Below are 57671 nucleotides of genomic sequence, written 5' to 3' on the forward strand. Positions count from 1 at the left end.
TGCTATTGCCAATATTTTGGTAGCGATTTCCTCGATAGAAAATCGGGTTGAATTAAGATAAGGAATCGTTTCGCGTTTATACATGGCTTCCACTTCGGCCACTTCACGACGGCATTGTTCCATGGAGGAATAAGTGCTATTGGGTCGTCGCTCTGTGCGAATCTGCCGTAATCGCTCTGGGTCGATGGTTAAACCAAATAATTTATGCCTGTAAGGTTTAAGTATTTCTGGCAGTTGGAAATTGGTCAGGTCTTCTTCCGTGAAGGGATAGTTTGCGGCAAGGACACCAAAATGCAGCGCCATGTATAAGCAGCTTGGGGTTTTTCCACACCTTGAGACGCCGATTAAAATGATGTCTGCTTTTTCATAACCCCGCACTTTTATGCCGTCATCATGAGACATGGCGTAATCGACCGCTTCAATGCGATGGGTGTATATTTTTTGATTTACCACACCATGGGTTTTCCCCACAGTGTACGATGATTTTGCATTAAGCTCAGTTTCAAGGGGACCTAAAAACGTGTTAAAAAGATCAAAAACATGGGCTTTTGCTTTGCCAATGGTATGAGCGATTTCGGGATTAATCAAAGTCATAAAGACAATGGGTCTTACTCCAGTTTCATCCCAGCAAGCATTAATGCGTTCGACGGTTGCCTGAGCTTTCTCCACCGTGTCAATATACGGAATGGTAAGTTTATCAAATTGAATGCTTTCAAATTGAGTAATTAAACTATTACCAAGCGTTTCAGCAGTAATACCCGTACCATCTGAAATCATGAAAACATTTCGCTTCATTCATGTGCCTCGTTCGTTAAGCAAAAATACACTCCTAGAGGAATTCTAAAGGATTAATTCTTAGGCTGCTAGGCGACCTTAATAAATTAGCCTGCCCTAATTTTATTAAACCTTGGCAAGTCCCTAAGCTTCTGCTATGGTGAGTATATAATAAAATATGAATTAGTATCTGTAATCAATAAGATAAATGCGCATCAAGCGCTTTTTTGCTGTGTTTAATTCCAGGATAAATGAGTATGGAACGAGATCGGTTTCAACATCATGGCATGCTCTTTGTTGTAGGTCTTGTCTGCATGCTAGCGAGTTTAAGTCTATTTGCATTTGGCTTTTATGTTCTGCCATACCTTTTATGGAACTGGAGTTATGGGGTACCCGAATTCGTTCTTAACTTGCGAGAGTGGTATAAAGAATCGTATGAATTTACCGAGTCTGGTTCTGCATGGATGGTTTTTTTCACGTTTATTATTCCAGCTATCATTACTGGACTCATCTCTCAATTCTCATCAAACTATATCGACAATGAAATTTACCATTTGAATGAAGAGAAATTAGAAAAGCGTTCAGAAATTAAAAGGGATATGCAAGAAACACTGAGTTTTGGATTGAAAGTGTTTCTTCTTATCATTCTGGTCTTAGTGGCTGTTACTCTGGTTGAATGGTTGGTTGCACCTCCAACTGTCTAAAGGAGCGTATATGTTTCTTAAACGTTTTAAAATTAGAAAAATGACTAAAAAAATAAAGTCAATGCAGCAGCACCGTGTCCATAATCAGCCCAAAGATGAAGTGTTAGCAAAAGAAATGGCTATTTATCATGAGCTGGCTGGCCTTTACCAGTCTTTAATCGGGCATAAATCTTATCCTTATGCAGCAGAAATGGTTAGAGCTTGTCTTCGTACTGCTTCAACCTTAGATGATTCCAAAGCGCAATATGAGGTGGGCAAAAAATTACTGGATGAAGCAAAATTTCGTACCGAATTACAAAAAGAAGGGATTTTCGCAAGCCCAAGTAATGAGCACCAAGCAAAACTGCTCTTTGAAGAGGCGTTAGCCTATTTGCAATCGGCTGAAAAACTGGGGCATGCTGAAGCGAGACGTCTACACGGTCTTTGTTATATTAATGGATGGGGAGTAATCCCTGACAAAGACAAAGGTTTTGAATTAGTGGTCCAAAGCATAGAGCAAGAAAACAGTTGGGATAAGGTACCGCAAATTTTTGCCTCCATTGGATTGAATAAGCCTGAGTTCTTTTCAGCTTTAATGAAGCATAGAAAATAAAGTATGTCATCTTGAATGTAGTGAGAGATCCCCTTGGTGGGGTTACTGCCAAGAGTCGGAAGGTCCCTCGCTTTGCTCGGGATGACGGCGAGATTGTCGTCCTGAGCGAAGCGAAAGATCTCCTAGATGGAGTTACTGCCAAGAGTCGGGAGGTCCCTCGCTTTGCTCGGGATGACGGCGAGATTGTCGTCCTGAGCGAAGCGAAGGATCTCCTAGATGGAGTTACTGCCAAGAGTCGGGAGGTCCTTCGCTTTTGCTCAGTACGACAGTTTGTTGTCGCCTCAATTAGTTATCTTCGTGACAAAATGCTCCGGAACAATTTTTTGCAATTGTTCATTGATACTTTTAACTCTCGACTCCAGCTCTTCAATTTGATTAGCACTTGCTGAGGCCCCCTTTTCACCCACAAAGAAAAAATGATTACCATGAACGCTCAGTTTTAAATAATCAGGTGTCTCATCAATCAGATGTGCTAATTTTGACCATTGTTCGGCTGTGAGTTTGTTTAAATCATTTCCCTTAAGATAACGGTTGTAAATCATTTCACTTCTTAAAAAGTCCCAAGCAGAGGGGTCAATCAGGGAGATCTTAGCTGTTGCTGGGGCATCATCTTCTATTAGGCCAATCCAGGGGGTGGTAGCGAAATTAAATACCCCGCCATCGTTTAAGGTTTGCTGAACATTTTTTATCAATTGCCCATTTTGATGAATATAACCTTCAGCAGCAATTGCAACAGGTATATGGCCCACAAATTGAGATAAATAAACGGACTGTGGGATAATGACATGATTATTATAGCGGTTTTGTTCATCAAGCATCTGAGTAAACATAGGATAGAGGACAGTACGATCAACTAAATGGTTAGATCGCATGGTCTTAGTCTCATAGGGGCCTGATTGCATGACATAAGGGAGTGGAGGTACAGCTGCTAAGCCAATAAATAATTCCACATTAAGTCCCTGTTTTTTTGCTGCTGCACTTACAGTTTGTTCAGTTGAGCCGCCCATGCTCCATCCTAAAAGGATAATTTTATTGCTCAATTTGTTTTCATCAATTATTTTTCTAGCGATCTCGGCAATTTGTTCACCCCAATCAGTTATGGAAAAATGAGGATAAACTTTGGAGTAAACAGGATTTTCTAGGGGATAAGAAATTCCTAAAAAAGAATAGCCTTTTTTATTTAACCAGTAGCTTAAAAAATCTTGTTTTTTGCCACCTGGATAGCCGTACGCAATTCTTGCTAAGTGAGAATCTCCAGGAACAAAAATAACTAAGGGTTTAGATGGGGCGCCTTTTGAAAAGTAAACTAACGTTTCCGCTCCCGCAGCCTCCATAAGTATTTCTCCGGGGTAGAGGGCAGCATTGGCAACCGAAATTGAAGCAGAAAAGAAAATTAACAGGAAAATGCGTGCTATACCATTCATTTCATTAGCTGCTCTTGGATAATCTTCTTGTTAGGAGTTTAGCAGAGATTAAAACCAGGTAGACAAATACCAATGCATAATTGCCTTACCCAAAAAAAGAGAAAACATTCCCGCCAAGCAAAGGAAAGGTCCAAAAGGAATAGGAGTATCTTTGGTTTTACCTCGGTATTTTAGATAAGCGAAGCCTACTATTGCTCCTGTGAGCGATGCAAATAATAGAATTAATGGCAGTTGAACCCAACCAAACCAGGCTCCAAAGGCAGCAAATAACTTAAAATCGCCATTACCCATACCTATTTTATGCGTGAATAAATAAAATAGTTGTATAAAAAGCCATAAGGCAAGATAGGCCAATGCAGCACTAAGCACAGCATCAGGCAGCGTGGTGAATAAAGATTGCGTATTTGCAATAAGACCAAGCCAAAGTAAGCTTAAGGTAAGGCTATCAGGAAGTAATTGATGTTCCAAATCGATAAAGAAAAGGACAATGAGAATCCAAATAAAAAGCAAGACAAATAGCAATGTAATGCCAAAACCAAAATACCAAGCGGCTAATAGCGAAAATAAGCAACTTAATAGCTCAACCATCGGGTAGCGGAGGGGAATAGGTTGTTTGCATGTTCGACACCGACCACGGAGTAAACAATAGCTGAGCAGAGGAACATTAAATCGAGCGGGGATAGGCGTTTTGCAAGCAGGACAAAAAGAGCGTGGAAGAAATAGATTGAGTTTACTTTGGGGTTTAAATGGTGTTCCTTGGCGGCACTCATTTTCCCGCTCGGCTTGTAACATCAATGGCAAACGATAAATAATAACATTCAAAAGGCTACCAATAGCAAGAGCTAAAATTGCCAATAAGGTAAACGCTGCAGGTAAATGAGTTATTTCAAATGGGCTGAACATACGCTACATCACCGAACCGAGTTTAAAAATAGGGAGATACATGGCAATTACCAGTGTGCCGACAATTAATCCTAGTATTGCCATAATTGTCGGCTCTAGCAAGGTATTTAAGAGATCGACTGCGTTGTTGATCTCCTCTTCATAATAATGAGCTACTTTGCTGAGCATCGATTCCAATGAGCCGGATTCCTCACCAATGGCAATCATTTGTACGACTAAATGAGGAAAGAGGAATGTGTTTTTCATGGCAAGATGCAGAGATTGCCCTGAATAAACCTCGTTTTTAATCTGGTGAATCGCATTAACATAGACCCCATTCGCTGTTACTCCTTCAGCAGCATTTAATGCATTAAAAAGAGGAAGTCCAGCCGCAAAACTGATCGCTAGGGTTTGACATAATCGTGCAATGATTGCTTTGGTAATAAGGGCGCCGAAAATAGGAAATTTTAAGAGCAGTTGATCCAAAAATTGGTTGAAAGAGGGCTGGTGTTTTTTAAATTTAAAAAGGCCATAGCTTAGTGTTAGAGCAACAAAAAAAAGCGGTAATCCATAAGTTCTATTCCAAGTCGAGCATTGGATGACCACCTGAGTAAGTAAAGGAAGGGTAGCACCAAAGTTTTTAAATAACGATTCGAATTGAGGGACAACAAAGTTTAAAAGTACAAAACTGACTGAGCAAGCCACGAATAAAACGCTCGTAGGATAGATTAAGGCTTTTTTTAGTTTTCGTTTGATGACCTCTAATTTTTCCTTGTAATTCGCAAGGCTTTCAAGCATGACATCGAGATTACCTGTTTTTTCACCCACAGAAATTAAATGACGGGACAATTCATTAAATAGAGTAGGGTAGTGATGTAAAGCTTCAGACAATGAAAACCCATTCATAACGTGCTTTTTTATGTCTTCAACTAACCATTTCGAGCTTAAGCGATTTTGGCTTTTTGCAACGATGTCAAAAGCCTGAAGCAAAGAAATTCCGGCTTTAAGTAAGGTTGCAGTTTGGCGGCAAAAAACAGCGATTTCAGTTTGGGTAATTTTTTTTCTATTAAAGAGGAGCATGTATTTTGGGGTTATTTTTTGACTACGGATACCCTGTTTATGAAGCTCAACTTTAACGAAAGCAACACTACTTGCCTCTATGACGCCTTGCACTTTCTCACCCAATGTATTGAGGCCTTTCCAGTAATAACGATATTTGGTTTTACTCATTCGCATTAGTCTCCAATAACACGATTTATTTCTTCAATCGTGGTTAATCCCTGTTTTACTTTTTCAAGACCTGATTGGTAAATAGAAAGCATGCCTTCGATCTGAGCCTGCTTCTGAATTTCAAAGGAGTTTGCGCCAGCTGCAATCTGCTGCCTGAGTTTTGGGGATATTGGCATCACTTCAAATAAACCCAATCGACCCCAATAGCCATTCATACAATACTCACATCCGTTGGCTTGATATAGATTCACAATCTCCTCTGAGTGTAAACTAAGCTGTGATAAATCCTGTTGGGTTGGGTTAGTCGGTCTTGTTTTGCATCGATTGCACAAGCGTCTGACGAGTCGCTGCGCAATGAATAAGAGAGCTGAGTGGGCGATATTAAACGCGGGAACACCAAGATTAATGAGACGAGTCAATATTTCCGCGGCATTATTCGCATGCAGAGTGGACAGGACAAGATGACCCGTTTGGGCTGCTTTGGTTGCAATTTCAGCCGTTTCTACATCACGAATCTCACCCACCATGATGATGTCAGGATCTTGCCTTAGAAAAGCACGTAAAATTGTGGAGAAAGTTAAGCCTGATTTCGGATTGATATTGACTTGATTGATGCCTGGTATTTTAATTTCAACTGGATCTTCAATGGTAGAGATATTTTTTTCTTTAGAATTTAAGAAGTGAAGTGCAGTATAGAGAGATAGGGTTTTACCACTTCCCGTTGGACCAGTTACTAAAATTAACCCTTGTGGTTTTCTTAACGCACTCAAGAAACATTCCTTTTGTAAAGGATTTAATCCGAGTGAATCAATCTTAAGACGTGTTAAATCAGTGTTGAGAATACGCACAACAAGTTTCTCGCCATAGAGAGTAGGGCAAGTACTTACCCGGCAATCAACCGGATCATGGGGAGTGAAGTTTATTTGAAATTGACCATCTTGAGGCATGCGACGCTCTGAAATATCAAGATTTGCCAGCGCTTTAATGCGAGTACTGATTTGATTCGCTAAATGAATCGGTGGGGCAGTGACTTCAATTAATAACCCATCTTGACGGTAACGAATGCGATAAGTTTGTTCGTAAGGTTCAAAATGAATGTCCGATGCTCCTTTTTTAATCGCTGCCAGAAAAATCTGATTGATGAATTTGACAACTGGCGCCTCGCAATCATGGGTTGAGAAATCCAAATTGCTGTTTGCTGGGAGAGAGTTTTCCAGTTCAATGGAATGACCTAAATAATCCAATAAATACTGATTCTCTTTTTTATTGAGCACTCTATCAATGAGCTTATGCAGTTTATTTGTTTCAACGACGACGACCTTAGTGGGTAAGCCCGTTTGAAATTGAATCTCTTTAAACACAGACTGCTTACTGGGATCGTCAGTCGCTAAAAATAAGTACTCAGTGCGAATGAAAATTGGCAGTACTGCATGAGAGCGAATTAATGGTTCATTAATCAGGTGTAGGGGAATAGCGTTAAAATCAATGCAATCAAGATCCATAAAAGGCAAATCAAAATACTCAGCCACGATTTGCGCAAATGCAGAAATTTCAATTACATCATGCGTGGTTAAGTACTCAAGAAGAGTTTGTTGATTAGTTAAAGCAAGATGTTGATACTCGAGAATTTTACTCTTAGAAATAAGCCTTTTATCAGCAATTAACTGAGCAATTCCGTGTAAGCGCTGGTCTGCTATTGTTGCCATATCCATAGTTGTCCGATATTCCTGTGCTAACTATAAATAAAAAAAGTATGGAGTGCACGTTAAATTTATCGGTTTCATAATTCGTGGCGCCAATTGTCAACAGCCCCTACTCTATGGTACAAAAAAGATTAATTTAAATACGGGACGTGTACTTTGTCTTTTGATGCCCAAAAAACTCGATTTCGCGCCCTTGAGCAATGGTTTTGTTCGCCTCAGGGACTCGATATAGGTGATTTTTTTGTATCCGAATTGACGCATCTGGACGAAATACTTCACGGTGAAACCTTACTCCAGCTTGGCAATTATGGTAAAAATCCTTGGCTACAGAAATTGCATTATTGCCATAAGTGGTGCGCATCGCCATTTATGGAACCTTCAAGCACCATTATTACTTCCTATACTCAGTTACCCCTCGATAGAAATAGCATTGACTGTGTGATTGTCCCTTTCGCTATGGAGGCTTTCAGTCATCAGAAAAATCCCATTGATGAAATTGATCGGGTCTTAAAGCCAATGGGGTATGCCATTTTTTTTGGTATAAACCCCTTCAGTTTGTGGGGACTGTATATAAGATTAAAACGATTTTCTATCTTTGGTCCGTTAGCGGGAAAGCCTGTATCTGTGCTGTCAGTGAAACGAGCAATGCTTCATCGAGGGTATATCTTGTGTAATATTTCTTCTTTTTATTATATACCTCCGGTTTCTACCCAAAAGTGGTTACATAAGTTAGAAATTTTTAATGAATTGGGGAAAATGATTTCACCTTGTCCTGCTGGATTTTATTGTCTTGTGGTACAAAAACATGAAACAGCTCATACTGACTTGCTTCATGCTCCGATTGAGAAAGAGTTATGGGAGAGAAAAAGAGATTTGTTGCCAGTCTGCCAATTTGAACATGACCTAACCCAAAATAGGCATGATCGCTGATTAATTTTGAGTCAAACTCAAATTAATCAGTGTCGGGCGAAGGCCCACCTACTTCGTTTCAATGCTAAAAATAGCATTTTAAAGTATCTTGGGTATAATACCCGTTGATTTATTTTTGGATTATATGGTTATGGCAAAAGAGTCACTATATCGCATCACCTTCGCAAATCAAGAAGCAGTTTATGAAATTTATGCTCGCAAGGTTTGTGAAAGTGAAATTTTTGGTTTTCTTGAGGTCGAGGACTTTGTTTTTGGTGAAAATACTTCATTGGTGGTTGACCCTTCAGAAGAGCGTCTAAAAGTAGAATTTAATAGTATCAAACGCACTTATATTCCTATGCATTCGGTTTTTCGTATCGATGAGGTTGATAAGCAAGGCGTAGCTAAGGTTCGAGATCGAGCAACAGAAGAGGGTAAAATAACGGTGTTTCCCGTTCCCAATAAACGTAAAGATTGATTTATAAACAATTTAGGATGTCTGATGTCTATTCCTGCTAAGATTAAAGAAGTGTATGAGAAATCAAGCTGCTTATTCACCACCAAAGAGGTGGAGGCCGCTTTAGATCGATTGGCGATTAATATTCATGAAGCACTTCATGATAAAAATCCAGTATTACTTTGCGTCATGATTGGGGGATTAGTTCCTATGGGAAACCTGCTCCCGCGCCTCGATTTCCCCTTAGAGGTTGACTATGTTCATGCCACTCGTTATCGCGGTGAAATTAAAGGAGGAGAGTTACATTGGAAGGTGAAACCTAGTCTTGATTTAGCAGGCAGAATCGTTCTCGTTATCGATGATATTTTAGATGGTGGAGTCACTTTGGCCGCTATTATCAGCGAAATTAAAGCCATGGGTGCTCGTGAAGTGTACAGTGCCGTTTTAGTTGATAAACATCACAAACGTGTTCCCAACGGACTAAAAAATGCTGATTTCGTTGGTCTACAAGTGGATGATCATTATATTTTTGGTTATGGCATGGATTACAACGAGTACTTGCGAAATGCACCGGGAATATTTGTTGTTTCTCCCGAGCATGAATAACTGATTAACCAAACCGATTGTGAGAGAAAGGACTTAATGCGGATGTGATCTGTCTGTACAGATCGGGTAACCAACGAGGTTGGGCGAAGGTGGAAGTGGCAGGTTTCTCTTTGCGTAGATCGTTCGGTGCAATAATGACCTTGATATGGCTTAAACCCACGCGACGTGCAAGCAGAAAGAGCTGATCAATGGCTCGATCTCCCACGGCTAAGCAGCCAACGGATACTGATTTGCCGTGTAGAAAAATATTATTACCCAGTCTCCTGCGCCCATCTCGGCTGGCTTGCATGCGGTCAAAGCTGTTTGGGTAGTTAATCATCATGGAGAGATGCCAACTGCTAAAAGGATTGAAAGTAGTTAATCGGTATATACCTTCAGGAATTTGCCCATCTCTTTCTTTTAATTTTGGCCCTAAGCGCCCGCTAAAAGCGGTGAGAGGGTACTTATGAATATAACGCCAGGATTGATTTTCGTTTTTGGCCCACAATTCAATTTTTTTTTCCTTTTTAAATGCTAAAAGAGCGACTTCTTTAGGGGGATAAGCAACCTGTGCATTGGCAAAAAAACGTCTTAATTCAGGTTCAGTGCGTAAGCCATATTTAATTATGGCGTGATCAACTGCTTCGTCCCAATTTAGTTTGGGCGCCATACCAAATGATGGAGTAAAAAATACTATCAATAGGCTTAAAAGCAGATTACGCATTATCATATTGGTAAAAAAATTTCCGGTATGTTAACAAAAAACAACCAATGGAACAAATATCATCAAAATAAAATTTAACCTCTTTCTTACAATAAAAAAAGCGTCATAGGTTGTCAATTTCAATTGTATTCTTTGTATTAGAAAGACCACCAATTGGATTCGTCGTTAGCAGCTTAGTCGAAGAATTTTATGGTGAGTAGTGGGATCAGTTCCAGAACAAATGCGCTAGAGGTGAGCAATGAGGATAATGACTTAATTCTTTACAAAATAATTAGCTGACTCTTATCGTTATTAGGCATAATCAAATAACCGCGATAATCCTTAATTTGGATCAGATTGATTCTGACCCTTTTTGGAATTTAGCTTGTAATTGCGGAGGTAATTGCTTTATCACAAAGCTAGGTGCGGTATTCAGTGGTCCTACAGAAGGCAATAAGCCGTAGTGGTTAGGACACATGAAACGGACAATACTGTCTGAACCAATTTTGTAAAAGACATATCGGTAACTGCAATAAGGTTGCTTGCTAAAAGTAGCGACCTGTAAGATTGGCGTTCCGGCAAGTCTATCTTCCACAAAGAATGCATTTATCCATAAATTGGTAATGAGTAAAGCCCCTCCGGTTATAAGTCCGGCTGAAAGCAGACCCCCACTGTAGCGTAAAAATTTGCTATTCATCTCTTCCATAGATGCAACTAATAAGCAAATGATCGCTGCGATGAGCACCACTAAGTTCAAAGAATAAATTGCTGCGTGAGAATAATTAAAGTAACTTCCTAATATTTCTCCACCAGAAGCGCGATAATGCAAGATTAGCGCAATAAGGCTTAACCAAAGTGCGACCACAAGATAATTTTTTCGACGTTGTTTTATGCCTAGAACCAGAATAATGATTCCTAAAACAGGGAACAAAATATGTATTGCTTCCAATAAATTGAGCATCGGTTAATCCCTTTCATAAGCATGATAAGAAACTAGTTTAACTCAGAGTAGCAAAGATGTCTCGTTTAGTCTGGTAATATAAAGTCGGAGTCAATTTTGGGAGATTCTCTTATTAAAAGCAAGATGGGCTCAACTTCTACAGGCAAAGGTTGTTTAGAAACTCGTGCGGGCAGAGGCACGCTACGTAATTCAAAAGCGGCTAAGGCGGAGCTTACATAGACTATTGATTTGGGTTTCGTTGAATTTACTGAGGGGTTTTTTACAGCATTTTTACTCGATAAAGCACGTGCTTGTACAGAGCCAATCCAAATGGGTTGACGGAAATGTTGTAAGTGATAGTTCGAACGCCAAATTCTTAACACTTGAACGGGGTTACCATCAGTCGGCTCAAATGTCATGACGAGTACGGGTTTTCGATTAAGGTACAGTTGTGCCATGAGTGTGAGTTCAGGTGAGGATTGTCCACTTACTTTCGTGATGATCGAATTAAAGAAAGAGTCATTTTGTTTTTGCCAACCGTAGGTGGTCAAGGCTTTTTCAAAATCATCAATCGATCCGGCGAATTGAATATTAAATAAACTAATCCGGTGACCTATTCGATTTGTGCGGTAAACAGGAAGGAGAGGTTTGGTTTGATTCCACCAGAGCTCGTCAGTCAGCACATATTGAGCAAAATAAGGCTGATGGCTACGCATCCAATTATTGTAATTAAACAAACAAGATAAAACAGTAGCTAAAAAGATTAAAAATAGAATGATTAAAGGGATGCTGGGGTAATGAGCAATCTGCGGTTTATGGCGTCGATAAAATAGCCAGTGCCCCAGGCAAATACTGAGTCCACCTAGGTAGGCACCTAGACAATCGGTAAACGAATAATCACCGAAATAAAGCGAAGTAAAACCAATCAAGACGAGGCTAGACGCTAAAACGACAGTAAATAAATGTCGATAGCGTGTTTGCCAAAACGCATTGAGGTATAAAATAAAACTAACGAATAATGCTGTGGCAAAAGTAAGGTTCGTAATAGGATAGGCACCGTTATTCTCACTATTAGCAAGCATGTGAGAACCCAAAGCATAGGCCACGGCTAAAAGAACTGTACACCAAATACTTAAGCTAATCCAATAAAGTAAGGTTCGCCGATCGTGATAATAGAGTGCCAGAGCAATAAAAGAGAGCAATAAAGTGATTAATGTGATAGTACTGCCAATTTGCGCAATGATCGTAAAAAAGATATCAAAGGGATGGGTGCGTAAGGTTTGTAAAAGAAATTGGATTGGCTGATTTACTGTGGTGATTGCGCTGCCTTGGAACACGAGCATCGTAAGTAGGCAAAAGGATACGCTAAGCAAAATAAATAATAGCAATAGGGCTGCTGTTGGATAGTGATTGGTTTCCTCTTTTGGCGTCAAAAAGCGGGCTAGTTTTCCGAAAGAATGACTACGGATAGCCCATGACCAGACACGGTGTAAATAAACCCGCAATATATTGTTAATACGGACAAATAGCCATTTTAATCCCACGCTGAGCAACCAAATACCAGCAAGTAAAATCAAGATCAGCATAAATAAGCGAGTAGCACTCTCAGGGGATAATTCACTGCTTGCTGTACCAATTAATACACCGGGTAAAACATACAGTACTGACCAGCCTATTGCGGAAATTGAATTGGCAACAAAAAAACGCCAGTGATTCATATGCATCATACCGGCAATAACGGGGATAATGGAGCGTAATGGACCTACGAAACGACCAATCACTACACTTTTTCCGCCATGACGAGCAAAATAATCTTTACCATAAGATAGCCAGCTAGGATAGCGACTAAAGGGCCAAATATTAGTAAGGCGATCGCTAAACACATAGCCTAGAAGGTAGCTGGCACCATCACCGGCGATTGCACCTAAAGCAGCAGCAATAAGGGTTAAATCAATACGCATGACTCCCGATCCAGCAAGAATGCCAATTGCGGTCATGGTGACTGAGCCAGGGATAATACTGCCAACAATGGCCAACGATTCAGCAAGTGCAACAATGAAGGTAATTAATAAGGCCCACTGCGGATGATTGTGCAGCCAAATAGTGAGGGGTTGAATGTAATCAGTAAATAAATGCATGGCTTAACGATGAAAATGAGAAAGAAACGCGTCAGTGAACAAGTTAGCAACATCGGTAAGCTTCGCTGTTGGCACGTAGTCACTTATTTGCGTCATCTCAAGTTTAGCAAAACCACAAGGATTGATCCCAGCAAAAGGGGCCAGATCCATGGCAACATTTAAGGCGATGCCGTGATAGGTGCAGCCATTTCTGACCCGCAAACCAATAGAAGCAATTTTTTTGTCATCAACATACACTCCTGGTGCGCCACAACGAATTGAGGCTTTAATGTGGTAATTGTCTAAAACAGCCATCAGTATTTGTTCTAAATGGCTAACTAGAGTTCTTATACCGAGATGCTTTCTTCGTATATCCATCAAAACATAAGCCACTAACTGTCCTGGACCATGATAGGTTACCTGGCCTCCTCGATCGGATTGAATCACCGGAATAGAATTGGGGTTAAGCACATGTTCGGCTTTGCCTGCTTGTCCTTGAGTATAAACTGCTGGGTGCTCAAGTAACCATAATTCATCAACGGTATGCTCATTTCTTGTGGAAGTGAATTCCTTCATTTGCTCCCAAATTTTGAGATAAGGCTGAGTGCCTAGATTACGGACATTAATCATTATAATACCCATTTAGTATCTGGATGCCTGGTTAATTCCAGGTAAAGGGCATCGAGTGACTGCTGGTCATGCGCAAAAACAACGACTGTAATCGATAAATAGTTACCTTGCTGGCTCTCTTGATAAATAATGCTCTCATCGAGCATATCAGGAAAATGTTTCTGAGTAATTTGTTTAATCTCAGCAGCAAATAAATCCGTTTTTTTACCGATTATTTTAATAGGAAAATGACAAGGAAATTGTAGTAATGATTTTTTATCAGTCATAGAGTGCTTTAATCAATTGTTGGTATTGTGCGTTAATTTGGCTCCAATAGGGGCCACCATATCCGGTCCCAATGGGTGTACCGTTGATACGAGTTACGGGATAGATTTCTTTAGTAGTACTGGTTATCCAGACTTCTTGTGCATCAAAAAGAGTGGATGCAGGAACAGGTTCTTCCCGTAGCGGCCAGGATAATTGATTAATCAGCTCAATGGCAATCTGGCGCGTAATTCCAGATAAGCAAAGATGATTGACTGGCGGAGTGCGAATGACTCCTTTTGCATCGACCAAAAAAAGGTTAGCAGCACCGCCCTCAGTCAAGAAACCGTCCCGCGCCAATATAGCTGTATCTGCGCCGCTTGAGACGGCATCATCGTTCAATAATATATTGCCCAATAATGCCGTCGTTTTTATATCACAACGTAACCAGCGAATATCATCAATAAGTTTAGCATGTAATCCATGCTGTTTTTCTTCCAGTGTGGGGTAAGGTGTATGAATTGTAAAGGCAATTATGGTGGGTTCAAGAAAAGAAGGGATATCATGTTTGCGTACTCCCTGATTCCCGCGGGTAATCTGCAAATAAACTTGCATATCACCTCCACCATTTTTCGCAATAAGTGTATCCAAAATAGATTGCCAATCACAATGAGGTGCGGCAATCCTGGCATGTTTTAAACTATAGGCCAATCGCTCAATGTGCTTGGTGAAATAAAAAAGACGGCCTTTATAAACTGGAATAACCTCATAAACGGAATCAGCAAACAACAACCCTCGATCAAAAATGGATATTTTCGCATCAGAGGCGTTACAATAATTTCCGTTTAAATAGACGATTCCAGCCATTCCACTATCCATTAAGAGCCAAACCAGCTACGAAACGATAAGCGAACCGCGTCTTTCATGCGCGTGAACATACCGCCTTGAGGAACATCGGCGAGTGCATAGATGGGATAATTTCCTATGATATTGTTATCAAACTGGATAACGAGCTCACCGACCTTGTCGCCTTTGACAATGGGCGCTTGTAGAATTTTAGGTACCTGAGTTTTGATGCTCAGCCGTTGATATTGACCATTAGGAATAGTCACGAATTGGTTTTCACGCACGCCTATCGGCAATTTGTCTTTTTGTCCCTTATAGATAGGCATTTCTGAAATCGTTTGACCTGCTTTATATAGCTCATGGGTTTCAAAAAAGCGGAAACCATAATTGAGCAGGCGCTCACTATCATCAGCGCGTGCCGCTTCACTGGGTGATCCCATCACCACTGCTAATAATCGCATATTATCGCGTTTAGCTGAGGAGACTAAGCAATAACCTGCATCATTAGTGTGTCCAGTTTTTATGCCATCAACTTGACTATCACGCCATAATAAGCGATTTCGGTTTGGTTGCCGTATTCCGTTATAGGTAAACCATTTTTGCTTATACCAATGATAATATTGCGGGAAATTATTTACTAAAGCACGCCCGAGAATAGCGAGATCTTTTGCGGTAGTGTACAAATTACTGTCGGGTAAACCAGTGCTGTCGGTAAAATGGCTATTGACCATTCCTAAAGTCTGCGCTTGTTGATTCATAATTTCGGCAAAACCCGGTTCACTGCCTCCTAAATGCTCAGCCATTGCCACGCAAGCATCGTTTCCGGAGTCAACAATGATTCCTTTTAGCAAATCTTCGATAGGCACTTGTTGGCCTTCTTTTACAAACATCCGTGACCCCCCTGTTTTCCAAGCTTCACGGCTGATATGGACATTATCTGTCAGGTGAATTTGCCCGCTATTTAGGGCATTCGAGATCACATACAGTGTCATCATTTTCGTTAAACTTGCAGGAGGTAATTTCTCATCGCTGTTTTTTTCTGCAATGATTTTTCCGCTGTTAACATCAATGAGAATATATGACTTTGCGTTTAGAACTGGAGGGGAAGGGGTAATGAGTGGTTTGTTGGAAACCGGAGTAGGAGGGACGCTGCCTGAGAGATTTGCTGAGGGCAAAACACCCGCCGAGGCGTAAAAGACGCTGGATTTAAAGACTAAAAAGGTTATTAAAAATAATCTGTTGCAAGAGGATAACTTCATGGTTTCTATGCTCATTATTACAAAAATTCCCCATCTTACCACAGCCTCAATCCAGCAACCAAATGCCATCGCGTTAATTTTTTTCAGAGCATTTTGTGAAGCCACATTCAGGGAATGTCAGCTCGTATTTAATAAGGATAATTTGTATAGAACTGGTATTAAAAGTCTATTTTTTACTCTGGGTGGTAATGTAGAAAGTATTTCCATGAAGAGCAGGTTTGTATATATTAGGAAGAAAAAATGATTAGAGTGAAATAATGCGGTTTTTTTATATCTTCTTTTTGTTAGGATTACTCGCTGGTTGTGCTCAACAAGAGTACAGTCATAACCCCTCCACCAAAGGACTCGTTTCTCAGTCCAATGCTCACCGAACAAATGCTTATCGGGCAAAGAATGCTTATGCAACCTCGCAAAAAGATGGTGCTCCTACTGGGCCGATACCTCGTTTTTTTAAAGAAGCTAAGCCTAAAAGAGAACCTTTCAGCCGCTACGGTAATCCTGATTCTTATGCTATAGCAGGTCGAACCTATAAAGTGATGCAAAGCTCTGGTGGATATAGGATGCGGGGCATCGCTTCATGGTATGGAACTAAATTTCACAGTAAGCGAACATCCAGCGGCGATAAATATGATATGTATGCAATGACGGCTGCCCATAAAACATTACCTTTGCCAACTTATGTTAGGGTAAGAAATTTAAGCAATGGTCGTGAGGCAATTGTTAAAGTTAATGATCGTGGTCCTTTTCATAGCGATAGAGTCATTGATTTATCGTATGCCGCAGCAGCTAAATTGGGCATATTTCCCAAAGGGACTGCGCCGGTCGAAATTGAAGCACTTTCCACAGGGAACCAAGTAGCGCATTATTACATTCAAGCAGGTGCCTTCAGTTCACAGCAGTTAGCTGATTCATTAAAAAAGAAGTTGGCAAAATTGACTCCTTCTCCAGTAACGATAGAAAAATATAGGCAACGTTATATTGTTAAGGTAGGTCCTTTTGCAGATAAACGAATATCGGATAATTTACAAACTAAATTAGCACATAATGGCGTTAAGGGAACATTTTCTTTGCTGCAGTAGGTTACTCAGTAAGCTTTTGTCCTGAACGCAGTTAGCAATTTCTTTGGGGAGGTTGCGGCCAAGAGCAAGCAGGTCCTTCGCTTTGCTCAGGATGACTTGCTTTAAGTGCTAGTCTCCAGCATAGTCCTTATGTACAGCATCAATGATCACCCGTGTTCCCTTTTGGTCTCCACCAGGTAAATCAACAAATTCTTCATTTAACCATCGTGCATCTTCTGTGAACATTCTTATGCAACCATGGCTGGCACGATAACCGGGTACATCTTCACTACCATGCAGCGCATAACCGCGGAAAAAATGCATGCAAAACGGCATTTCGGCGCCCCCATTATTACCATCTGCGCGTCTGGGGAAAGCGGTCGAAATGCAATCAATATCCTGTTTACGAATAATGCGATAGGAACCCGTTGGCGTGGTACAGCCACCGATGACTCCTTTGCAAGCATCAGAGCCAGATGAAATGGGTCCCCACCATAAGAGTTCGCCATCTTCATCATAAGCTCCCCAAGCTAATTTTTCTTGACTAATGTAAATTGTTTTTTCGCCGTCGGATTCAATATAGCGTGGAAAAGGAGAGACATCATAGATAGTAATCCGATCCAGGTTTCGGGGCACAGCGATAATCATCCCAGCGCGTAATTTCACATTCATGCGGTTGACACGCCTTACAATGTCTCTTGTTTCACTATCAATGAATAAATTGCTCCACGTTTGACCACTCTTAATGTTAATGCAGTAATAGTCAGGATCGCTGCACAATGTTTCTCCATACCTTGTATAAGACCAAGATGCTGAGGCAAATAAGACCATAATTATGAATGGTATAGCCTTATGAGACCGCTTCATGATGCCCTCTTTCTAGCATTTTCTATTTTTGTTAACGGCATAAAAAGAGAAAACTTTATAACGATAAAAAAACTAAAATCTTAATTAGGCTGACGTATTTTTTCGTTATCCATACTATTTAAATGGGTACGAGTAATGAACTTCAGTATGACAAGACCAGACCGCACTGTTTATTCTTATGGGGTTTCCACTTTAATGGCTTGCCAAGCTTGGTGTAAGTAGTCCATTGTCGTGATAACTCACTGGTGCATTGTATTTTTGAATAAAATCCGCTTTGATTAATTAATAAAACAAGCTCTAAACGAAATTTCGGGTTATACTATGCGCCATCAAGATTAATGGATCATTAATTTATGAGTTGGTTAAAAAAATTATTGCCTTCAAGAATTAGAACGGCTACTTCTCAAAAAAAAGGGGTTCCTGAAGGGCTCTGGGTTAAGTGCTTAGGATGTAATTCCGTATTATATCGCACTGAACTTGTAAAAAATCTATCCGTATGTCCTAATTGCAACCACCATCATCGCTTGTCTGCACGCGAACGGATAGCGCAATTCCTTGATGAAAATGGACAAGAAGAAATTGCTGCAGAGTTAGAGCCTGTAGACCGATTGCGATTTAAAGATTCGAAGAAATATAAAGATCGCATTAGCCAAGCGCAAAAATCAACTGGAGAGAAAGAAGCTCTCGTGGTAATGAAAGGGAGCTTAAAGCGCCAACCCATTGTTGTAAGTGCTTTTGAGTTTAACTTCATGGGCGGTTCAATGGGCGCAACCGTTGGAGAAAAATTTGTTCGAGCGGTTGACGCTGCCACTGCTGAAAGAAGGCCTTATGTTTGCTTTACCGCCAGTGGCGGTGCACGCATGCAAGAGGGATTATTCTCATTAATGCAAATGGCCAAAACTTCAGCATCTCTTGCAAGATTTGGAGAAACAGGGTTACCTTTTATAGTGGTATTAACTGATCCCACGATGGGTGGTGTTTCTGCCAGCTTTGCTAGTCTTGGGGATATTATTATTGCGGAGCCTAACGCGCTCATTGGTTTTGCTGGTCCTCGTGTTATCGAGCAAACAGTAAGGCAGACATTACCAGAAGGGTTTCAACGCAGTGAATTTCTCTTGGAACATGGGCATATTGATATGATTATTGAACGTAAAGCGTTACGAACAACCATTGCCGAGATAATTGCAAAACTATCTCATCGTGATTTGAGCAATGAAGCAGTATAAAAATTTTACTCTCGCTGAATGGTTAGATTTTCTCGAAAATCGCCATCAGCAGGAAATTCAACTTGGTCTTGCTCGCATTCGACAAGTTGCTGAGGCCCTTGATTTGCTGCAACCCAAGGCCAAGGTTATTACGGTCGCTGGAACAAATGGAAAAGGTTCAACCGTTGCTACACTCGAAGCAATTTATTCTGAGGCAGGATTTCAAGTTGCAAGTTACACTTCTCCGCACCTATTAAGTTTTAACGAGCGCATTCGTATCAATCGAAAACACATCAATGATGAACAATTGTGTTTAGCATTTACAGCGATTGAAGCGGGAAGAGGCGAGATTCCTCTTACCTATTTTGAAATGACCACCTTAGCTGCCTTATGGTATTTTAAACAGCGTCGGTTGGATCTGATCATTCTTGAAGTAGGACTTGGCGGTCGGTTTGATGCCACAAACATCATTTCAGCCGATTTGGCAATTATTACGACAATTGATTTTGACCATCAGGACTATTTAGGCCACTCAACAGAAGCCATTGGCTTTGAAAAGGCGGGGATTTTAAGAGCGAATAGGCCTTTCATTTTTGCTGATAAAAACCCACCCAATTGTATAATTGAGCAAGGATTGGCGCTGAATGCACCGATGTACTTATGCGGTCGTGATTATGACTTCCGGCTTATCAATCAAACCATTGAATTAAAATTTCAAGGTGAGTATCTTGTTTTCCCACAGCCTAAATTGCACAGTAATTCAGTTGTCGCGGCTATCATTGGAAGCTTATTGCTGAAAGCAGAACTGCCTATTCGTTATTCTCATTTACAGCAAGCAGTAGCAAATGTTTTTTTGCCAGGCCGACTACAACTTATCAAAGATAAAACTGCTACCATCCTGGATGTGTCTCATAATCCACAGGCAGCAGAGCATCTAGCAGCGTTTATAAGAAGTTTTCATCCTAAGCGAAGCGTTCATGCTGTGTTTTCAGCGCTTAAAGATAAAGATATTCCAGGAATGGTTGCTCCGTTAAAAGACTGTGTTGATTATTGGTATCCTGCATTATTAACGAATAAGCGCGCAGCGTCGCGTCAGCAGTTAGAAGAGGCTTTTAGTTTGTGTTCCCATGTCTCTATCTGTCATAATGATCCGCTTTCTGCTTACCAAGCTGCATGTGATAACGCCAATGTAGGTGATTTAATTGTAGTTTATGGTTCATTTATTACAGTCGGCAAAGTGATGCAGGCTATTTATGAGAAACAAGGCTCTGTTGACAAGCAGTTGGATAAAAGCCTAAGCTCGTAATTCCAGCTTTCGCCTGAACAGAGGCATAAGTCAATATGGCCCCAGAGATCTGAGGAGAGATGATGAAACTAGTGATTGATGAACGGGTTAAGCACCGGCTTATAGGTCTTGCTGTTATCTTATCCATTGGTGCTATTTTCGCACCGGCTATTATGAAGAAGTCCAATCAGCGAATTGATGGTAATGTAAACGTTTCAGTAGAACTACCGCCAAAGCCACTTCAACCTGATGTTGCTATAGCCGAAAAAAATACCCTGTTTGAGAATGCTAAAGTAGCGCATGTTGAATTACCAGAGGTCGCCAATGAGGAGCAACCGCTTCCTGCACTTGCTAAAGCCGAACCACTGAGTCGACCAGAACTCAATTCTCGCACAGTCGAACCTATCGATGAACAGACACTCGCACAGAATCGAGATGCACCAAATCTTGAGTCAGAGAGTTTTGCTAGAGAAGACCAGGCATTTACCCAAGAAAAAGTAACAGCTTCTCCTACAGTGAGCACAACGAATGTTGCTGTTGTTCATAAAATTGCTAAAGCAGACGCTTTTCTACCTAAACCAAAATCTAAAGTAGTTGTTAAAAACAATAAACTGATAAAGCCTGTAGCAAAAGTGAAACCCAAACTTTCTTTAGTTAAACCTAAGCCGATTGCAAAGCCCGTTGTTAAACGAATTGCTAAACAGGAATTAAAGGGAGGCTATGCCATTCAATTAGCTACTTTTACGCGACAAAAGAATGCTGATTCGCTTATCTCTCGGTTGAAGGGAAAAGGGTATCAAGCGTCTTATAAAAAAGTTAAAACTTCTGAAGGTATTGTTTACAAAGTTATCGTAGGCCAAGTAAGGAAACGCGAGCAAGCCAAATTGCTGCAAAAACAATTAGCCAGCGCAGTACAAATTAGGGGCTTTATTGTTACTACAAATCAGGGATAAATGAGATGTTGTATTGGGTGGACTTAGCCATTATTGTCATTATTGGCTTGTCAGTGTTGACGGGGTTAATCAGAGGTTTTGTAAAGGAACTTATTGCACTTTGTGTTTGGATTTTAGCATTCTGGTTAGCCTACCACCATTCTCAAAGCCTTGATCCTTGGTTACAAAAATACATTCAAGATAAAACCGCAAGAACGGTTACCGCCTTCATTTTAATATTACTTGCTACATTGATTGTTGGTGGTATTGTGAATGGCATGCTGAGTTTTATTTTAAAACGCTCAGGATTAAGTGGTACCGATCGTATTCTTGGTATGGCTTTTGGGTTCGCTCGAGGCGTGTTTATCGTCGCACTCATTATGGTCGTTATAAAAATGACATCACTCCCTTATGATCAGTATTCTCGTGAGTCAAAACTCTACGCAAAATTCGATCCTTTAGTCAGTTGGCTTTATTCCGTAATGCCTGACTTTATTAAAAAGGTGCATTTTTTTGAAAGGCAACCTGAGATTAGGAAACCAATAGAAAATTTACCCAATAAGGAAGAGAAGACAAGTTTAATTGATTTGAATGACTATGAACTTTCGGATGCTTAGTTTATTACCTTCATTCTGGCTTGGTATATAAACCCTTTTCTTTAATATAGTGGATCACTGCCGTAGGTAAATAATCAGTCAGATCATGATGCTCCCGGAGCTGTTCGCGAATCCAAGTGGAAGAAAAATTAAAATTACCGGCATTAAAGCGGCAGATAAGACCATGGGTTTGAGTAGTAATTGCTTTCTCATCATCTGTTTCATGTTTGATTAATAATTCGTTGATGGCGTCATTATTCATTTCTTCTATAAATCCCGCACGTTTAATTACCAGCAAATTTGCGAGTGGTAACAGCTTTTCCCATGCATGCCAGCGAGGTAGCTGACTAAATGCATCAGCACCCATTAAAAGAGTGATAGGCATAGTATTACCCCAAATTGTACGAAAATGCCGTAAAGTATCCACCATGTAAGAAGGGGAATCGCGGTTGATTTCAGATAAGTCAATCTCAAAATTTTTATCTCTATTCTGGGAAGTTAAAGCAAGTTTTAGCATCGCAATCCGTTGTTCAGGGGTCGCAAAGGCTTGATTTTTTAATACAGGGGTTTTGCAAGGTAAAAAAAGAAAACGATCAAAATGAAAATAGTTTTGTACATTAATCGCGGTGTTGATATGACCATTGTGCGGCGGATCAAACGTACCACCATAAATAACAAGATTACGCAAAACGACCTACCTGTTTAGCTAGGCAAAGCGAAAGAGCTATTTGCTCCAGCGCATGCCAAATTTGATTATTTTGACTTGATTTTATACGTTCATCAATGAGTTTACAAAATTGCAGTAAATGATATAAGTCGGATAATTGCATTTTTTTTAAAGCGAGTTGGTATAACTTGGCCTTTTGCGGCCATATTTTTAATTGGTTGCAAGCAGCATTAAAGGGCATTGATTGAATGTTTGTTAATTCAATTAACTGAATTAAATGTCTAATTTCCTGGGTAAGTATCCATAAGATAAGAGTGGGTTCTACTTTGCTGTTTACTGCGTGTCGTAACAATTGAATCACTTTATCTGCATTGTGTGATAAACAAGCCTCAGCTAATTCAAAGAGCTGATAATCACATTGATCAATCAGTTGTTCTTGCACAAGTTTTGTCGTAAAAACAGTGCCTGGTTCGGCAATTAATTCAAGCTTTTCTATTGCTTGCGCACAAGCATACATATTGCCTTGTGTATGCTGGTGAATTAAAGCGGGAATTTGAGGTTCAAATTGTAATGCTTTTTTTCGCAGCTGCTCACTAATCCAAGTTTGCATTGCAGTGGCGTTGAGCGAGGTAGCTTGGACCCCATGCACGCAATCATAATCAATTAGCCACTGCAGTTGTTTATTCGATAAATGAGGCACTCTTAAAAGAAGTAAACACGAGGGATTAACGGCTTGCAAATAACGAATTAAAACCGCTTTAGCGTTGGCCTCTATTGTTTTTTTCTCATAGCGGATATCAATTAAAACGCTATTGGAAAACAAGGAATAGCTATTTGCCTCGGTTTCTAACAAGGCCCAATCAGAAGGATTGTCCATGTATAAAATTTTTTCTTCTGCTTCATGATTATTCGCAGCTTGCCAAGCTGACTTAATGGATTGTGCTGCTTTATCTAATAGAAACAAATCTTGGCCAAATAGAACATACAGGGCGGCCATTTTTTTTTGCAAGAAAGATTCTAGTGCTTGCTGCTTAATAAGCATAAATGCCTCGGTCTTTTCAAGGGGGTATTTGGCATGCTCAGCGTCGCGAAGGACGACAAATAAACTTTATCAACCCACCGGTGATGTCGTTGTAGGAGCTACGCCTAAATTTTTACTTCCACGTCCGACGCGATTCATAATCTGCATTGCTGCTTCTCGACGCATTTCATAACTGATTTGAGCTTCTTCTAAATTAGATCCTAAGATGCGGTTGCTGTTTACTGTTAATTGTCGAGTTACAAAAACACGAGTGGATGGAATAATAACGCCGCCTTTGGCTTTAACGACCGTAAACTGCACATCGTAAATAAGCTGATATTGTCGAGGCGCTGTGCTGGCTGCGACGCTTGTAATTTGCTGCTGAATCCCATCAGCTTCAATGATAAGTACATAATCGGCTTGCGTTGGATTAGGCATCACGCGAACTTTATAGGATTCTAACTGGTCTTTTAGCATGGGTCCTAAATCGCGATGGGCATTCTCAATGACAATTGCCATACTATGGCCATTAAGCCATGCTGGCATGTCATTCAAACCGCGTAAATGAAAACCGCACCCAATTAATAAGGCGGTGATGGCAATAATGAAATAATGTTTCAACATTAAGCGACTACCAAATTAATTAATTGACGGTGTCCGACAACCACTGCTTTTTTAACCGCTTTGTCTGCAATGAAAGCGTGTGCATGCTGTTTGGCTAATTCAATAAGTGTCTCTTCAGGTGTGTCGCTGCTTGTAGTAAATTGCGCTCTCAATTTGCCATTGACTTGTACAACGAAAGTTAATTCATCTGTTTTTAACGCACTTTTATCAATCTTAGGCCAGCCTGCGTCGATGATTACTTTATCAAAGCCCAGCTGCAGCCATAAATAGTGGCAAATGTGCGGTGTAATGGGGGCTAAAAGGCGAAGCAGGATACTCATTCCAGAATGCAGGAAATAGTTATCTTCTTCTGTTATAAACTCATAGGTTGACAATTCATTAAATAATTTCATGCAGCCAGAAACGACTGTATTAAACTGGTGTCGCTCATAATCAGCATTGGCTTGCGCTAAAATTTGATGAGTGAGCAAACGGGATTTCTTAAGACGGCTTTCTGTGTTTTGCCAATCAATATGGCCATTTCCACCAATAATTGCATCATTAATATCGATAATCGTTTGCCGATGTTGATAAGCAAATGCCCAGATGCGCTTTAAGAAACGATGTGCGCCTTCAACTCCGGCATCAGACCATTCCAGCGATTGGTCGGGAGGGGCTGCGAACATAACGAACAAACGTGCAGTGTCCGCACCATAGGTGTCAATTAAGTGATTAGGATCAACGACATTTCCCAACGATTTAGACATTTTATGTCCATCTTTGAGCACCATCCCTTGAGTCAACAAGGCCTTAAAAGGTTCATCTGAATTCACTAAGCCTTCGTCGCGCATTAATTTGTGGAAGAAGCGAGCATAAAGGAGGTGCATGACCGCGTGCTCTATACCGCCAATGTATTGATCCACAGGAGTCCAATACTTGGCGCGATCATCCAGCATAGCATTATCTTGGCCCTTACAAGCAAAACGAGCATAGTACCAAGAAGACTCAACGAAAGTATCAAAGGTATCTGTCTCGCGCGTGGCTTCTTGATTGCATTTGGGGCATTTTGTTTGCACAAATTCACTGCATTGAGCCAAAGGAGAACCGCTTCCTGTAAATTGAATGTTGTCAGGTAAAGTTACCGGTAAATCTTCCTCAGGAACAGGAACAATTCCACATTCTTCGCAATGAATCATCGGTATAGGCGCACCCCAATAGCGTTGACGTGAAACGCCCCAATCGCGTAGCCGATAATTAATTGTGAGCTTTCCTGCATCATTCACTTCAAGATAACTGGCAATTTCTTTCATTGCGTCCGCCGAAGACAAACCATCAAATTGACCAGAATTAATTAAGATCCCTTGAGCAGTAAATGCAGCTGTTGAATAATCATGAATGGCTTCGTCAACGGGTTTTATGACTTCTTTTAAAGGTAAGTTATATTTATGAGCAAACTCCCAATCCCGCTGATCGTGTGCAGGCACTGACATTACAGCACCTGAACCGTATTGCATTAAAACAAAATTAGCTACCCAAATGGGTAATTCTTCGCCCGTGATGGGATGGATTGCTTTCATGCCTGTATCGATGCCGCGCTTTTCCATTGTGGCAATATCGGCTTCAGCCATGCGCACACCCTGGCAGCTATCGAGGAAAGTTTGTATTTCAGGCTGATGGCTTGCTGCTTCTTTAGCTAAGGGATGATCAGGTGCTACTGCGAGATAGGTTGCCCCCATGAATGTGTCAGCCCGGGTGGTATAGATTTTCAGGCGTTTGGGAAAGCCAACCACTTTGAAGCTAATTTCACAACCCTCAGAGCGGCCAATCCAGTTTCTTTGCATCTGCTTCACTTGAGCAGGCCATTCATCAAGCGTCTCAAGATCATCTAAAAGTTCATCAGCATAGGCTGTGATTTTGATAAACCATTGTGAAATCTCGCGTCGTTCCACTAAAGCGCCAGAACGCCAGCCTCGACCATCAACGACTTGTTCGTTTGCCAGTACCGTTTGGTCAACAGGATCCCAATTAACCACCGCATTTTTTTTATAGACTAAACCTTTTTCATAAAGTTTAATGAAAAACCACTGTTCCCAGCGATAATAATCGGAATCGCAGGTAGCAAATTCGCGTTTCCAATCATAGGCATTCCCTAACCTTAAAAACTGCTCTTTCATGGAGGCAATGTTCTTTTTAGTCCATTCCGCAGGATGAATCCCATGTTTAATCGCCGCATTTTCAGCAGGTAAGCCAAAAGCATCCCAGCCAATAGGTTGTAAGACATTTTTACCTAAAGCACGATGATAACGCGCAATCACATCCCCTAAAGTGTAGTTACGGACATGTCCCATATGTAAGGTTCCGCTTGGGTAAGGGAACATCGATAAGCAATAAAATTTTTCTCTATTTAAGTCTTCAGAGACATTAAATGTTTGTTTTTTAAGCCAATATTGCTGTGCTTGTTCTTCAACTTCTCGTGGTATATAGGTGTTATCCATAGTCATAATGTAAATCTCAGTAAGGCGGTAAGAATAACGCCTCTTGTGCTCTGCAGCAATAGTTTAAGTAGTTAGTTTTGAATTCGTAATGCGATAACCAATATAAGTAAGTATAATTAATGCGCAAAACAGTAATACAGGTAAGTTGCCAAAATAAACCCATGGAGTCAAGCCAGTGCTAGGGAAAAGCTCAGCTTTGAGAATTCCTGCACTAAAAGGAGGCAGTGAAGAGACAATTTCTCCTTTGGTATTAATGACTGACGACAAACCGTCATTGTTAGCAACAACTTGATAACGGGCTGTCTCCAAAGAACGCACCTGAGCCATTTGCAAATGTTGATACAGGGCTAGCGAATGACCAAACCACCCATCATCACTGATTGAAACAATCCACTCCGCTTTGGGCAATTGAGAGCGCAGTAAATCGCCAAAAGCTAATTCATAGCAAATCAAGGTGGCCACCGTGTGTTTTTGCACTTTGACGAGGGTTTGATTTTTTTGCCCTGCTTTCAAATCCGCGTCAGGAATGGCTAACCAATTGCTTATCGACTGCAAAGGTCCTGGAATGTATTCACCAAAGGGAACAAGGTGTTGTTTTAAATAGGAACCTTTTGCTTGGCCTAAGGTAATCAAGGCATTAAAAAAATAATTTTCCTCAACGTTTGTCGGTTGTGGAATACCCAACATAACAGCACTCCCAGCTTGTTTTGCGCGCTCATGGAGAGTATTAAGAAAATCTTCAATATAACTGGGGGGTAGGGGAATGGCCGATTCAGGCATCACAATCAATTTTGTGCCGAGTAATTTTTCAGTGTCTTGCTTGTAACGTTCTAACAATTGCCAAAATAAGTGTTCATCCCATTTATCGCGCATGGACAAATTGGCTTGAATTATTCCTACAGAGATGGGTTTAGGGGTTTCTTTAGCCCAATTAAGCGGTTTTAACATCAGTGGACATAACAGTAATAAGACAAAAGCAGCCAGATAAGTATAACGCTTAATACCCATTTGCTGAGTGCTGGCAGTCAATAGTGTTGCAGCGAAACAGGTCAAAAATCCCACCCCCAACACACCAATTAACGGCAATAAATATTTGCTTGGGGCATCAAACTGACCAAATCCTAATAGTAACCAAGGAAACCCGCTGAAGAAAGTCGAGCGGAAAAATTCAAAAAAAATCCAAAGGGCACTAAACAACAGGCAAGAAAAAAGGGTCGTTTGTCCATTGACAAGTTTTCTATAAATCCAAGCCATTGTGGCTGGAAATAATGAAAGATAAAGCAGAAACATCAGTGTGATAAACGCAGAGACAACGCTGTTTAAGTGGCCATATTCATGAATGCTCACATATACCCAAGAAGTCCCTAGCCCAAAATAGCCTAAACCAAAAAAAAGCCCGTTTAAAAAAGCATGACGACTTTGGCTTCGACTTAATTGCGCATAAAATAGTGCTAAACCAAGAATTGCAGCACCAGGAAAATGGAAAGGAGCAAAACCGAAAGGCAAAAGCGAACCGGATAGAAAAGTACGTAAAAGGTGGTTGTATTTTATGGCTTTTGTTGAGAGGAAAGCCAACTTGCTAACTGTACTTATCCGAGTCATTATTATTTTTAGGCTTAAATGAATGGACGATAAAGGACTAATCCAAAAAGGTCAAGATTCTTACAAATAAAACCGTTGAAAGCAACAAAAAACCTAAGGCCCGAGTATATTCAAATGCTCCTTTTTTAGTGTACGATGACGGTTCGTTTTACAATGGAGAGGGAATGTATGTACAACGTGATGATTACGGGCGCGGGAAAAATCGGAAGTTTAATTGCCTGTTTGTTAGCGGATAGTGGTGATTACGAAGTCCATTTAGCAGACTTCGAATTTGCGGGAACAGATGTTAAGCGGTTACTGCAAGCAATGCCAGAAATTAAGACTGTTGCGTTGGATGTGAAAGATAAAGAATCGACACAAACCTACATGCGGGAAAACAAAATTGTTGCCGTCATTTCCAGTCTTCCTTACTACCTCAATACATATGTTGCCGAAGCGGCAAAAGCGAGTAAAGCACATTACTTTGATTTAACTGAAGACACCTCTGTCACTGAAGCAGTTAAAACGATTGCAAAAAATGCTGAAACCGCTTTTGTGCCCCAATGCGGCCTTGCTCCTGGGTTTATTAGCATTGCGGCAAATAGTTTAATGAAAGAATTCGAACAATGTTACCACGCCAAGCTTCGTGTAGGCGCATTACCTCAGCGTGCTAACAATGCGCTGCAATACTCTTTGACTTGGTCAACTGATGGGGTCATTAATGAATACGGTAATCCTTGCTATGGTATCGAGAAGGGCAAACCTACCGTTCTTAAGCCTCTGGAAGGCCGGGAAGCCATTCAAATTGACGGGTGTGAATATGAAGCGTTTAACACATCGGGGGGATTAGGGAGTTTGGCTGAGCTTTACACAGGAAAAGTGCAAACATTAAATTATAAAACCATGCGCTACCCAGGACACTGTGAAAAAATGCGCCTTTTAATGAATGATCTAAAATTAAATGAGGATCGTGAGACACTAAAGCGTATTCTCGAACGTGCTATTCCTAAAACCTATCAAGATATTGTCATTGTTTATGTTACTGTCGAAGGGATCAAACAAGGCGAGCTCACTGAAAAGAGCTATGTTAAAAAAATATATCCTGAAGAAATTCGCGGTCTTGAATGGTCAGCGATTCAAGTAAGTACCGCTGCTGGTGTTTGTGCAGTGGTGGATTTGGTCATGGGGCAAGCGAACGAATACCATGGTCTCATTTTACAAGAAAATTTCCGCTTGGCTGATGTTTTGGCTAACCGGTTTGGTCGCCATTATGCTTAGGAGAAACCGATGGATTTGTTAAAACGTCTTAATATTAATGAAATTAATCCGGGTGCCTTTAGTGGGTATGGCTGGCACAGTGAAATGGGTACAAACCGCCTTGTTTCAGTCAATCCAGCAAACGAAGAAAAACTCGCCGAAATTGCTACTTGTTCAATGAGGGACTATCAACATATTTTAGAAAGAGCTGAGCAAGCTGCTTTGGCCTGGAGACAAGTGCCAGCGCCAAAACGAGGTGAAATTATTCGTCAAATAGGCGATGCGTTGCGTGAGCATAAAGACGTATTGGGTAGTTTGGTTTCTTTAGAAATGGGGAAATCGAAGCAAGAAGGGGACGGTGAAGTCCAGGAAATGATCGACATTGCTGATTTTGCAGTGGGGCAATCACGAATGCTCTATGGCAATACAATGCATTCAGAGCGACCTAACCATCGCATGTATGAGCAATGGCACCCTTATGGAATTGTGGGTGTTATCTCTGCATTTAATTTCCCAGTCGCAGTGTGGGCATGGAATGCCTTTATTGCAGCGATTTGTGGCAATGTAACCTTATGGAAGCCCTCAGCAAAAACGCCACTTTGTGCAATTGCCGTGCAGCATATTTGCAATAAGGTGTTACAAAAAAACAAAAGTCCGGAAATTTTTTCTCTTATCATTCCCTGTTCACATGAGATTGCTAACGAGATGGTTAATGATTCCCGTATTCCCCTGATTTCATTTACAGGATCTACCTCTGTAGGAAGACAAGTCGCCACTAAAGTGGCTGCCCGACTTGGCAAGACCATTCTTGAACTAGGCGGGAATAACGCCATCATTTTGGATGAATCCGCTGATTTGAATCTGGCAATTCCAGCAATTGTGTTTGGTGCTGTCGGAACGGCAGGGCAACGTTGTACCACTACACGGCGATTATTTGTGCATGAATCCATGCACCGCGATGTGATTAAGCGATTGCAACATGCTTATGAGCAAATCACCATTGGTGATCCGTTGGACAGTAAAAATTTAATGGGGCCTTTGATTGATCAGCAGGCCGTTGATGAGTTTAAAAAAGCGATGGCTCGCATTAAACAAGCAGGCGGACAAGTGGTGTTTGGTGGAGAGGCAATCAATCGACCAGGATACTTTGTCCAGCCTACGTTAGTAACGGAAATAAAAAATGAATGGGAAATTGTGCAAGAAGAAACATTCGCACCTATTCTCTATGTCATGCCTTACCGCACACTTGACGAAGCGGTCGCCTTACAAAACGGTGTGCCCCAGGGGTTGTCGTCAGCTCTGTTCACGCAAAATCTTAAACATGCCGAATATTATCTAAGTGCTTTAGGGAGTGATTGCGGGATTGCCAACATCAATATCGGCACTTCCGGAGCAGAAATTGGCGGAGCTTTTGGGGGTGAAAAAGAGACAGGTGGAGGACGTGAATCAGGATCCGATTCGTGGAAAGCCTACATGCGTCGTCAGACAAATACCATCAATTGGGGAAATGAATTACCGCTTGCGCAAGGAATACGCTTTCATTTGTCTTAGAGCGGGTTGTTGTCATCCCGAACGTAGTAGGGATTTCCTGGATGAAGTATTGCCAAGAGGCGGGAGGTCCCTCGCTTTGCTCTGGATGACAGTTGGTATGTCGTCCCAAACGTAGTGAGGGATCTCCTGGATTGGGTTATTGCCAAGAGCCGGGAGGTCCCTCGCTTTGCTTGGGATGACAGTGGTATGCGTCCCGAACGCAGTGAGGAACCTCCTGGATGGGGTTACTGCCAAGAGGTGTGAGGTCCTTCGCTTTGCTCGGGATGACAATTGGTATGTCGTCCCGAACGCAGTGAGGGATCTCCTGGATTGGGTTATTGCCAAGAGCCGGGAGGTCCCTCGCTTTGCTCGGGATGACAGTTGGTATGTCGTCCCTAACGTAGTGAGGGATCTCCTGGATGGAGTTATTGCCAAGAATCGGGAGACCCCTCGCTTTGCTCGGGATGACATAAGAAGACAACACTATTCTCAACAAAGGACATAAACCATGCAGGAACCATTTCACATTAAAAAAGTCGCTGTGCTGGGTGCCGGAGTAATGGGAGCGCAAATTGCAGCGCACTGCGTGAATGCAGGAATTGAAACCTTGTTGTTCGATTTAGCACTTAAAGAAGGACCAGCTAATGGGCTAGTCAATAAAGCAATTACTCATCTTACTCAGTTAAAACCTGCACCTTTGGCTACTTCAGAAACCGCAACTTTTTTGCACGCTAAAAATTATGAGCAAAATTTAGCAGATTTAGCTGATTGTGATCTGGTCATTGAAGCAATTGCTGAGCGATTGGATTGGAAAGAGGATTTATATCGCCGTATTGCTCCTTATTTGAACAAACATTGTATTTTAGTAAGCAATACTTCTGGGCTAAGTGTGAATCGATTGAGTACCGTACTCCCTGAAGCTCTACGCGAGCATTTTTGCGGTGTCCATTTCTTTAATCCACCGCGTTACATGCATCTAGCCGAATTAATTCCTGCAGAGACAACCGTCCCGTATTTATTGGACAATTTAGAAGCTTGGTTAACCAGTTATCTTGGTAAAGGGGTTATTCGGGCTAAAGATACGCCTAATTTCATTGCGAATCGCATTGGTGTGTTTTCTTTATTAGCGACCGTACATCATGCAGAAGCCATGAAACTTGGTTTGGATGAAGTCGATGCACTGACTGGTCCTTTACTGGGACGGCCGAAGTCAGCTACATTCAGAACAATGGACGTAGTCGGATTAGACACGATGCAACACGTGGTGCATACCATGGAAGAGCAGTTAGGAGATGATCCTTGGCACGCATTGTTTAAATTGCCCAACTGGCTAACCCAACTTATTAAAGCAGGGCACTTAGGGCAAAAATCAGGTCAAGGGATTTATCGTAAAGCGGGTAAAACCATCGAAGTTTACGACTTGGAGTTAGGCAATTATCGTCCAGCCAAAGGTGAAATTAGCCAAGAGTTAGCAGGCATTATGAAAATAACGGACCCTGTTCAACGCATGCAACTACTGATGGCTTCAAATGACAAACAAGCTAAATTCATCAGCGCTTGTTATCGTGACCTTTTCCATTATTGTGCCTATCATCTGCAAACCATTGCCAATAATGTTCGTGATGTTGATTTAGCCATTCGTTGGGGATTCGGTTGGCATCAAGGGCCTTTTGAAACATGGCAGAGTGCTGGGTTTACTGAGATGCTTGGGTACATAAAAAAAGCAATCTCATCTAAAGAAAGCCTAAGCATAGCCCTGCTGCCTGATTGGCTTAATGATATAGACGGTTTTTACCACAAAGAGGGGGCCTATTCGCCGCAAGAAAAAGCGTATAAATCCCGTAGCCATTTACCCGTTTATCAACGGCAATTTTTCCCTGATACGGTTTTAAACGAGGTATGTCGTGCTAAAGCTACACTTTATGAAAATGAAGGTGTTCATTTATGGCATCTTAAAGAGGATGTCGCAGTGCTTAGCTTCAAATCAAAAGCAAACACCATCGGTCAAGCCGTATTAGATGGCGTTGAGGCTGCCATTGAAAAAGTGGAAAATGCCTGCAAAGGCATGATCATTTATCAATCGGATGCTGGGAATTTCAGTTCAGGAGCCGATTTACGCAGGATAGCTGAGTTGTTAAAAGCGAAAAGAATGAGTGCTGTTGATGAAATGATCAGCCAATTCCAGCGCATGGTTATGCGTATAAAATACTCAACGATTCCGGTTGTCGCTGCACTTCGCGGCCGGGCTTTGGGCGGGGGATGCGAATTAATGATGCATTGCGATTCGGTTGTCGCAGCTTTTGAATCTTATCCAGGATTAGTCGAAATTGGTGTAGGACTTCTGCCGGCCGGTGGTGGATGTAAGGAGGCAGCAAGACGTGCAGCAGGTGAAGCAAAAAATGCGGATTTAATGGTTTTCGTTCAACCCTATTTCCAACATATTGCGACCGCTGCAGTTGCTTCGTCAGCACCAGAGGCACGGCAATGGGGTTATTTGTGCACCCGCGATCTCTGGGTTATGAATGCCAATGAAGTTCTTTTTGCTGCTTTAGCTGAAATTGAGCGATTGCATGCTGCCAATTATCAACCGCCGCTTAAAGCCCGTTTCAAGGTAGCAGGACGCGAGGGTCATGCGCGTTTACAAGCAGGGTTGGTCAATTGGCTAGAGGGAGGATTTATTTCTCAGCATGATTATTTTCTTGCTAATCACGTTGCGAGGATCATCTGTGGTGGCGAAGTGAATCAGGGCGAAATAGTGGATGAAAAATGGATGCTTCATTTGGAAAAGGAGGCTTTCTTGACTTTAGCTGCAACCCCTTTATCGCAAGCACGTATTGTTCATCTTTTAGAAACCGGCAAACCGTTGCGCAACTGAGATAGGAGACTAGCTATGACAAATGTATACGTGGTGGATGTAATGCGTACTCCTGTTGGTAAAGCGCCAAAAGGTGTATTTAAGCATACAATGCCGGATGATTTATTGGCACACGCGATAAAAACATTGATCAAGCGAAACCAGCAAGTGAAATGGCAGGCCATCGAGGATGTCGTGATTGGTTGTGCGATGCCAGAAGCAGAGCAAGGGATGAATGTGGCGCGGATTGCTTCGCTTCTTGCGGGTTTGCCGCAATCTGTACCCGCCATGACGATTAATCGTTTTTGTTCGTCCGGTGTGCAGAGTATTGCCACGGCCGCTGCTGAAATCAGTCAAGGGAATAGGGGACTTGCTTTGGCAGGTGGGGTGGAGTCAATGTCGATGGTGCCTTTAGGAGGTAACAAATACACGGCTAATCCCGAAATTTTCAATGACGAACAGGTTGCCATTGCTTATGGAATGGGGATTACCGCGGAGAATGTTGCTAAGCGGTGGGAAATTTCACGCGAACAACAAGATGAATTTGCTGCGGAAAGCCATCGACGAGCAGTTGCTGCACAGCAACGTGGTGATTTTAAAGACGAAATCAGCCCAATCGAAATCACCATCCGCCATGCAAATCTCGAAACGTCAGAAGTTGTAAGTAAAAAGCGAGTGATTTCTGAAGATGAGGGACCGCGGGCAGACACCTCCTATGAAGTCATTTCTCGTTTGCGTCCGGTATTTGCAGCAAAAGGAACTGTTACAGCTGGTAATAGTTCACAAACAAGTGATGGAGCTGGCATCGCTTTATTGGCTTCAGAACAAGCGCTTAAGCAATACGATTTGCAGCCTATGGGCCGCTTGCTTAGCTATGCCGTTGCGGGTGTACCACCCGAAATCATGGGCATTGGCCCCATTGAAGCGATTCCTATTGCATTAAAAAGAGCAGGGTTAACGTTAGAACAGTTGGATTGGATAGAATTAAATGAGGCTTTTGCAGCGCAAGCACTTGCTGTGATCAAAACGCTGGAATTACCAAGAGATAAGGTTAATCCTTTAGGGGGAGCTATTGCTTTGGGACATCCGTTAGGCGCTACGGGAACAATTCGTACAGCAACATTACTGCATGGGCTTCGCCGCATAAAAGGGCGCTATGGTATGGTCACAATGTGCATTGGTACTGGAATGGGCGCAGCAGCTATTTTTGAGGCGATTTGAAACTATTATTCGAACACGGTGAGAATTTTTTCTCACCGTGTCGTGAGCCCTCATGGGCCTCCTCTCATGCCGTCCTGAGCCTCTTCTCCTGTGGTCCTGAGCCTCTTCTCCTGTGGTCCTGAGCCTCTTCTCCTGTGGTCCTGAGCCTCTTCTTCTGTCGTCCTGAGCGTAGCGATCTCTTAAAAAAGCTATCACCAAGAGTCGGGAGGTCCTTCATTGTGCTTAAATGCCAGTCATTACTTGACGGCAGGAAGGAAACCCGTGAGATGTGCCACAACGCATGAACCTAAACCCTCTAATGAATACCCGCCTTCTAAAACGGATACAATGCGTCCCTGGCAACATTCATCCGCAATGGCTTTAATTTTTTCAGTTACCCATAAATAATCACTTTCAGTCAGTAATAAATTAGCCATGTCATCATTAATGTAAGCATCAAACCCAGCCGAGAAAAAAATGATCTCGGGTCGAAATTCCCTTATTTTATAGAACCACAATTGGCTGGTTTTTTGCCTGAATAATTCGCCTGTAGCTCCCGCAGGTAGAGGGATATTAAGAATATGTGCGCTTTTTGTATCAGCACCACTGAAAGGATAAAAAGGGTGTTGGAATGAGGAGCAATATAAAACGCGCGACTCGTTTCGAAAAATATCTTCTATTCCATTGCCATGATGCACATCAAAATCAATAATGGCGACCCGTTTAAGCTTATAGTGTTCAAGGGCATAAGCCGCTGCTGCGGCCACATTATTAAAGAAGCAAAATCCCATCGCATAGTTCCATCCTGCATGGTGCCCTGGAGGGCGAACATTGCAAAACGCTTGATCGACTTCGTTATTCAACACTAAATCAACCCCCAAAAGTGCGGCTCCTGCTGCATTTTGTGCGGCCGTTAACGAATAGGGATTCATATAAACGTCTGGGCCATAAATAATGAATCCATGTTCCGGTGAGGATTGAAATAAGCTATCAATGTAATCCTTGCTGTGCACCCGTAACAAATCCTGTTCTTTTGCTAAAGGCGCTTGATAAAAGGTTAAAAGAGGAAGTAAATTGCTTTGCATCAATTGATCATTGATTACTTTAATGCGAGCAGGTTGCTCAGGATGAGCAGCTCCCATGTTATGTAAGAGACAATCTGGATGTGAAATAAGTGCAATTGTCATGGTTTGAATGGAGTATTAACTTACTATTAGTTTAGTCCTTTTACAGGGGCCTATAACATGACATGAAGCAAGAGCCTATGGTATTCTTCCCGCCTGGAATTTACTAGCTAAGTATTGCATCCATTAAGAGATTAAGTTTAATGAGTAAAAGACGCCAACGAATACCTGCAACGATTCAAACTGCTGAGATAGAAAAATTTAGTCATGATGGTCGGGGTATCGCGCGAATTGGCGGCAAAGCCACCTTTATTCAAGGTGCACTACCCGGTGAACAGGTTTCTTTTCAATACACGCGAATAAAAGCCGATTTTGATGAAGGGAAGACTATAGCTATCCTTTCACCTTCTTCTTCACGAGTAGAACCGCGCTGTCCTCACTACACGATGTGTGGCGGCTGCTCGCTTCAGCATCTTGATGAACAAGCACAAATTCATGAAAAACAAACTTTACTGCTTGATTTACTGCTACGTGTTGGTCATTGTCAGCCAGAAAGGTTGCTAGAGCCTTTGGCAAGTGCGCATTGGCATTATCGCAATAAAGCACGCTTGAGTGCGCGTTATGTGGAAAAAAAGCAAACGGTATTGGTTGGCTTTAGAGAAAAAAATAACCCGCGATATATTACTGAAATTAATCAATGTCCGGTGTTGAATGCACGAATCGATGAAGAAATTGTTCATTTACGTCAGTTGATTAACTCTCTCGATAACCCCAGCATAATCGCTCAGGTTGAAGTTGCAGCAGGGGATGAGGACATTGCATTAATTTTTCGTCATTTAGAGCCTTTGAGTGAAACGGATAAAGAAAAATTACGCCATTTTGGTCATGAATCTCAATTCCGACTCTTTCTGCAATCGGGTGGAGCGGACACGGTTACTTTATTTTACCCTGACGATGGCAATGATTTTTTGACCTATACTTTGCCGCAGGAAAAGATTCATTTCCGGTTTCATCCGACAGATTTCACTCAAGTAAACGCAGGGTTAAATCGGCTAATGGTTTCTCATACCCTTGAGTTGATGGCGCTAACGAAAGACGATGTGGTACTCGATTTATTTTGTGGTTTAGGCAACTTTTCTCTTCCACTTGCTAAACATTGCACTAAGGTAGTCGGTGTGGAAGGCAGTGAAACCATGGTTTCGCGCGCTAAAATGAATGCCCAATTAAATGGGATAACTAATACTGAATTTTTTTGTTACGATTTAGAACAATCTGACGCTTTATCAGTGCTATTTAAGCAGCAATTTACTAAACTTTTAATTGATCCGCCACGATCTGGTGCGCTGGAAATCATAAAACAAATCGATAAGCTTAATCCTCAGCGGCTTGTTTATGTTTCTTGTAATCCAGCAACCTTGGCAAGAGACAGTAACATTTTAGTGAATCAAAAAGGATACCAGTTACGAGCCGCTGGTGTAATGGATATGTTTCCACATACAGCCCATGTGGAGTCCATCGCCTTATTTGAAAAAGGATAACAGCAATGGTTAAAGTTAAAGAAGATACTCCCTGGCTAACTGAAGGTGGCATCGATGTTGAGCAATGGTTACATCAGTTAGGTGAAAAAGGGTATTTTCACGACTTAGAATTAATTCGCAATGCTTGTACCCTAAGTCAACTGGCGGGCCAAGATCATGCCACTGAAACCGGAATTTCCTGCTTACAGCAAGGATTGGCAATAGCTGATATTTTGGCTGATTTAGAAGCTGATCAAGAAACCATCAGTGCAGCAATTATCTTTGAAAGCGTGCATTATGCTGAGTTATCTCTGGATGTGGTTGAGGAGCAATTAGGTTCACCAATTGCCAAATTGGTCAAAGGCATTGAAAAAATGAGTGCTATACATAACTTACAAGCACTTAACAAATACCCTCAAAACAAACACCAACTCGACAATGTCCGCAAAATGCTTCTCGCTATGGTTGATGATGCGAGAGTAGTTCTTATCAAATTAGCGGAGCGACTTTGTGTTTTGCGTACGTCCTCACCATTACCCGAGGGAATGCGAAAGCAAATTGCTACGGAAGCGATGGAAATTTATGCCCCTTTAGCTAATCGTTTAGGGATTGGGGCTATTAAGTGGGAAATGGAGGATTTGGCTTTTCGCTATTTACATCCCGAAGAGTACAAATCCATCGCTAAAGGGTTAAAAGCAAAGCGTTTAGAGCGAGATCGTTATGTTAATTTAATCGTTCAAGAATTAAATAAACAAATTGGTGCGCTTGGCATTAAACAGTTCAAAGTGTATGGTCGCTCCAAGCACATCCACAGCATTTATCGAAAAATGAAACGCAAAAACGTGTCTTTGGATGAAATCTATGATGCTACTGCGGTTCGTGTCTTGATGGAAACGAAAGAACAATGTTACGACGTGCTTAGCATGGTTCACGCCTTATGGAAGCAAATCCCTGCTGAATTTGACGACTACATTAGCAATCCTAAACCGAATGGTTATCAATCCCTCCATACTGCAGTTGAGGGACCTGAAGGTCGAGTGTTTGAAGTCCAGATTCGTACTTTCCAAATGCATGATTTGGCTGAAATGGGAGTTGCAGCGCATTGGAAGTATAAAGAAGGTGGAAAGCTCGAAAAAGAAAGCCATGAACGTAAAATTGAATGGTTACGCGATGTATTGGCCTGGCATAAAGAAATGGCTACTTCAAGAGGTGTCTCTGAAGCGATTGAAACGGAATTTCTTGAAGACAGGGTCTATGTTTTTACTCCTGATGGCGACGTACTTGATTTGCCTCAGGGTGTCACGCCGTTAGATTTTGCCTATCATGTGCATAGCCAAGTTGGACATCGATGTCGGGGTGCTAAAGTCAATGGTACCATTGTCCCATTAACTTATGCCTTAAAAACAGGGGATAGTGTTGAGGTTCTAACCGGTAAAGAGGAACGGCCATCAAGAGATTGGATTAATCCCCATTTAAATTATCTGAAAACCTCCCGGGCTAAAGCCAAAGTTTTGCACTGGTTTAAAATGCAAGACTACGATAAAAATCGAGCAGAAGGCCATGAGATTCTTGAAAAGGAATTAAAGACACTAGGAATGAAAGCCGAGCGGTTGAATGAAGTTGCCACGTCGTTTAACTTTAAACGCTTAGATGATTTGCTTGCAGCCTTAGGTCGAGGTGATATTAAACTAGGGCAAATTTTAAATCGCTTGTCGCCAACAGAAAGTCATCCAGCTATCCAAACTTTAGTGAAACCGCAAGCCAAACCAGAAGTGAGCGGTAGTGATTTACGCATAGAAGGGGTAGGCAATCTTTTGACGCATATGGCTCGGTGTTGCCAACCTGTTCCAGGCGATGCGGTGGTCGGTTATATTACTATGGGGCGTGGGGTATCCGTGCATCGACAAGATTGCCCCAACATTATTCATGCCAGTGAAAAACAACGACAGCGATTTTTACAAGTGAGTTGGGGAAGTGCGACTCGAGATCACTACGTTGTTGATATACTGATAAATGCGTTTGATCGCCCCGGACTCTTAAAAGATATCACGTCCTTGCTCTCCAATGAAAAAGCGCATGTTTATGCGCTACAAACGCAGATTAATAAGCAAGAGAATTCCGCATTTATTACCTTAACCGTGGAAATTGATGGCTTAAATAGCCTGTCGCGTTTGTTAAATAAACTGCAGCAGATTCCGAATGTGCTAGAGGCAAGACGACAAGTGTAGGGCATTAAGGCGCAAGACGTGAGCGATCATGAAACTGGTCGCAAGGGCGCTCCTTATCAATATGCTATATTTATCCTCATGTGGATGACAAAAGAGATAAATGGGCATGAATGTCACCGAAAAAATCATTCAATCTCACCTTCTTGAAGGCAAAATGGAGCCAGGCCAAGAAATCGCTTTAAAAATCGATCAAACACTCTGCCAAGACGCAACGGGTACTTTAGTCATGCTGGAATTAGAAGCAATGGGACTAGAACGCACTCAAGCTGAAGTTTCCGTTCAATACGTCGATCATAATTTAATTCAGGAGGATAACCGAAATCCTGATGACCATCTGTTTCTTGCAAGTGCTGCGAAACGATTCGGCATCTATTTTAGTCGTCCTGGTAATGGGATTAGCCATGCTGTGCACATGCAAAATTTTGGTAAGCCAGGTAAAACACTTGCGGGCTCTGACAGCCATACTTGTGCTGCGGGATCATTAGGGATGCTTGCTATTGGTTCGGGTGGCCTAGAGGTGGCCATGGCGATTGCAGGTCACCCCCTTTATATCAAAATGCCGAAAGTGCTTGGGGTTAAATTGATCGGAAAACTGCCTGAGTGGGTGAGTGCCAAAGACGTTATTTTAGAAATGTTGCGCCGTTATGATGTGAAAGGTGGAGTGGGCTATGTGATTGAATATTACGGTGAGGGATTAAAACATCTAACGGCGATGGATCGTCACGTGATTGCTAATATGGGCGCGGAATTAGGGGCGACGACGACCGTCTTCCCTTCCGATGAAATCACTCGCGAATTTCTCCGAAGCCAAGGGCGCGAAGAAGATTGGATGGAACTAAAAGCTGATAAAGGGTCCGTCTATGATAAAAACGATGAAATTGATTTATCAAATCTGGTGCCCCTCATCGCAAAACCATCCAGCCCAGGCAATGTTGTACCAGTGACTGATATTGCTGGAGAAGAAATCTATCAGGCTTATATTGGCTCCTCAGCGAATCCGGGATATCGTGATTTTGCCATCGCTGCGGAAATGGTAAAAGGCCGCACCATAAAAAATCACATCTCGTTTGATATCAATCCTACTTCAAGGACAATTCTTGAAGAACTCGTACGCGATGGTCATCTAGGTAGCTTAATTCACGCCGGCGCACGCGTCCACCAGGCAGGATGTAATGGGTGTATTGGTATGGGGCAAGCGCCTGCGACGGATAAAAATAGTTTGCGTACAGTGCCACGCAATTTCCCTGATCGTTCGGGGACAAAAGATGACAAAGTGTTTTTGTGTAGCCCTGAAACAGCCACTGCATCCGCACTGACTGGTGTAATCACGGATCCCCGAGCTTTGGAGATGCCTTACCCCAAGGTTAAATTACCCGAAAAACGAATTATCAACAAAGCGTGTATTGAAGACCTTGTACCTCTCGAGGATGCCAAGAAGGTTAAATTAATTAAGGGAGCAAATATTATTTCTTTGCCTGAACTCGACTCTTTGCCGCAAGATTTTAAATTACCTGTTTTGCTTAAAGTGGGCGATAACATTTCAACGGATGAAATCTCTCCTGCGGGTGCTAAAGTACTCCCTTATCGTTCCAATATCCCCAAAATCAGTGAATTTACTTATACTCACGTTGATCCTGATTACGTTAAACGGACTACAAAGCAAAAAGCAGGTCATGTGATTATAGGGGGAGAAAACTATGGACAAGGCTCAAGTCGCGAGCACGCGGCATTAGCGCCTCGTTATTTAGGTTTACGGGTGGTAATTGCTAAAAGTTTTGCACGCATTCATTGGCAAAATTTAGTGAATTTTGGTGTCCTTCCGTTGGTTTTTAACAATCCAGCGGATTATGATGCCATTCAATTAAACGATACCGTAGAACTTAACGAGGTAGCAAATCAATTAGATAGGAATGAGTTTAAAATTAAGATCAATGGCAGAGAAATTGAAGTGCGTCATGCTCTTTCCGAACGACAAAAAGAAGTGCTTATGAAAGGGGGGTTAATTAATTGGATGAAGGTAGATCTTAAAAGAAAATCAACTTAAGCCTATAACGAGATGCTAAGCACTCCTTCCTTACAGTCTAAATCTGTTCATAGGAACATCCATTAAGCCATGCTATCGAGGAGATAAATATAAGTATAAGTGATAGGGAATTTCGTTAAATATTAAAACGGGAAAATGAATGAGTTAGGGTGACTGTGCGCAAGTGGAAATGAACATCGGCGATGTGTTTGTGATTTGAAACTCCAGGTGGCGGGGGATACCGAAGCAAGTAGGTCTATTTCTTGAATGTTAATTCATGCTGAGCCAAGGCTCAACCTACAAAATAAAAACTAGGCCATGCCATGAAAAAATGGAAAATTTTTATTATCGCCAGCTGCTTATTAATCAATCCGCCTATCCTTAGCTGCGCAGAGACAGATAACAGTGGCGAAATTAAACAACTTGTTAATTTTCTGGTTTCAGACAAAATAGTCACGCTTACTGCCGATCTGAAACTGGTTCCTTTGAGTTTTTACACGGGTACAACCGAAGATATTGCGGCTTATTTCGGGGATTTTATTTGCGCGGCGAATAATACGTGTACAGTGGTGGATAGTCTGTATCATCCTTTCGCCATTTTAGGTCGTGGTTTACCACCCAGGGAGGGAACAGAGCTTGAATGGCTTGAAGCCCAAGCACAGATTGAACGAACTAACATTGTCAATGTGACGGATATTTATCATGGTGCGACTTGGCAGATTGCGCTGGCCTTAGCTGCAAAAAATGGATTTTTAGACCCCTTTAGAGCAAAACTTTTAGTCCTCAACGAGTTATTTTATATTACAAATCCAATTAATCGTGCAGTAGGATTGACGTTTAAGTATGGCAATGACATTTCAGTGTTTAATCCAAATTTTGCTTATACTTTTCGTTGGTTAGCGACTAGTTTTTATAATAAAGATCCTTTTTTTAATAGCCGATACCAAGATTTTATAACTCAAGATTTTACTTTAGGAGAAGCATCCATTGCCGACCCTGCGCACCATTTGCCTGGTTTTTTCAAATTCATCACAACCTGGTCTGACTACAGGCCGCTCACGGGGAAAAACGCTTGGGCTCAGCTGATTGGTCCTTTGCAAGCTGAATTTATCCTCAACAACGGTAAAATCCCTCTTTATTCGTTGGCGCTGCAAAATGCCATTAATAGCTTAACGCCTTTTGAATTAATGCAAACAGGAATTGGCGCTTTTTATTTGGCTCCTTTGGGTACCCAAGGTAGCCAGGCGTCTCTGCCTTCAGGTGAAATTTCAATAGAAGACAATTTAGCGGTATTAGCCGGTTTACAAGTGCTAAAAAGCAGTTTGCAGAATACAGTGCAAACGGTTGAAGTCAAGCAAGCGTTATCCCGTATTCATGTCATGCTGAATGGAGGGAAAACAATAAGAGGGTTTAACACCCTTGGCTTGCTCAGTTTTCTCTATAATGGCGCTTACGACCCAGACAACGGTATTTTTCTTACTCGCGGCACGGCTTTAATCGCATCATCAACTGACAATTGGCAGCCTGGTACTTCTTCTCGTGCAAGTTTTACGGCAGTGAGTACGAATTTATGGGCGATTTCAGTTTTAGGTGCGGAAACAATTGATCGCTGGTTTGGCAGAGAAACGGCATTAAAACTATGGCAAACTGTACGCAATAATGGAGGATATTTTAACAATGGTGAATTATGGGGCCTAGGGTACAGTCTTAATAATAACGTGGGCTCACAGCCTGAAAGTATCATGGCAGCAGCGCAAACGGGGGCAGCGATTAATGCGCTTAATATGCTCATTGATTTTTATCGAGGCTCTGAAATTGATGTCACTGATTTGGAGACTGATAGGGCAAGTCTAAAACTTAATTTCTCTCATTTGCGAAATGATCTTTATTTAAATTCCAATTTTGTCGACGCAACGCCAAGGGAATTTTTTATTATTGTCCCTCCATCCATGGGACAGGCTTATCTTTATGCCAGCAAACGATTTCCGATTCCGTTTGATTGGAATGCGAATACTATTGCCAGTATTAATGCCAATGCCTGGGTTGTCATGAATAATTTTGATTTTAATCCTTTCCAGTATGCAGGCAAATTAGCAGGGGAAAATTACACCGTACCGCAAAAAAGAGATATCTTGGATAAAACCATTGAAACGCCAAGTGGCGCTTTACCTATCGAAGTGACCATTAATTTTTCTGCAGGAGAACTAGGGTCTATAAAACGATTGGCCTTACGCTACAATCTGGATGGTTCACAAACCAATTGGATCACTGCAGCAATTACGGACGAACGGCAAAGTTTTACGCAATTGCCCCGAGGCACTAAAGCCATTGCGATTTCAATGGTGAATGATGATTTTGCGAATGTGTGTCAAATTAATCCGGCAACTCGAATCTGTACGGATGAGAGCTGTTTAAATGTGCGTTCGATCAATGCACATTGGAGTTCAAATGGATTGGGGGATTGTGATTTAGGAAATTAATGGATACGTCATAGCTTATGTCTTTCTCATTTTTCGTTCCGCGAACAAGTGGCTAGGGAGAATGCTCTAATAACTGCAAGGAGTAGTTCTGTTGGCTGAAAAGAAAATGATTGCTTCATCTAAACTGTTTCTCATTTTTCTCAAACTAGGGCTAATTAGTTTTGGTGGTCCCATTGCTCATCTTGGCTATTTTCATGATGAATTCGTGAAAAAATTAAAATGGGTTAGTGATCACGCTTACGGGGATTTAGTCGCTTTATGTCAATTTTTACCGGGTCCTGCAAGCAGTCAAGTCGGTATAGCCATCGGGCTATCAAAAGGCGGTGTCCGTGGAGCAATCGCTGCTTGGCTTGGATTTACGATGCCTTCAGCGTTGATGATGATTGGATTCGGAATGGTATTAACCAAAACCAGCGTTAATGTCAATCAACCCTGGATTCATGGGTTAAAAATAGTGGCTGTGGCCGTGGTTGCTCAAGCCCTCTGGGGAATGGGGAAAAATTTATGTCCCGATAAAAAACGGGCGAGTCTAGCTGTATTAGCGTGCATAGGCGCAAGCCTTTTTCCGAGCGCATTTGGACAAGTTGCGATGATTTTATTGGGAGGATTATTAGGGCTAGCTTTCCTCTCTCCAAATAAAAAATTGCCTGAAAGTGAGCTTACTGTTCCTCTTAAGCGGCATACTGGACTAATTTCATTGATTATTTTCTTTGCTCTGTTATTTGGATTACCCCTGATTAGTTTTTATCTACCTAATTATTCGGTTCATTTATTTGAGTCATTTTACAAGGTAGGATCACTCGTTTTTGGTGGGGGGCATGTTGTTTTACCCTTACTGCAGGCAGAAGTGGTTTCCAGTGGCTGGGTCAATAATCCCTTATTTCTTGCGGGTTATGGTGCTGCACAAGCGATTCCAGGACCAATGTTTACTTTTGCGGCTTATTTGGGTGCAGTATCCAATTTAGCACCAAACGGCTGGGCAGGCGGATTGATTGCATTAATCGCTATTTTTTTACCGTCGTTTTTACTGATCATGGGGGTATTGCCGCTGTGGCAAACTATCCGTAATTATGTGTTCATGCAGCGCATCATTCTCGGGGTCAACGCCGCCGTGGTCGGTTTATTGCTATCGGCTTTTTACAAACCGATATGGTCGACAGCCATATTGTCTATCAATGATTATTTAGTGGCGATGACGGCGTTTTTATTATTGGAATTTTGGCAAATACCCGTTTGGATTATTGTCTTATTTTGCGCTATTGTAACTGGCTTAGGTTGGCGTTGAGGGCAAACCAAATACGGCTAGACCTTGGTGACGAAACCAATTTTTATCCTCTCTGATGACATAGCGAGATAACTCGGGAATATTTTGTAGGTTTTCATACGGTGTGGTGACAAAGTAACGACTACCCGTCACATAGAAATCTTTGGTATTGCGGGAGGGGGTTACAAGAATGTGCCCTTTAGGAACCAGCGTAGCCAACTGCCCAATGAAATCCACTATTTCTTTTTCTTTCTCTATCCCATTTTTTACACCCAAAAGGTAAGGAACAAAGGCAGTATCAAAGACTTGTTTTTCCTTGCTCATGAGCAGCTTATTCAGCGTGCCAGCATGAAATTCAATATTTTTATCTAATTCAAAATCATCTTGCTGTTTGGCCTGAATCGCTTCACGAACCAAAGACACCATATAATGAATGTATACCCGCCTTAATGAGTTAGGATGAATTGCCCAAAATAGGGTATTGATGAATTTTCCTGAAGGCAGGGTGATTAAAGGAGGATACCAGCGTGTTAGTGCTGTTAATAGCTCTCCCACTGAAGGGTACGACTTTGAATCAAAGTGTTCCCGGTAATGAAAATATTTTTTAAACGCTTTGATCCAGGCAATAGTAACGGGGTCTTTATCGTAGACCGTAATCGATTTGGCTCCTGCTTGGGCGAATAAAAAGCAGCTGTTGCCATAACCAGGAATCAGCAGAATATGTTTACCTTCGATATCAGCGCGTAGGGCATATTGGCTTTTATTTTGCTCAAATAACGCAGAAGACAGATACCTTTCAGCGCCCATAGGGTATATCTGTACTTCCTTGTTATCAGAGAGTCGAGTTACTCGTCGATCTAAGATCCAGTTTTTTTCTTGCTTACTTAAAAGGGTTTGCTGAGTGGTTGTCATACATGCTTCCATAAATCCGCTTTCTCTATCTTAGCAAAAAATTAAGCTGTGTTGGCAATTGGTTTTCAATGCTTAATGTGTCGCTAGTCTCTAAATGTCCATAGCTGGGAGTTCTCCAAGACCTACATGCCGCGACATTCACGGGTAATGGGTATGAATGACGACGATCAGCATTGACTACCACTAGCTGCTCATTGAGTGTTTTTTATTTTAAAGGTTCTAACTGCTCCAATGTGGTAGGAATAAGCTCAGAGACCGTCGGGTGAATATGCACTGCGTCTCTAATAAGGGTATAGGGCTTATCCGCGTACATGACATCAAGAATCGAATGAATAATCTCATCTCCACCGACCCCTAAAATAGTTGCTCCTAATATTTTTTGAGAGTTTGCATCCACTAAAATTTTAATAAATCCTCTGGGTTCTCCTTTAATCACCGCGCGTTTTACCTGAGTCATGGGTCTTTTAGCAACCAATGCTTTAAAACCGGCTTGACGAATTTCGGCTTCAGTCATGCCGCAGCGTCCCAAGGGGGGATCGATATAAAGAGCATAAGCCATGATTCTGTCAGTGACTTTGCGCTTAGTGTGGTTGAGTAAGTTATCGGCTACTATTTGGTAATCGTTATAGGACGTATGGGTAAATGCTCCTCTGCCATTGCATTCACCGATAGCCCAAATATTTTTAACTGAGGTGGCAAGGTATTCATCGACTTGGATCATGCCTCGGCTATCTAATTGAATATCCGTATTTTCTATCCCTAAATCATCAGTGTTCGGTTTTCGACCAATGGCGATTAGCACATGGGATCCGTTAATTGCCTTTTTACCGCTGTCACAACCCACATGAGCCACAATATCATGGCCTGATTTACTAAATTCAAGGCAGTTTGTGTTTAAATGCACATCAACATTTGCCTCTTTCATAATGCTAAGCACTGTTTCAGAAACATCCTCATCCTCGCGGGGAATTAAACGAGGAGCTTTTTCAATGACGGTTACTTTGGAACCAAAAAAACGAAAAGCTTGAGCAAATTCGAGGCCAATATAGCTGCCCCCAATCACTATCAAGTGTTCAGGAAGCGTTTCCAAATCAAGAATAGATGAATTAGTAAGGTAATTGATTTCATCCACGCCTTTCATTGGGGGAACAAAAGCACGTGCGCCGACATTGATGAAAATTTTATTTGCAGTAAGGTGGTGATCATTCACCGCGACAGTATAATTATCAACAAATCGTGCATGGTCATGAAAAACGGTCACATTAGGCGTGTTTTTTAGCCATTGTTCTACACCGTGGGAGGCTTTATGGACAATGGCATCTTTGCGTGCTTTGACGTTTTTCCAATTGGTTTTAATCGTTCCGCTGATATCAATGCCGAAATCATTGGCTCGTTGTATCAGATGAGCAATTTCCGCACTTGCAACCAATGTTTTGGTCGGAATACATCCGGTGTTTACGCAAGTACCACCGAAGTTTTTCCGTTCAATAATAGCAACTTTAAATCCAGTACTTGCAAGGCGCACAGCAAGAGACGGACCTGATTGTCCTGTTCCAATGATAATGACATCAAATTTTTGAGCAGTCATAGTAGCTTCCCTTGAATTATACTGCAATAATTTAGTTAGCGGCTTTTTTATGATTAGCTTTAGAGATACTGTCTGTCAAGTATATGACTAACAGTGTAATTATTAGATTTTTTGTGTTTATGTGGGACAAATACTATGTCGGGAGACTATTTTTTTAACCAAGCCCCCGTAGAAATATTATTAAAAATTTATGCGGAACTTTCATCAGAAGACTTATACAAAAAGTGCAGATTAATTAATCGAAGACAAAGAAAAATAGCTGAACTGGCTTTATTTGCAAAACGGGATGACGAATCAATTCGGTATCAAGAAGCCTTGCTTGAAGCCTGGGCGGCTGACCTGATTGGCTTTATGAAAGGGCGTGATGAAGCTAGCTTAATGACATTAGCTCAAGAAATTTTCAAATCGATTAAAACACCACAAGCAACGCCTAAATATCGATTGCATGGATTGATGGTAATCGGAGCGATTAAAGGTTTTAATTTCACGCTCGCTGACAGCATGATCCCGAAAATTACAGCTAATCTAAAAAGGGGTAGTCTTAGTAGTTGGCAGTCAGCAAAATGCTTTAGTGCATTGATCCTCGCTTTAAGCGAACGCCAGGTAGATAAAATAATGACGCTTCTACAAAGAGAGATGATGCTTCGTCAAGATCTTGATGATGATAGTGCTGTGAAACAACATTTACGGGTTCTCGTGCCTCATTTAACTTCCACGCAAGTAATAAGATTTATCCGTTTTATTTTGGCGAATTTAAATCATGAGGTTTCAAATAAAGTAATGTTGCAATCCTTAGCCCTTTTTGTCCCTCGATTAGGTAAGGACCAATTGGCAAAATTAATTCCCATTCTTTTTGAGAAACTCAATAGCACGGACGAGAATGAAGTGGCTGCTTCACTGGAGTGTTTAGCCGCCTTTGCCCCTCAGTTAAATGAATCAGGGATAGAGGCATTTATCCCGTTACTGAGAGAGAGGATAAATTCAGAGACAATGCGAAGAGCAGTTTTGCTTTGTTTAACTGCTTTTGCACCTAAATTAGGTGAAATAAGGCTAATAGAATTGTTTCCTGTTGTTTGTGAATGTTTAGATAATAGTCCGATTCAATTTTCTGCAGAACGCTGTTTGGCGGCTTTTGCGCTTAGAATAAATGAAAAAAAATTAACTGAACTTAGTTTACCGGTTTTGTCGATCTTCAAACGCTATTACAATCCTTCGAGTCTCGCTGAATTTAAATGGGTGACTATTTTTGCTCCTGCATTTAATGAAGCTAAATTGTTCGAGCTCACCCTTTCTTTCACTCATGTTCAAGATTGGGTACAAATACCCACGTCTATTGAGAGTCAGCTTAGTGAAAAGAAACTACAGGAGTTAGTCGCAGAAATTCCTGAAAAACTAACCAGTCAAAACGAAGTCATTCAATTAAATGCATTATTTTGGTTGCTACAAATTGGGCCAAGATTAACTAAAGCCCAGAAATTGAAATTCGGTTTGTTAATTTGTGACAGGATAAGCGGTTCTCGTACTGCTAATGCAGCAAAAAACTGTTTAATTCAATATGTGAGAGAATTCAATCCATTGCAACCTAATTCCCTTTTGTTTATAAAAATCAGAGAAAAATGGGATTCATTTTATGGAGCGCTGAGTCTCTATCAAAAAACAATTTTTGCATCAATGTTAACGGAAACAGAATTAATTGAAATCATTTCAACTCTTTCACGAGAAATAAATGGTCTGAATGGTCTAGGCTCAACTGTTAATACAATCCCCTGCATAAAAAATTTGCTGCCTCGCTTAGCAAACGATCAATTTGGAAGCCTAATTTCACTTGTTTTTGCAAAATTAAAAGATAAAAATCAAGCGGGTACCTATATTGCTCATGCTTTAGAAGAGCTCATTGATTTGCTGCCAAAATTAAATGAAACACAATTACAAGAATTAGCCCAAATCGTTGTAGAAAACCTAAAGGAAGAAGAGGTAGATCGTCGTTACGTTGCAACTAAATTAGCCTGCCAATTAATCATATCGAATCAAAATTTTGCACCTTTGCTAGTGAAGAATGTTCAAAATCATGCAGAAAATGCTCTTTTAATGGTCATGACTAAAATCCTTAGTGAAATTGAAGGGAAAGCAACTATTGTTAATACCAATGAAATAATGAGTTATAAAGAAGCAGAATGTGAAAATGATAGCGCTGGATGTGCAAACTTAAACGGAATAGGTTTATTAACCTCTGGGGGAGTTACTGTGATTATTGGTGCTATTGTTATAGGAGCACCTTTGTCGATTAGTCTATCACTGGGTCTTTCTTTAATCGCATTGGGTTTAGTGATGCTCGTTGTAGGAGTAGTGTATCTCACTAACGCTTGTTCTAATCCTAATGATGAGAATACAGTGGAGTTACCTGCTCGCTTAAGCTATTAGCCGAGCGGGTAAACACCGACTGTGTCTTTATTTTGAGCCACTGGTTACTTCAAACTGGCCTGCCGTTCCATGAGCCCTGGTATTGGGATCATACATCGCTTCAGCGAGGATTGCGGGTACGGTAAATTTTCCTGTATTGTTCGCTTTAATCCGATAAACAATTTCTTTAGCACGGGTATCTACTCCGGTAAAGAAAACGACGCGATCTTCACGCACATCCGCATACTCCACTGTTTCACTGCTCACTGAATCACGAATCACCTCGAAACCGCCTGGCAACAGATCCACAATAGCCACATTGCTTAAATACGGGTTATCCATGGAGCGTATTTGGATATGCACTTCAATTTCGGTTCCAAGTGTTGTGTTATTAATGACATTGCCTTTCTGGTCGCGAAATTCACGATACACTTCAATCCCTTGTTTGACTTCTTGAGTAGGCAGGGTTTTATCAAATCCGGCTTGAGTTAATTGATAAAAATAAGTTTGCTGAGTCGGGTTATTAAAGCGAACCTGCTTTACATTCTCTTCAATATTGACTTTCTCGTAATTATTATTCAGCGCAGTTAAGGTCTTTTCGCTTTTATCAGCAAAGATTTCTTGAATAGAAAGTGCTTCATTGCTGGGGATTGGATTAGCCTGCGCATAAGCGCTTAATGCCAAGCTGATATATCCTGAGAGCACTGTATTGATCTCGCTACTGTTGATTGCTTTGACTAAACTCATCACCAGCGCATTACCTACCTTGGCTAAGCGCTCAGGGAAATGATGGGCAATTAAATAAAGGTATTGCGCATCGGCAATGTTGCTGTCGTAAAAATCGCTAGTGGCAGTTTGCGATTGCAGTTTATATTGACCAATCAATTGATTGGCTTCAGGAATACTCTTCAGTAGTTGGTAAGTGGCCGCAATATACGCGCCAGTAATGTCTTCTTGCCAATGCGTTTGATTTTGATCCAAATAAAGTTGTAAGTGGGTCAAATAGTTCGTGGTGACAATTTCATTGCGCGTTAGAATATAAACAGCATAGGCTTGTACCCTGGCTTGGTTTAAATTTTTAGGGGGTTGTGTTGCTAAGTCCCTTAAAAAGCTTAGACCGGCACTGAATAGATCTGCAGGTACGTTATAACCTTGTGCTCTGGCTTCAGTTAAAAATTGCATGGCGTAAATCGAGGCAAATGAGTTACTCGCGTTATCACTCAAACCAGGCCAATAACTGAACCCACCGTTCGACATTTGTCGTTGTCCGAGCATTTGAATTGTTGTGTTGATTTTATCAGTAATGGTTTGCGTATCCTTAGCAAACCAGGTTTGATCTGCCATTGCCAGTAAAGGTAGCGCTTCGCTGGTTAATTGCTCAGTGCAGCCATAAGGATAGCCTTCAAGGTAACGTTGCAAGCCGGCCACTAAAATGAGTGGGTTCGATGAGACTGCGGCTTGAACGTTTCGATGCGCAGGGTAAAGCGTGCGATCGAGATTGACCAGAGTATGGGTTTTTTTCGAACTACCGCTCACGACTGACGTGGTAAATGCATTCGCAGGACGAATGCTTACTGTGGCATCCATTTTTGAGGATTTATCTGCTGTGTGTGCTTCCAAGGTCATTTGCGCAGAGCCAAGCAGTGAATTCGCGCGTAATTTAAAGCCTATGGTTTTTTCTTTACCTTCATCGATAGCCAATGTCTCTTGATGAGAACCAAGAATTTCCAAGCCAGGCGTGGTTGTTAACTGCACTGAAACCGGAGCATTAGCGCCGGAGCTTTGGACATTATTGGCAATACTGGCTGTAATGACGAATTCATCTCCTGGCGCCACAAAAGTAGGGGTATTGGGGTTAATCACAAAATGGCCACGGATTTCGGATTTTTTCTCTGCTGAACCTACAGCATCGCTCGCTACCGCCACCGCCATTATTCGCAGTGTACCGTTAAAATAATCCGGAATTGGATAACTCACTTGGCGTGGCGTTGAATCAGTGTCCATAATGCCTGACCAATAGACGACTGGCAAATCTGTCTTACGTTTAAACGGGTTAAGATGGCTATTCAGTAGTTCTTCGCCGCCATCACCACCGACAGCAGAAAGCTCTCGATCTTGAATAAATTTGGGAAGGATTTGGTCTACCGTCTGTTGAGTAATCACTTCCAGCGCATGTTTTTGGAAAAAGAAGGCAAGTGGATTAGGGGTTGCAAAGCGAGTAACTTGCAAAATCCCTTCATCGACTGCAAAAAGAATAATTTTTCCGGGCTTATCACTTTTGTACTGGATAGTAAAAGGCTCTCCTGGACGCGCCAAAGAAGAAGTATCCAAATCAATATGCACTGTCTGATTGTCATGATTCAGCGCAAAAGGCACGACACTGTAACTCAGTGGGCTGATAAAAATGTCAGGTGAATCCCAATTACGCACGAAGCTAACATTGACATAAGCATTGCCCTGAAGATTATTGGGAATAGGAATGGTCTGCACCGAACTGGTGGTGTTCGTATTAAACCATTGGGTGGCATACACTTTGTCCCGTTCGATGGTAATTAACCCTGCTCCGGTATAAGGGGCTGTTATTTGCAATTCAATGTCTTCGCCTGCTTTGTATTCTGTTTTATTCAGTTTCACATTGAGTTCGGCATTTCTAGGTAACGGTGCTTGGCTAGTGCCCACTACGCTAAATTTAAGTTGGCTTAATTCGGTGTTATTTTTATCCAATACTTTCAGTGCGAAATCACCTATTTGTTGTGTTGGTGGTGTGTAGTTCGTTCCTTGCTCATCAATGGAGAAAGGTTGAGTATCTAATACGGTAGATTGGATAATGGACTGGTATTGATAGGTTCCATCGGGTTTCTTAACGAGTGTGGTGATAGGATGTAAAGCAATACGCTGCAGTTTAAGGTCGCTGACCTTTTGTTCCTTTAATTGAGGGTTCACTGCAATAAAATGGATTGAGCGCTGACTGTTCTGCTTAATGTAAGCGAGATCACCGTCCGGTTTGTAACCGATGAAATAGCGCAGGGGGCTTACCAACGCAGTCGACTGCGTTGCCACACTTCGTCCTCCCTCCGCTTCAAAGCCTTCGGCAAAAAAGGTGAGCTGGTAAGTTGCTTTATCAAAACGTTCAAGATGCAAATTAAATTCGGCTTGGCCTTGGTCATTAGTAGTTGTATCACTCAATGTGTCGGTGAAGACTTTCGATTGTTTGTTGGAATCAAGCAAGGGATCAACGAAAACATAATCAGGGAATTTGGCAAATTGTACGCGTTTTGGCGCTAAGAGCATTTTGGCACTCACTTTACGATCAGCGGCAGGTGCGCCATACAAATTCCATAAACTTATTTTCGCTTTTAGGTCAGCGGGTGAAACCCATCCTGGTGTGTGCTCTTGAGAAAAACTGGAGGTAATCCGCATCCGGTCAGGTTGGAATTCCGCGACACGAATCGTCGTTGAGCCTAAAAGGCTATCAGGGCGCGAATCTTTAACAATATAGAGATTGACCGTGTATTGTCCTGTTGCGGAGGTTGCATTCGTTGGAAAATCAAAACTCAAATACCCCGTCGAATCAAGGGTGAATTTTTGATCATGAATGGTGGTCCCGCGTGGATCAATAACCGTGACTTGTAATGGAAGTCCGGCAGGTTGGGGTTGAGCATAGGCTTGCTTGACAATCATTCCTACATGCACCGTATCGCCTGGACGATAAATGCCTCTATCAGAAAACAAATAAGCGTTTAGACTGTTAAGCTCTGGTGTGCTATAGAGTCCGCCAGTATCAAAGCGCGAGAAATTCAGCTGCCGCCCGGCTTTATTATACGGAATGAAAGAAACATCGGAGCCAAGACTAGCTAAATACACGGTGGGTTCACGATCATCCACAAAATCACGAAGAGTAGGGAAGTTGGCGCGGCCCTGATCGTCGGTCATACGTGTTAAAACAGGTAAGCCATTTTTGCCCAAAATAGTCACTGTTGCATTGGTAACCGGTGTTCCTTGAGTAATGGATTGAACAAAAACATCGTGAGAACCATCGCTGTTATCTTTAACGATCAATCCTAAGTCGGTAATCAAAACTAAGCGATTTGCGGTCACATCGAGAGCTTGGTTATTTGTGATGTCCCAACCGGTTGCTTGCAATAAAAATAAGCCTTGCGGGCCGCCGGTGTTGGTTGCGGCAGCAAGGTATTTCGAAAAATTCAGCGCAGTGTATTGTTGTTTTGCGAGAAGAGACGTATCGAATTGTTGAATTTCAGAAAAAATTTCGCTGATGTTTTGTTGATTAAAGCTCTGATTAATAAAATAAGGGTTATTAAAATCGCCCTCAGTTTGGGTCATCAAGTGATTGACATTTTCAGGCAGTACGCGTGCGAAATTAAATTTCACTGCAGGCACTCCACGGATAAGCACGGAGAGTTTTTTCTCACCGCTAAGAGCAAGCAAAGCGCCTTTATGAAGGAAATTGATTTCGCGAGGGAATTCAGGGACTTTAATGACGGCCACATAATCATGAGTCAGCACAAAATCACCAAAGCCCCGCATACCTTTATCGATTTTGAGGTAAAGGTACTGCGGGGTTTGCGCTGTAAATTGATAACTATGCAATGTGGCATAGTTACGGTCAGTCGGAAGTGCTTGAGTCGCAAGCGGTTTGGCGAGTGCTAAGATGCTTGCTGTAACTTCACCCGGATTTTGCCATTCGTAATCCACTTTTTCGGGCTCAGAGGCTGTCGCTGGGTAATTTCGTGGTAATAAATAGACATGCAGAGCTTTGTTTATTTCCGTTTCTGTAACGCCTAAGCTGGATTCAATCGTAAGCACTTGCTCAGGCCTATCTTGTTCATTTCGGATAATCGACGCTTGTGTTTTATCAATTTTTAGGTAATTACTGGTGTCTGGAATTAAAAGCGTTTGGCTGACAGGCCCACTTAATTCACCTAAACCCGTGCTAGATTTGATGCCTTTCCCAAGCGTTAACACTAAATAACGGGATACTTCGGGAAGTGATAAATTTTCTGAGCGTAAGTAGGCTGTGCGTTTATACTCATCATAAGTGACAGTGAATTGATACTGCTGAGCTTTTAAATCGCGTTTATTGTTTTTTAATGCTTGCAGCATCAAGGTCGTTTTCGCTTCAAAACTCGCCGTATCGACGGGGAAATTAAACGAAACGGTTGCAACAGCTTGTCTAATTTTCGGATTAACTGGATCTTGATAGAACTTTAATTCGTTAATTTTTGCCTGAAAGGGTTCAGTTGAAAAGCGATAATCATAGCTTTCCATTTTTGTTGCAGTGGAGAAGATCTCTTTAGTGAAATGAATGGAATAAGTTTGTCCTGCCGGCCAATCTTGTTCGGGTGTAAAAACTAAACTGCTATCGCTTGTCCAGACCCATTTTCCTGGCATTGCAGGCGACAATTCAATACCGCGTGTGACTTCCTTACCGATTAAATGAAGTGGGGCAACTGATTGATTAACAAAATCATTGGCAGGGCCATGGCCAAAATGAATAAGAAGTGGATCTGGGATCAGTTGCTCAGCAAGAGGGGTCGCTTTGGGCGCCGTTATTAATGCTTCGATTAATTGTGGCCGCGGCAGATTGCTATACCAATGATAACCATAACCCAGTGCGACAAAGAGGAGCACGATGGCTGTCGTGAGCGCTAAAAATCGTTTTGGATAAGCAGAGGCTTGACGATGTAAATAATTGAACCATGGTGGGCTATTCCAATTCAGTCGACCGAATACGAGGGAAAAGAGCTTACCGAGTTTGTTTTTTGTTCTACAAAAGAAAGAATTGTTCATTTTTGGTTCAATTTAAGTGGGTTACGACTGCCTTACGGATTCTACATGAATTTGGATAAGTTTTAATCTTTTTTAATGAATTAAAATAAGCCAACTCTACTAAGGGGAAGGTCCTTCGCTTTCGCTCAGGACGACAAAACCTCTGTCATCCCGAGCAAAAGCGAGGGACCTCCCCACTCTTGGCAGTAGCTTTATCAAGCCTTCGCTACGCTCAAAGACGACATACCGTTTTTATTTTGTTAAAATAGCGAACAACCTGCCTCAACCAAAATAAGTCAATAAACCACTTCATATGGCACGCTTTCTAAAATATTCTAGCTTAGTTTTTATTTTCCTTTTTATCATTCTCTTTGGGATATTCTTTTTTCTACCTAAACCCCCGTTATTAACCGATTTTAGCTTTTCAACAGCTGTATACGATGAGCAACACAACTTATTACGATTGACCCTTAGCCAAGATGAAAAATACCGCCTATTTACACCGCTGTCGCAAATTTCTCCTCAATTAAAAGAGGCCACTTTATTACAAGAAGATCGCTATTTTTATTGGCATTATGGAATAAATCCCCTGGCCATGTTGAAAGCAGGTTGGCAAACTTATTTTGTTCAATCACGACGGGTTGGCGCTTCTACGATTACAATGCAATTAGCCCGCATCCGATTTAAAATTAATTCCAAAAAAATATCAGGCAAACTACAGCAAATTCTTCGTGCAATACAGCTCGAAATGCATTATAGCAAGGATGAAATTTTAGAGGCTTATTTAAATCTTGCTCCTTATGGCAATAATATTGAAGGCGTAGGGGCAGCTAGCTTGGTCTATTTTAGTAAATCGATTAGTAAAATAAGTCTACCTGAGGCACTCACCTTAAGCATCATTCCGCAAAATCCAACGCAGCGAATTCCTTCAAATACAAACCTAAAGGCAATTCGCAATCAGTTATTTAGTCGTTGGTTAGCTCAGCATCCCGAGGATAAAAATAAGGCTTCCATTATAAATTTGCCTGTAGAAATGCAAACCCTACGTTCTTTACCCTTTATTGCGCCTCACTTTGTGAATGCAGTGCTACATGATTCACCCAAATCGCAAGCGATTACAACCACTTTGGACTCTCGTTTGCAAGCCATCTTAAAACGGGTTATGACCCATTATTTAGCACGAAAAAAAGTAATCGGTG

43 protein-coding genes (2 of these 43 cut by a window edge) are annotated in these 57671 nt (G+C 41.6%); 21 read left to right on the top strand and 22 right to left on the bottom strand.

Annotated features, from left to right (window positions below; all coding sequences use genetic code 11):
- On the bottom strand, positions 1-795 hold the 5' portion of the coding sequence (gene ppsR, locus B5D33_RS04325) for a posphoenolpyruvate synthetase regulatory kinase/phosphorylase PpsR (RefSeq protein WP_058451771.1). Its footprint begins 21 nt before the window's first position; only the first 795 of its 816 coding nucleotides appear in the window; it begins with the start codon at positions 793-795; the stop codon falls past the left edge of the window.
- A gap of 230 nt (positions 796-1025) precedes the next feature.
- Between ppsR and B5D33_RS04330 the strand changes: the two genes are divergently transcribed.
- Positions 1026-1478, top strand: a complete 453-nt coding sequence (locus B5D33_RS04330) for a hypothetical protein (RefSeq protein ID WP_133140993.1) — start codon at positions 1026-1028, stop codon at positions 1476-1478.
- 10 nt (positions 1479-1488) lie between these two features.
- Positions 1489-2070, top strand: coding sequence for an SEL1-like repeat protein (locus B5D33_RS04335; protein ID WP_058451773.1), 582 nt, complete (start codon positions 1489-1491; stop codon positions 2068-2070).
- Between the two features lie 281 nt (positions 2071-2351).
- Here B5D33_RS04335 and B5D33_RS04340 read toward each other — a convergent pair whose 3' ends face one another.
- The 4 genes from B5D33_RS04340 to pilB are packed head-to-tail and all read right to left on the bottom strand — an operon-like array spanning position 2352 to position 7318.
- Complete coding sequence (locus B5D33_RS04340) at positions 2352-3494, bottom strand: alpha/beta hydrolase family protein (protein ID WP_058452292.1); 1143 nt, start codon at positions 3492-3494, stop codon at positions 2352-2354.
- Between the two features lie 48 nt (positions 3495-3542).
- Positions 3543-4397 (bottom strand): prepilin peptidase, encoded by an 855-nt coding sequence (locus B5D33_RS04345; protein ID WP_058452293.1) that lies wholly within the window; start codon positions 4395-4397, stop codon positions 3543-3545.
- A 3-nt stretch (positions 4398-4400) separates the two neighbouring features.
- Entirely contained in the window at positions 4401-5606 is a 1206-nt protein-coding gene (locus B5D33_RS04350; protein ID WP_234802453.1) for a type II secretion system F family protein, read from the bottom strand.
- 5 nt (positions 5607-5611) lie between these two features.
- Positions 5612-7318: a type IV-A pilus assembly ATPase PilB gene (gene pilB / locus B5D33_RS04355; RefSeq protein WP_058452295.1), complete on the bottom strand. Its 1707-nt coding sequence runs from the start codon at positions 7316-7318 to the stop codon at positions 5612-5614.
- A gap of 147 nt (positions 7319-7465) precedes the next feature.
- On the opposite strand from pilB, the gene B5D33_RS04360 reads away from it, so the two are divergent.
- The 3 genes from B5D33_RS04360 (at position 7466) to B5D33_RS04370 (ending at position 9281) form a co-directional block, all read left to right on the top strand.
- Complete coding sequence (locus tag B5D33_RS04360) at positions 7466-8239, top strand: class I SAM-dependent methyltransferase (RefSeq protein ID WP_058452296.1); 774 nt, start codon at positions 7466-7468, stop codon at positions 8237-8239.
- Positions 8240-8369: 130 nt separating this feature from the next.
- Positions 8370-8696, top strand: coding sequence for a DUF1820 family protein (locus B5D33_RS04365; RefSeq protein WP_058452297.1), 327 nt, complete (start codon positions 8370-8372; stop codon positions 8694-8696).
- Between the two features lie 24 nt (positions 8697-8720).
- Entirely contained in the window at positions 8721-9281 is a 561-nt protein-coding gene (locus B5D33_RS04370; protein ID WP_058452298.1) for a hypoxanthine-guanine phosphoribosyltransferase, read from the top strand.
- A 4-nt stretch (positions 9282-9285) separates the two neighbouring features.
- On the opposite strand, the gene B5D33_RS04375 is transcribed toward B5D33_RS04370, so the two are convergent.
- The 7 genes from B5D33_RS04375 to B5D33_RS04405 form a co-directional block, all read right to left on the bottom strand.
- A complete protein-coding gene (locus B5D33_RS04375) occupies positions 9286-9984 on the bottom strand; it encodes a L,D-transpeptidase family protein (protein WP_234802454.1) in 699 nt (232 codons plus the stop codon).
- A 331-nt stretch (positions 9985-10315) separates the two neighbouring features.
- Positions 10316-10924 carry a type I secretion system protein LssZ gene (locus B5D33_RS04380; protein ID WP_065240001.1) on the bottom strand — a complete coding sequence of 203 codons (609 nt, stop codon included), beginning with the start codon at positions 10922-10924 and terminating at the stop codon, positions 10316-10318.
- A gap of 65 nt (positions 10925-10989) precedes the next feature.
- Entirely contained in the window at positions 10990-13041 is a 2052-nt protein-coding gene (locus tag B5D33_RS04385) for a VTT domain-containing protein (RefSeq protein WP_058452299.1), read from the bottom strand.
- A 3-nt stretch (positions 13042-13044) separates the two neighbouring features.
- The gene (lipB, locus tag B5D33_RS04390) at positions 13045-13647 is read right to left on the bottom strand and encodes a lipoyl(octanoyl) transferase LipB (protein WP_058452335.1); all 603 of its coding nucleotides are present in this window, start codon (positions 13645-13647) and stop codon (positions 13045-13047) included.
- Between the two features lie 2 nt (positions 13648-13649).
- Positions 13650-13916 (bottom strand): HP0495 family protein, encoded by a 267-nt coding sequence (locus B5D33_RS04395; protein WP_058452300.1) that lies wholly within the window; start codon positions 13914-13916, stop codon positions 13650-13652.
- Complete coding sequence (locus B5D33_RS04400; protein ID WP_058452301.1) at positions 13909-14760, bottom strand: aminotransferase class IV; 852 nt, start codon at positions 14758-14760, stop codon at positions 13909-13911. The genes B5D33_RS04395 and B5D33_RS04400 overlap by 8 nt, the downstream gene beginning before the upstream one ends.
- An 11-nt stretch (positions 14761-14771) precedes the next feature.
- On the bottom strand, positions 14772-16067 hold the full coding sequence (locus tag B5D33_RS04405) for a D-alanyl-D-alanine carboxypeptidase family protein (protein ID WP_115304969.1): 1296 nt from the start codon (positions 16065-16067) through the stop codon (positions 14772-14774).
- 188 nt (positions 16068-16255) lie between these two features.
- Between B5D33_RS04405 and B5D33_RS04415 the strand changes: the two genes are divergently transcribed.
- Positions 16256-17077, top strand: a complete 822-nt coding sequence (locus tag B5D33_RS04415) for a septal ring lytic transglycosylase RlpA family protein (protein ID WP_058452304.1) — start codon at positions 16256-16258, stop codon at positions 17075-17077.
- A 108-nt stretch (positions 17078-17185) separates the two neighbouring features.
- On the opposite strand, the gene B5D33_RS04420 is transcribed toward B5D33_RS04415, so the two are convergent.
- A complete protein-coding gene (locus B5D33_RS04420) occupies positions 17186-17887 on the bottom strand; it encodes a L,D-transpeptidase (protein WP_411550293.1) in 702 nt (233 codons plus the stop codon).
- Between the two features lie 389 nt (positions 17888-18276).
- Here B5D33_RS04420 and accD point away from each other — a divergent pair, with 389 nt between their 5' ends.
- From accD to B5D33_RS04440, 4 genes are read left to right on the top strand one after another with little or no spacing between them, the layout of a single operon-like run.
- Entirely contained in the window at positions 18277-19149 is an 873-nt protein-coding gene (accD, locus tag B5D33_RS04425; RefSeq protein WP_058452306.1) for an acetyl-CoA carboxylase, carboxyltransferase subunit beta, read from the top strand.
- Entirely contained in the window at positions 19136-20434 is a 1299-nt protein-coding gene (gene folC, locus B5D33_RS04430) for a bifunctional tetrahydrofolate synthase/dihydrofolate synthase (protein WP_058452307.1), read from the top strand. Before accD ends, folC begins: the two co-directional genes overlap by 14 nt.
- Positions 20435-20493: 59 nt before the next feature.
- Entirely contained in the window at positions 20494-21366 is an 873-nt protein-coding gene (locus B5D33_RS04435) for an SPOR domain-containing protein (protein WP_078767333.1), read from the top strand.
- 5 nt (positions 21367-21371) lie between these two features.
- Entirely contained in the window at positions 21372-21962 is a 591-nt protein-coding gene (locus B5D33_RS04440) for a CvpA family protein (protein WP_058452309.1), read from the top strand.
- A gap of 10 nt (positions 21963-21972) precedes the next feature.
- Here the strand turns inward: B5D33_RS04440 and nadD are convergent, their stop codons facing one another.
- The 5 genes from nadD to lnt all read right to left on the bottom strand — a co-directional run bounded on the left by nadD (position 21973) and on the right by lnt (position 28329).
- Positions 21973-22629 (bottom strand): nicotinate-nucleotide adenylyltransferase, encoded by a 657-nt coding sequence (gene nadD, locus B5D33_RS04445; RefSeq protein WP_058452310.1) that lies wholly within the window; start codon positions 22627-22629, stop codon positions 21973-21975.
- A complete protein-coding gene (gene holA, locus B5D33_RS04450; RefSeq protein ID WP_058452311.1) occupies positions 22622-23650 on the bottom strand; it encodes a DNA polymerase III subunit delta in 1029 nt (342 codons plus the stop codon). Before holA ends, nadD begins: the two co-directional genes overlap by 8 nt.
- A 69-nt stretch (positions 23651-23719) precedes the next feature.
- Positions 23720-24253, bottom strand: a complete 534-nt coding sequence (locus B5D33_RS04455) for an LPS-assembly lipoprotein LptE (protein WP_058452312.1) — start codon at positions 24251-24253, stop codon at positions 23720-23722.
- A complete protein-coding gene (gene leuS, locus B5D33_RS04460) occupies positions 24253-26727 on the bottom strand; it encodes a leucine--tRNA ligase (RefSeq protein WP_058452336.1) in 2475 nt (824 codons plus the stop codon). The genes B5D33_RS04455 and leuS overlap by 1 nt, the downstream gene beginning before the upstream one ends.
- A gap of 63 nt (positions 26728-26790) precedes the next feature.
- Positions 26791-28329 (bottom strand): apolipoprotein N-acyltransferase, encoded by a 1539-nt coding sequence (gene lnt, locus B5D33_RS04465; protein ID WP_058452313.1) that lies wholly within the window; start codon positions 28327-28329, stop codon positions 26791-26793.
- A 168-nt stretch (positions 28330-28497) separates the two neighbouring features.
- On the opposite strand from lnt, the gene B5D33_RS04470 reads away from it, so the two are divergent.
- The 4 genes from B5D33_RS04470 to B5D33_RS04490 all read left to right on the top strand — a co-directional run bounded on the left by B5D33_RS04470 (position 28498) and on the right by B5D33_RS04490 (position 35170).
- Entirely contained in the window at positions 28498-29586 is a 1089-nt protein-coding gene (locus tag B5D33_RS04470) for a saccharopine dehydrogenase family protein (protein WP_058452314.1), read from the top strand.
- A 9-nt stretch (positions 29587-29595) separates the two neighbouring features.
- Entirely contained in the window at positions 29596-31116 is a 1521-nt protein-coding gene (gene amaB / locus B5D33_RS04475; protein ID WP_058452315.1) for an L-piperidine-6-carboxylate dehydrogenase, read from the top strand.
- Positions 31117-31603: 487 nt separating this feature from the next.
- Complete coding sequence (locus tag B5D33_RS04485; protein ID WP_058452317.1) at positions 31604-33970, top strand: 3-hydroxyacyl-CoA dehydrogenase/enoyl-CoA hydratase family protein; 2367 nt, start codon at positions 31604-31606, stop codon at positions 33968-33970.
- A gap of 15 nt (positions 33971-33985) precedes the next feature.
- Entirely contained in the window at positions 33986-35170 is a 1185-nt protein-coding gene (locus B5D33_RS04490; protein WP_078767335.1) for an acetyl-CoA C-acyltransferase, read from the top strand.
- 236 nt (positions 35171-35406) lie between these two features.
- Here B5D33_RS04490 and B5D33_RS04495 read toward each other — a convergent pair whose 3' ends face one another.
- Complete coding sequence (locus B5D33_RS04495; protein WP_058452318.1) at positions 35407-36336, bottom strand: histone deacetylase family protein; 930 nt, start codon at positions 36334-36336, stop codon at positions 35407-35409.
- A 140-nt stretch (positions 36337-36476) separates the two neighbouring features.
- Between B5D33_RS04495 and rlmD the strand changes: the two genes are divergently transcribed.
- The 5 genes from rlmD (at position 36477) to chrA (ending at position 45806) form a co-directional block, all read left to right on the top strand.
- Positions 36477-37811, top strand: coding sequence for a 23S rRNA (uracil(1939)-C(5))-methyltransferase RlmD (gene rlmD, locus B5D33_RS04500; RefSeq protein WP_058452319.1), 1335 nt, complete (start codon positions 36477-36479; stop codon positions 37809-37811).
- Positions 37812-37816: 5 nt separating this feature from the next.
- The gene (gene relA / locus B5D33_RS04505) at positions 37817-40018 is read left to right on the top strand and encodes a GTP diphosphokinase (RefSeq protein ID WP_058452320.1); all 2202 of its coding nucleotides are present in this window, start codon (positions 37817-37819) and stop codon (positions 40016-40018) included.
- A 106-nt stretch (positions 40019-40124) separates the two neighbouring features.
- Positions 40125-42062 carry an aconitate hydratase gene (locus B5D33_RS04510; protein ID WP_058452337.1) on the top strand — a complete coding sequence of 646 codons (1938 nt, stop codon included), beginning with the start codon at positions 40125-40127 and terminating at the stop codon, positions 42060-42062.
- A 302-nt stretch (positions 42063-42364) separates the two neighbouring features.
- Positions 42365-44521, top strand: a complete 2157-nt coding sequence (locus B5D33_RS04515) for a hypothetical protein (RefSeq protein ID WP_058452321.1) — start codon at positions 42365-42367, stop codon at positions 44519-44521.
- Positions 44522-44612: 91 nt separating this feature from the next.
- Positions 44613-45806: a chromate efflux transporter gene (gene chrA, locus B5D33_RS04520; RefSeq protein WP_459166959.1), complete on the top strand. Its 1194-nt coding sequence runs from the start codon at positions 44613-44615 to the stop codon at positions 45804-45806.
- On the opposite strand, the gene B5D33_RS04525 is transcribed toward chrA, so the two are convergent.
- Positions 45792-46697, bottom strand: a complete 906-nt coding sequence (locus B5D33_RS04525; RefSeq protein WP_058452323.1) for a hypothetical protein — start codon at positions 46695-46697, stop codon at positions 45792-45794. The genes chrA and B5D33_RS04525 overlap by 15 nt on opposite strands.
- A 205-nt stretch (positions 46698-46902) precedes the next feature.
- Positions 46903-48285: an FAD-containing oxidoreductase gene (locus tag B5D33_RS04530; RefSeq protein ID WP_058452324.1), complete on the bottom strand. Its 1383-nt coding sequence runs from the start codon at positions 48283-48285 to the stop codon at positions 46903-46905.
- A gap of 135 nt (positions 48286-48420) precedes the next feature.
- On the opposite strand from B5D33_RS04530, the gene B5D33_RS04535 reads away from it, so the two are divergent.
- Positions 48421-50706 (top strand): F-box protein, encoded by a 2286-nt coding sequence (locus tag B5D33_RS04535; RefSeq protein WP_058452325.1) that lies wholly within the window; start codon positions 48421-48423, stop codon positions 50704-50706.
- Positions 50707-50733: 27 nt separating this feature from the next.
- Here the strand turns inward: B5D33_RS04535 and B5D33_RS04540 are convergent, their stop codons facing one another.
- Complete coding sequence (locus B5D33_RS04540) at positions 50734-56493, bottom strand: alpha-2-macroglobulin (RefSeq protein WP_058452326.1); 5760 nt, start codon at positions 56491-56493, stop codon at positions 50734-50736.
- Positions 56494-56785: 292 nt separating this feature from the next.
- Between B5D33_RS04540 and pbpC the strand changes: the two genes are divergently transcribed.
- Positions 56786-57671, top strand: the 5' end (the start) of a protein-coding gene (gene pbpC, locus B5D33_RS04545) for a penicillin-binding protein 1C (RefSeq protein ID WP_058452327.1). Its footprint extends 1418 nt past the window's final position; 886 of the gene's 2304 nt are visible here — the first part of the coding sequence; its start codon is at positions 56786-56788; its stop codon lies off the right edge, out of view.

The organism is Legionella maceachernii (genome assembly GCF_900167045.1).
GTDB classification, from domain to species: domain Bacteria; phylum Pseudomonadota; class Gammaproteobacteria; order Legionellales; family Legionellaceae; genus Tatlockia; species Tatlockia maceachernii.

Bases quoted from the DNA above. Each gene is read 5' to 3' on its own strand.
- B5D33_RS04330 (WP_133140993.1), top strand. From the start codon at position 1,026: ATGAGTATGGAACGAGATCGGTTTCAACATCATGGCATGCTCTTTGTT.
- B5D33_RS04335 (WP_058451773.1), top strand. From the start codon at position 1,489: ATGTTTCTTAAACGTTTTAAAATTAGAAAAATGACTAAAAAAATAAAG.
- B5D33_RS04340 (WP_058452292.1), bottom strand. From the start codon at position 3,494: ATGAATGGTATAGCACGCATTTTCCTGTTAATTTTCTTTTCTGCTTCA.
- B5D33_RS04345 (WP_058452293.1), bottom strand. From the start codon at position 4,397: ATGTTCAGCCCATTTGAAATAACTCATTTACCTGCAGCGTTTACCTTA.
- B5D33_RS04350 (WP_234802453.1), bottom strand. From the start codon at position 5,606: ATGAGTAAAACCAAATATCGTTATTACTGGAAAGGCCTCAATACATTG.
- pilB (WP_058452295.1), bottom strand. From the start codon at position 7,318: ATGGATATGGCAACAATAGCAGACCAGCGCTTACACGGAATTGCTCAG.
- B5D33_RS04365 (WP_058452297.1), top strand. From the start codon at position 8,370: ATGGCAAAAGAGTCACTATATCGCATCACCTTCGCAAATCAAGAAGCA.
- B5D33_RS04370 (WP_058452298.1), top strand. From the start codon at position 8,721: ATGTCTATTCCTGCTAAGATTAAAGAAGTGTATGAGAAATCAAGCTGC.
- B5D33_RS04375 (WP_234802454.1), bottom strand. From the start codon at position 9,984: ATGCGTAATCTGCTTTTAAGCCTATTGATAGTATTTTTTACTCCATCA.
- B5D33_RS04380 (WP_065240001.1), bottom strand. From the start codon at position 10,924: ATGCTCAATTTATTGGAAGCAATACATATTTTGTTCCCTGTTTTAGGA.
- B5D33_RS04385 (WP_058452299.1), bottom strand. From the start codon at position 13,041: ATGCATTTATTTACTGATTACATTCAACCCCTCACTATTTGGCTGCAC.
- B5D33_RS04395 (WP_058452300.1), bottom strand. From the start codon at position 13,916: ATGACTGATAAAAAATCATTACTACAATTTCCTTGTCATTTTCCTATT.
- B5D33_RS04400 (WP_058452301.1), bottom strand. From the start codon at position 14,760: ATGGCTGGAATCGTCTATTTAAACGGAAATTATTGTAACGCCTCTGAT.
- B5D33_RS04405 (WP_115304969.1), bottom strand. From the start codon at position 16,067: ATGGCATTTGGTTGCTGGATTGAGGCTGTGGTAAGATGGGGAATTTTT.
- B5D33_RS04415 (WP_058452304.1), top strand. From the start codon at position 16,256: ATGCGGTTTTTTTATATCTTCTTTTTGTTAGGATTACTCGCTGGTTGT.
- B5D33_RS04420 (WP_411550293.1), bottom strand. From the start codon at position 17,887: ATGGTCTTATTTGCCTCAGCATCTTGGTCTTATACAAGGTATGGAGAA.
- accD (WP_058452306.1), top strand. From the start codon at position 18,277: ATGAGTTGGTTAAAAAAATTATTGCCTTCAAGAATTAGAACGGCTACT.
- folC (WP_058452307.1), top strand. From the start codon at position 19,136: ATGAAGCAGTATAAAAATTTTACTCTCGCTGAATGGTTAGATTTTCTC.
- B5D33_RS04435 (WP_078767333.1), top strand. From the start codon at position 20,494: ATGATGAAACTAGTGATTGATGAACGGGTTAAGCACCGGCTTATAGGT.
- B5D33_RS04440 (WP_058452309.1), top strand. From the start codon at position 21,372: ATGTTGTATTGGGTGGACTTAGCCATTATTGTCATTATTGGCTTGTCA.
- holA (WP_058452311.1), bottom strand. From the start codon at position 23,650: ATGCTTATTAAGCAGCAAGCACTAGAATCTTTCTTGCAAAAAAAAATG.
- B5D33_RS04455 (WP_058452312.1), bottom strand. From the start codon at position 24,253: ATGTTGAAACATTATTTCATTATTGCCATCACCGCCTTATTAATTGGG.
- leuS (WP_058452336.1), bottom strand. From the start codon at position 26,727: ATGGATAACACCTATATACCACGAGAAGTTGAAGAACAAGCACAGCAA.
- lnt (WP_058452313.1), bottom strand. From the start codon at position 28,329: ATGACTCGGATAAGTACAGTTAGCAAGTTGGCTTTCCTCTCAACAAAA.
- B5D33_RS04470 (WP_058452314.1), top strand. From the start codon at position 28,498: ATGTACAACGTGATGATTACGGGCGCGGGAAAAATCGGAAGTTTAATT.
- amaB (WP_058452315.1), top strand. From the start codon at position 29,596: ATGGATTTGTTAAAACGTCTTAATATTAATGAAATTAATCCGGGTGCC.
- B5D33_RS04485 (WP_058452317.1), top strand. From the start codon at position 31,604: ATGCAGGAACCATTTCACATTAAAAAAGTCGCTGTGCTGGGTGCCGGA.
- B5D33_RS04490 (WP_078767335.1), top strand. From the start codon at position 33,986: ATGACAAATGTATACGTGGTGGATGTAATGCGTACTCCTGTTGGTAAA.
- B5D33_RS04495 (WP_058452318.1), bottom strand. From the start codon at position 36,336: ATGACAATTGCACTTATTTCACATCCAGATTGTCTCTTACATAACATG.
- rlmD (WP_058452319.1), top strand. From the start codon at position 36,477: ATGAGTAAAAGACGCCAACGAATACCTGCAACGATTCAAACTGCTGAG.
- relA (WP_058452320.1), top strand. From the start codon at position 37,817: ATGGTTAAAGTTAAAGAAGATACTCCCTGGCTAACTGAAGGTGGCATC.
- B5D33_RS04510 (WP_058452337.1), top strand. From the start codon at position 40,125: ATGAATGTCACCGAAAAAATCATTCAATCTCACCTTCTTGAAGGCAAA.
- B5D33_RS04515 (WP_058452321.1), top strand. From the start codon at position 42,365: ATGAAAAAATGGAAAATTTTTATTATCGCCAGCTGCTTATTAATCAAT.
- B5D33_RS04525 (WP_058452323.1), bottom strand. From the start codon at position 46,697: ATGACAACCACTCAGCAAACCCTTTTAAGTAAGCAAGAAAAAAACTGG.
- B5D33_RS04530 (WP_058452324.1), bottom strand. From the start codon at position 48,285: ATGACTGCTCAAAAATTTGATGTCATTATCATTGGAACAGGACAATCA.
- B5D33_RS04535 (WP_058452325.1), top strand. From the start codon at position 48,421: ATGTCGGGAGACTATTTTTTTAACCAAGCCCCCGTAGAAATATTATTA.
- B5D33_RS04540 (WP_058452326.1), bottom strand. From the start codon at position 56,493: ATGAACAATTCTTTCTTTTGTAGAACAAAAAACAAACTCGGTAAGCTC.